General features: G+C 59.7%; 49 protein-coding genes and 1 pseudogene (1 of these 50 only partly in view). 33 read left to right on the top strand and 17 right to left on the bottom strand.

The window, feature by feature from the left end:
- Position 1: 1 nt before the first annotated feature.
- On the bottom strand, positions 2 to 259 hold the full coding sequence (locus HPDFL43_RS13755) for a hypothetical protein (RefSeq protein ID WP_040449239.1): 258 nt from the start codon (positions 257 to 259) through the stop codon (positions 2 to 4).
- 588 nt (positions 260 to 847) lie between these two features.
- On the opposite strand from HPDFL43_RS13755, the gene HPDFL43_RS13745 reads away from it, so the two are divergent.
- The 6 genes from HPDFL43_RS13745 to HPDFL43_RS13720 all read left to right on the top strand — a co-directional run bounded on the left by HPDFL43_RS13745 (position 848) and on the right by HPDFL43_RS13720 (position 7,576).
- A complete protein-coding gene (locus HPDFL43_RS13745) occupies positions 848 to 2,557 on the top strand; it encodes a methyl-accepting chemotaxis protein (RefSeq protein ID WP_052093201.1) in 1,710 nt (569 codons plus the stop codon).
- A gap of 144 nt (positions 2,558 to 2,701) precedes the next feature.
- A complete protein-coding gene (locus HPDFL43_RS13740; protein WP_007197965.1) occupies positions 2,702 to 3,289 on the top strand; it encodes a hypothetical protein in 588 nt (195 codons plus the stop codon).
- A 284-nt stretch (positions 3,290 to 3,573) separates the two neighbouring features.
- A complete protein-coding gene (locus HPDFL43_RS13735) occupies positions 3,574 to 4,410 on the top strand; it encodes a metallophosphoesterase (protein ID WP_007197964.1) in 837 nt (278 codons plus the stop codon).
- A gap of 94 nt (positions 4,411 to 4,504) precedes the next feature.
- Positions 4,505 to 5,434, top strand: coding sequence for a transketolase (locus HPDFL43_RS13730; protein ID WP_007197963.1), 930 nt, complete (start codon positions 4,505 to 4,507; stop codon positions 5,432 to 5,434).
- Position 5,435: 1 nt separating this feature from the next.
- Entirely contained in the window at positions 5,436 to 6,440 is a 1,005-nt protein-coding gene (locus tag HPDFL43_RS13725; protein ID WP_007197962.1) for a transketolase family protein, read from the top strand.
- 2 nt (positions 6,441 to 6,442) lie between these two features.
- Positions 6,443 to 7,576 carry a RuBisCO large subunit C-terminal-like domain-containing protein gene (locus HPDFL43_RS13720; protein WP_007197961.1) on the top strand — a complete coding sequence of 378 codons (1,134 nt, stop codon included), beginning with the start codon at positions 6,443 to 6,445 and terminating at the stop codon, positions 7,574 to 7,576.
- A 165-nt stretch (positions 7,577 to 7,741) separates the two neighbouring features.
- Here the strand turns inward: HPDFL43_RS13720 and HPDFL43_RS13715 are convergent, their stop codons facing one another.
- Genes HPDFL43_RS13715 through HPDFL43_RS13705 form a run of 3 tightly spaced genes read right to left on the bottom strand, consistent with a single transcriptional unit; the run spans position 7,742 to position 11,433 of the window.
- The gene (locus HPDFL43_RS13715; protein ID WP_007197960.1) at positions 7,742 to 8,797 is read right to left on the bottom strand and encodes a substrate-binding domain-containing protein; all 1,056 of its coding nucleotides are present in this window, start codon (positions 8,795 to 8,797) and stop codon (positions 7,742 to 7,744) included.
- 30 nt (positions 8,798 to 8,827) lie between these two features.
- The gene (locus HPDFL43_RS13710) at positions 8,828 to 9,904 is read right to left on the bottom strand and encodes an ABC transporter permease (RefSeq protein WP_007197959.1); all 1,077 of its coding nucleotides are present in this window, start codon (positions 9,902 to 9,904) and stop codon (positions 8,828 to 8,830) included.
- Entirely contained in the window at positions 9,901 to 11,433 is a 1,533-nt protein-coding gene (locus tag HPDFL43_RS13705) for a sugar ABC transporter ATP-binding protein (RefSeq protein WP_007197958.1), read from the bottom strand. Before HPDFL43_RS13705 ends, HPDFL43_RS13710 begins: the two co-directional genes overlap by 4 nt.
- A gap of 123 nt (positions 11,434 to 11,556) precedes the next feature.
- On the opposite strand from HPDFL43_RS13705, the gene mtnK reads away from it, so the two are divergent.
- A complete protein-coding gene (gene mtnK / locus HPDFL43_RS13700; protein ID WP_007197957.1) occupies positions 11,557 to 12,825 on the top strand; it encodes an S-methyl-5-thioribose kinase in 1,269 nt (422 codons plus the stop codon).
- A complete protein-coding gene (gene mtnA / locus HPDFL43_RS13695) occupies positions 12,822 to 13,925 on the top strand; it encodes an S-methyl-5-thioribose-1-phosphate isomerase (protein ID WP_007197956.1) in 1,104 nt (367 codons plus the stop codon). Before mtnK ends, mtnA begins: the two co-directional genes overlap by 4 nt.
- 12 nt (positions 13,926 to 13,937) lie before the next feature.
- Here mtnA and HPDFL43_RS13690 read toward each other — a convergent pair whose 3' ends face one another.
- On the bottom strand, positions 13,938 to 14,909 hold the full coding sequence (locus HPDFL43_RS13690; RefSeq protein ID WP_007197955.1) for a sugar-binding transcriptional regulator: 972 nt from the start codon (positions 14,907 to 14,909) through the stop codon (positions 13,938 to 13,940).
- An 86-nt stretch (positions 14,910 to 14,995) separates the two neighbouring features.
- On the opposite strand from HPDFL43_RS13690, the gene HPDFL43_RS13685 reads away from it, so the two are divergent.
- Positions 14,996 to 17,068: a bifunctional aldolase/short-chain dehydrogenase gene (locus HPDFL43_RS13685; protein ID WP_007197954.1), complete on the top strand. Its 2,073-nt coding sequence runs from the start codon at positions 14,996 to 14,998 to the stop codon at positions 17,066 to 17,068.
- A 24-nt stretch (positions 17,069 to 17,092) separates the two neighbouring features.
- Here the strand turns inward: HPDFL43_RS13685 and HPDFL43_RS13680 are convergent, their stop codons facing one another.
- Positions 17,093 to 17,497 carry a rhodanese-like domain-containing protein gene (locus tag HPDFL43_RS13680; protein WP_007197953.1) on the bottom strand — a complete coding sequence of 135 codons (405 nt, stop codon included), beginning with the start codon at positions 17,495 to 17,497 and terminating at the stop codon, positions 17,093 to 17,095.
- A gap of 135 nt (positions 17,498 to 17,632) precedes the next feature.
- Between HPDFL43_RS13680 and HPDFL43_RS13675 the strand changes: the two genes are divergently transcribed.
- The 5 genes from HPDFL43_RS13675 (at position 17,633) to HPDFL43_RS13655 (ending at position 24,719) form a co-directional block, all read left to right on the top strand.
- A complete protein-coding gene (locus HPDFL43_RS13675) occupies positions 17,633 to 18,904 on the top strand; it encodes an NAD(P)/FAD-dependent oxidoreductase (protein ID WP_007197952.1) in 1,272 nt (423 codons plus the stop codon).
- Positions 18,905 to 19,271: 367 nt separating this feature from the next.
- Positions 19,272 to 20,924 (top strand): FAD-binding dehydrogenase, encoded by a 1,653-nt coding sequence (locus HPDFL43_RS13670; protein ID WP_040450205.1) that lies wholly within the window; start codon positions 19,272 to 19,274, stop codon positions 20,922 to 20,924.
- Between the two features lie 74 nt (positions 20,925 to 20,998).
- Positions 20,999 to 21,715, top strand: coding sequence for a phosphoglycolate phosphatase (gph, locus tag HPDFL43_RS13665; protein ID WP_245271050.1), 717 nt, complete (start codon positions 20,999 to 21,001; stop codon positions 21,713 to 21,715).
- A gap of 148 nt (positions 21,716 to 21,863) precedes the next feature.
- Complete coding sequence (locus tag HPDFL43_RS13660; RefSeq protein WP_007197949.1) at positions 21,864 to 22,625, top strand: Crp/Fnr family transcriptional regulator; 762 nt, start codon at positions 21,864 to 21,866, stop codon at positions 22,623 to 22,625.
- Between the two features lie 75 nt (positions 22,626 to 22,700).
- Positions 22,701 to 24,719, top strand: a complete 2,019-nt coding sequence (locus HPDFL43_RS13655) for a CocE/NonD family hydrolase (RefSeq protein ID WP_007197948.1) — start codon at positions 22,701 to 22,703, stop codon at positions 24,717 to 24,719.
- Between the two features lie 25 nt (positions 24,720 to 24,744).
- Here HPDFL43_RS13655 and HPDFL43_RS13650 read toward each other — a convergent pair whose 3' ends face one another.
- Positions 24,745 to 25,698: an alpha/beta hydrolase gene (locus HPDFL43_RS13650; RefSeq protein WP_007197947.1), complete on the bottom strand. Its 954-nt coding sequence runs from the start codon at positions 25,696 to 25,698 to the stop codon at positions 24,745 to 24,747.
- A 78-nt stretch (positions 25,699 to 25,776) separates the two neighbouring features.
- Between HPDFL43_RS13650 and HPDFL43_RS13645 the strand changes: the two genes are divergently transcribed.
- A complete protein-coding gene (locus HPDFL43_RS13645) occupies positions 25,777 to 26,493 on the top strand; it encodes an HAD family hydrolase (protein ID WP_040450201.1) in 717 nt (238 codons plus the stop codon).
- A gap of 48 nt (positions 26,494 to 26,541) precedes the next feature.
- Here HPDFL43_RS13645 and HPDFL43_RS13640 read toward each other — a convergent pair whose 3' ends face one another.
- From HPDFL43_RS13640 to HPDFL43_RS13630, 3 genes are read right to left on the bottom strand one after another with little or no spacing between them, the layout of a single operon-like run.
- On the bottom strand, positions 26,542 to 28,167 hold the full coding sequence (locus tag HPDFL43_RS13640) for an ABC transporter ATP-binding protein (RefSeq protein ID WP_007197945.1): 1,626 nt from the start codon (positions 28,165 to 28,167) through the stop codon (positions 26,542 to 26,544).
- Positions 28,157 to 29,077, bottom strand: a complete 921-nt coding sequence (locus HPDFL43_RS13635; protein WP_007197944.1) for an ABC transporter permease — start codon at positions 29,075 to 29,077, stop codon at positions 28,157 to 28,159. Before HPDFL43_RS13635 ends, HPDFL43_RS13640 begins: the two co-directional genes overlap by 11 nt.
- Entirely contained in the window at positions 29,074 to 30,054 is a 981-nt protein-coding gene (locus HPDFL43_RS13630) for an ABC transporter permease (RefSeq protein WP_040449237.1), read from the bottom strand. The genes HPDFL43_RS13635 and HPDFL43_RS13630 overlap by 4 nt, the downstream gene beginning before the upstream one ends.
- Positions 30,055 to 30,465: 411 nt before the next feature.
- Between HPDFL43_RS13630 and HPDFL43_RS13625 the strand changes: the two genes are divergently transcribed.
- Positions 30,466 to 32,073, top strand: coding sequence for an ABC transporter substrate-binding protein (locus tag HPDFL43_RS13625; RefSeq protein WP_007197942.1), 1,608 nt, complete (start codon positions 30,466 to 30,468; stop codon positions 32,071 to 32,073).
- Between the two features lie 195 nt (positions 32,074 to 32,268).
- On the opposite strand, the gene HPDFL43_RS13620 is transcribed toward HPDFL43_RS13625, so the two are convergent.
- The 5 genes from HPDFL43_RS13620 to HPDFL43_RS13600 are packed head-to-tail and all read right to left on the bottom strand — an operon-like array spanning position 32,269 to position 38,908.
- Entirely contained in the window at positions 32,269 to 33,846 is a 1,578-nt protein-coding gene (locus HPDFL43_RS13620) for an indolepyruvate oxidoreductase subunit beta family protein (protein WP_084594659.1), read from the bottom strand.
- A gap of 4 nt (positions 33,847 to 33,850) precedes the next feature.
- Complete coding sequence (locus HPDFL43_RS13615) at positions 33,851 to 35,998, bottom strand: thiamine pyrophosphate-dependent enzyme (protein ID WP_007197940.1); 2,148 nt, start codon at positions 35,996 to 35,998, stop codon at positions 33,851 to 33,853.
- A gap of 18 nt (positions 35,999 to 36,016) precedes the next feature.
- Positions 36,017 to 36,508: a MarR family winged helix-turn-helix transcriptional regulator gene (locus tag HPDFL43_RS13610; protein ID WP_007197939.1), complete on the bottom strand. Its 492-nt coding sequence runs from the start codon at positions 36,506 to 36,508 to the stop codon at positions 36,017 to 36,019.
- On the bottom strand, positions 36,505 to 38,082 hold the full coding sequence (locus tag HPDFL43_RS13605) for a phytoene desaturase family protein (protein ID WP_040449236.1): 1,578 nt from the start codon (positions 38,080 to 38,082) through the stop codon (positions 36,505 to 36,507). Before HPDFL43_RS13605 ends, HPDFL43_RS13610 begins: the two co-directional genes overlap by 4 nt.
- A gap of 34 nt (positions 38,083 to 38,116) precedes the next feature.
- Positions 38,117 to 38,908 carry a cyclase family protein gene (locus HPDFL43_RS13600; protein ID WP_007197937.1) on the bottom strand — a complete coding sequence of 264 codons (792 nt, stop codon included), beginning with the start codon at positions 38,906 to 38,908 and terminating at the stop codon, positions 38,117 to 38,119.
- A gap of 138 nt (positions 38,909 to 39,046) precedes the next feature.
- Between HPDFL43_RS13600 and HPDFL43_RS13595 the strand changes: the two genes are divergently transcribed.
- The 17 genes and pseudogenes from HPDFL43_RS13595 to HPDFL43_RS21710 all read left to right on the top strand — a co-directional run.
- A complete protein-coding gene (locus HPDFL43_RS13595) occupies positions 39,047 to 40,621 on the top strand; it encodes a phytoene desaturase family protein (protein WP_040449235.1) in 1,575 nt (524 codons plus the stop codon).
- Between the two features lie 22 nt (positions 40,622 to 40,643).
- A complete protein-coding gene (locus HPDFL43_RS13590; RefSeq protein ID WP_007197935.1) occupies positions 40,644 to 42,173 on the top strand; it encodes an ABC transporter substrate-binding protein in 1,530 nt (509 codons plus the stop codon).
- A gap of 33 nt (positions 42,174 to 42,206) precedes the next feature.
- A complete protein-coding gene (locus HPDFL43_RS13585; RefSeq protein ID WP_007197934.1) occupies positions 42,207 to 43,247 on the top strand; it encodes an ABC transporter permease in 1,041 nt (346 codons plus the stop codon).
- Positions 43,240 to 44,091, top strand: coding sequence for an ABC transporter permease (locus tag HPDFL43_RS13580; protein WP_007197933.1), 852 nt, complete (start codon positions 43,240 to 43,242; stop codon positions 44,089 to 44,091). The genes HPDFL43_RS13585 and HPDFL43_RS13580 overlap by 8 nt, the downstream gene beginning before the upstream one ends.
- Complete coding sequence (locus HPDFL43_RS13575; RefSeq protein WP_007197932.1) at positions 44,088 to 44,966, top strand: ABC transporter ATP-binding protein; 879 nt, start codon at positions 44,088 to 44,090, stop codon at positions 44,964 to 44,966. The genes HPDFL43_RS13580 and HPDFL43_RS13575 overlap by 4 nt, the downstream gene beginning before the upstream one ends.
- On the top strand, positions 44,956 to 45,765 hold the full coding sequence (locus HPDFL43_RS13570; RefSeq protein ID WP_007197931.1) for an ATP-binding cassette domain-containing protein: 810 nt from the start codon (positions 44,956 to 44,958) through the stop codon (positions 45,763 to 45,765). The genes HPDFL43_RS13575 and HPDFL43_RS13570 overlap by 11 nt, the downstream gene beginning before the upstream one ends.
- A 78-nt stretch (positions 45,766 to 45,843) precedes the next feature.
- On the top strand, positions 45,844 to 46,086 hold the full coding sequence (locus tag HPDFL43_RS13565; RefSeq protein ID WP_007197930.1) for a hypothetical protein: 243 nt from the start codon (positions 45,844 to 45,846) through the stop codon (positions 46,084 to 46,086).
- 150 nt (positions 46,087 to 46,236) lie between these two features.
- On the top strand, positions 46,237 to 48,531 hold the full coding sequence (locus tag HPDFL43_RS13560; RefSeq protein WP_040449234.1) for a bifunctional salicylyl-CoA 5-hydroxylase/oxidoreductase: 2,295 nt from the start codon (positions 46,237 to 46,239) through the stop codon (positions 48,529 to 48,531).
- Between the two features lie 2 nt (positions 48,532 to 48,533).
- Complete coding sequence (locus tag HPDFL43_RS13555) at positions 48,534 to 49,298, top strand: SDR family NAD(P)-dependent oxidoreductase (protein WP_007197928.1); 765 nt, start codon at positions 48,534 to 48,536, stop codon at positions 49,296 to 49,298.
- On the top strand, positions 49,295 to 49,786 hold the full coding sequence (locus tag HPDFL43_RS13550) for a MarR family winged helix-turn-helix transcriptional regulator (RefSeq protein ID WP_007197927.1): 492 nt from the start codon (positions 49,295 to 49,297) through the stop codon (positions 49,784 to 49,786). Before HPDFL43_RS13555 ends, HPDFL43_RS13550 begins: the two co-directional genes overlap by 4 nt.
- Before the next feature lie 4 nt (positions 49,787 to 49,790).
- On the top strand, positions 49,791 to 50,594 hold the full coding sequence (locus HPDFL43_RS13545; protein ID WP_007197926.1) for an enoyl-CoA hydratase family protein: 804 nt from the start codon (positions 49,791 to 49,793) through the stop codon (positions 50,592 to 50,594).
- Positions 50,594 to 51,760 carry an acyl-CoA dehydrogenase family protein gene (locus tag HPDFL43_RS13540; RefSeq protein ID WP_007197925.1) on the top strand — a complete coding sequence of 389 codons (1,167 nt, stop codon included), beginning with the start codon at positions 50,594 to 50,596 and terminating at the stop codon, positions 51,758 to 51,760. Before HPDFL43_RS13545 ends, HPDFL43_RS13540 begins: the two co-directional genes overlap by 1 nt.
- 1 nt (position 51,761) lies before the next feature.
- A complete protein-coding gene (locus HPDFL43_RS13535; protein WP_040450197.1) occupies positions 51,762 to 53,390 on the top strand; it encodes an AMP-binding protein in 1,629 nt (542 codons plus the stop codon).
- A 45-nt stretch (positions 53,391 to 53,435) separates the two neighbouring features.
- Positions 53,436 to 53,846 (top strand): RidA family protein, encoded by a 411-nt coding sequence (locus HPDFL43_RS13530; RefSeq protein WP_007197923.1) that lies wholly within the window; start codon positions 53,436 to 53,438, stop codon positions 53,844 to 53,846.
- Between the two features lie 4 nt (positions 53,847 to 53,850).
- Entirely contained in the window at positions 53,851 to 55,044 is a 1,194-nt protein-coding gene (gene kynU / locus HPDFL43_RS13525; protein WP_007197922.1) for a kynureninase, read from the top strand.
- Entirely contained in the window at positions 55,041 to 55,883 is an 843-nt protein-coding gene (gene kynA, locus HPDFL43_RS13520) for a tryptophan 2,3-dioxygenase (protein ID WP_007197921.1), read from the top strand. The genes kynU and kynA overlap by 4 nt, the downstream gene beginning before the upstream one ends.
- A gap of 16 nt (positions 55,884 to 55,899) precedes the next feature.
- A pseudogene (locus HPDFL43_RS21710) lies at positions 55,900 to 56,194 on the top strand (IS481 family transposase); the annotation flags it as partial.
- Positions 56,195 to 56,199: 5 nt separating this feature from the next.
- Here the strand turns inward: HPDFL43_RS21710 and HPDFL43_RS13515 are convergent.
- Entirely contained in the window at positions 56,200 to 56,625 is a 426-nt protein-coding gene (locus HPDFL43_RS13515; RefSeq protein ID WP_007197920.1) for an acyl-CoA thioesterase, read from the bottom strand.
- Positions 56,626 to 56,741: 116 nt separating this feature from the next.
- Positions 56,742 to 56,937, bottom strand: the final stretch of a protein-coding gene (pcaG, locus tag HPDFL43_RS13510) for a protocatechuate 3,4-dioxygenase subunit alpha (RefSeq protein WP_007197919.1). It continues 422 nt past the right edge of the window; only the last 196 of its 618 coding nucleotides appear in the window; the start codon falls outside the window, past its right edge — the gene reads right to left on this strand; its stop codon occupies positions 56,742 to 56,744.

Genomic DNA, 56,937 nt, shown 5'->3' with positions numbered 1-56,937 from the left:
CCTATTCTTCATCCTCGTCGGAATCCGGGCCACCGTCGAGCCTGTGCTTGATGGCCAGCGCATAGATGACGTTCAGAACATTCCTGTCCTGGACCTCAGGATCGCTCAGCGCGAGCAAGGAGGCGCGCACGATCTTTTTGCTGGAGGCCTTGGGGCACTGCTCGAAGACATAGTCATGAAGTTTTTTATCAGAGAGGCCAAGATAGGCGCCTTCAATCAGCGCATCATAGACCTTGCGGACTTTCTTCTTTTTGGGCATTTGCGCCTCCTGTTTGCCGCACCAGCACGTTTGAATGCCTGCTTCAGGCGCGATCACTCTGGTTGCCGGCGTGATGATCCTGGATCCAGCCGCCGCTGTTTCTGCAAAGGTTGGTCCGTTTTGTCCGGCTTTGCGGTTGACCCCAGATTCAATAGGGGGCGCCATTGTCATAAACAACTGCTCAGAGGCATTTGAGATATTGAATTTCAAGCTGAAGATCTGGTGAAACTGCCGGCGTAATTTACTGTCTATTGCCGCCGGTTTTATTTTAAGCTCCAAATAAAGAACCAACAAACACCATTTATTTTCTGCTTTCCTAATTTAAGGTATCATAAACCCTGGTCTGTGATTCCTTTAAGCCGGATTAACAGCCTTGCGCCTGGAATGATCTCAGGCGGCCTCGCAATGAATGCGGTTTGACCGGCAGCGGCTTTCGCAACGTGTGGGGGAAATATGGGATCGTTTTCGATCAAGAGACGGTTTGGAAGTCTCGGCGCCGGTAGCCGTAGCATTACCCAGAAAATTGCTGTTACTGTCATCCTTGTTAATGTTTTGGGATTGGCTGTTACCAGTTTTGCAATCTCGCAAATGTCTGATGCAAGCCAAATGGAAACCGCCAAGCGGAATTGGCTCAAGGACACGGCCCAGATCGGGGATCAGGCTGCTGGCGGTGTCAAATGGGGTAAGACCGATGTTGTGCGGTCTTCCTATCAGGTGTTCCAGGACGATCCAAAACTCGCACTGACAGGATTTGCTGCCTTCAATCAGGCTGGCGAGCAGGTCGATTTGTGGACCAGGTCGGAAACTCCGGCTCCAGAGCTTGCTGAGTTGCTGAAATCCGATCCAGGCCAACTGACCGATCCGGTTCTGGCGGCAAGCGACAACACTGTCATCATTTCGTCACCGCTGCCTGCGGGAAAAGACGGAGTGTCCCTTGGACAGATCCGGACAGTCTGGAGCACGGAAGATATTGCCGCGTCTTCCCGCGAGTTTGCGCTCAAGTCCGTGGCGCTTCAGGTGGTGATATTGATTGCTGCTGTCGCCATGCTGCTGTTCGCCATGCGCCGTTTTGTCGGGCAACCTTTGGCCCAAGTCAACCAGCGAATTGGGGCATTGCAGGAAGGCGACATCGACAGCGACATTCCTTATGCCGAGAAGAGTGACGAGATCGGTGTCGTGGCTCGAGCATTGTCGCATTTCTGCGAGGCCTCACGTGCCAAACTGGAATCGGAAGCCGACATGGCCCGGCAACGCGATGCCCTGGATGCCGAACGGCAGGCAAACATGACCCAGACCGAGGCATCGGCAGAGGTTCAGCGTCATGTTGTCCAGGAGCTTGGCAAAGCACTCGAGTTGTTGGCCGCCGGGGATCTCACCGCACGTGTTCCTGATCTCGGCGGAGAATTCGCGCAGCTTCAGGACAATTTCAATCGTGCTCTGAAGGCACTTGAGAAAACGGTTGGGACCATTGATAGCGCTCAACAATCGGTTCTCGAGGCTTCAGACAGTCTCGGGGGCTCCACCGACGAATTGGCCCGGCGTACCGAACAGCAGGCCGCAGCACTGGAGCAGACAGCCGCTTCGCTGGCCGAAATTACTGATACCGTAAAGGAATCATCGGTGCAGGCGACGGAAGCCGGAAATCTGGTGGATTCCACCCGTGCAACCGCGACAAGTTCTGCCGAAGTCGTTCAATCTGCCATTACGGCGATGGGTCAAATCGAAGAGTCGTCTGCCCGTATTGCGCAGATTCTGAAAGTCATTGATGACATCGCCTTCCAGACCAATCTTCTGGCGCTGAACGCCGGAGTTGAAGCCGCCCGGGCCGGCGAAGCCGGTAAGGGCTTTGCGGTGGTTGCCCAGGAAGTCCGAGAGTTGGCTGGCAGGTCAGCTGGCGCTGCCAAGGAAATCAAGGAACTGATCGAACAAAGTGGAGCGCAAGTCAGCTCGGGAGTGGAGCTCGTCAACAAGAGTGGCGAATCCATGGGGCAGATCGAGCAACAGATCACGCAGGTGGCTGAGAAAATTGGCGCCATCTCCAAGGCCGCCCGCGAACAGGCCAGCAGTCTCTCGCAGATCAACACGGCTATCAACGAAATGGACACGATGACGCAAAAGAATGCGGCCATGGTCCAGGATAGCAGCTCTGCGTCTCAGAAACTGGCTGGAGAGTGTGAGCGTCTCGCCGATGTTGTCCGGTCATTCAATCTCACCGGTGCCGAATCGCGCAAGCGCGTTGCAAGGCCGGAAGCGTCCAACCCTGTCAAACAAGCGCCGGGCGGATGCTTCTGCCCATAGGCCAGCCCCTGTTACGGCACGCAGGGCAATGCGGCGCTGGCTGAGAGTACGGAGACCTGGGAAGAGTTTTGAACCCAGACTTCGAAGTAAACGAGTTTTTTCAATGGCTTTACGCCACGCAACTTAAACCGAGGAGAAGTAGAAATGAAATCCAACCAAATCCTGACTGCAATGCTCGTTGCCACGACTGCTGCTTTTGCACCGATTGCCGCGACGGCTGAAGAAGCCCATGTGGCGCCCGTCAAGGAGTTCATCAGTGCAAATGTCGAAGCATGGCTGACCGATCCTGTTGTTGTCGGCGCCATCAAGGAACAGAATGCCAAGACCAGCGGTCTGTCACAGGCTGACGTTGACAAGCTCGATCAGGACTGGCGCGCCCAGGCCACCGCTGCCGACAAGCCATTCGTCAATGAAGTGCTTGCACGTGAACTGTCGAAATTCCTGATGGAGAAGAAAGAGGGTTCCGAAGGCATGATCACCGAGATGTTCGTCATGGATGCTAAGGGCCTCAATGTTGGCCAGAGCGATGTGACCTCGGACTATTGGCAGGGTGATGAAGCCAAGTGGCAGAATACATACGGCGCCGGCCCGGGTGTGGTGTTTGTGGATGGGGTTGAAGAAGACGAATCCACTCAAGCACTGCAATCGCAGGCAAGTGTGACAATCTCTGATCCGGAGAGCGGTGAGCCAATCGGCGCCATCACTGTCGGCATCAATCTCGACATGCTCTGAGATCTGTGACCCGGGCGCTGCCAAATCGTCTTGAATTCTGAGGTCAAGGCAGCGCCTACCACACAACCGGCAGCTTCTGCGCCGCGCGTTGGGTTTTCGCACATTGCGAGGACCGGACGCGCGGCGTTTTCTATTTCAGCAACACGCGCGAACCCTCATCACAAGACCGTCTGCATGTGAAGGGCAAAAACCTGGTGACAATGGCGAATTGACCTCCCGCCTGTTTTGCAGTTGTCACGAGCTGTTGCCATCATGGCCGCATTGCTGATTGAAGGGCTTTCAAGATGAAACTGGTACATATCTCCGACATTCACCTCAACGAAGCACCCATTCTCGGTCTTGATCCCGTCGCCAATTTCAAGAGATGCCTGGCTTATGTCGAGGCGCATGATGCGGATGCCGAGAGGATCGTGATCACCGGAGATCTGACGCATCACGGAGGAGAGGAGAGCTACCGGTTGCTTGTTGATATCCTTGCGGCAAGCCCACTCCAGGACAAGCTCGCGCCCCGGCTGCTGATCGGCAATCATGATCACCGTGAGACCTTTGCGTCGGTGTTTTCTTCAACCCATCGCGATCCGAACGGGTTTGTGCAGTGGACGGAGGAAACGCCAGCCGGTGTTTTCGTCTATATGGACACGGTTGATCAGGGGCGGCATGGCGGGCGCTATTGCGAGGCACGGATGGCCTGGCTCGCCGGCGTTCTTGACGATGCACGTTCAAGCGGCGCCCGGGCCTTTCTTTTCATGCACCACAATCCGGTGCGAGTGAATGTGGCCAATGCCGATATCATCGGCATCATCAACGAGCGCGAGCTTCAGGCATTGCTCAAACGCTACAATGATGTGATCGCACACATGTTCTTCGGCCATTGCCACTATTCGCTCAGCGGTTCGGTTGCGGGTATTTCCTATTCCGCGCCGCGCTCGACCAACCATCCTTGTTGGCCGGATTTCTCAGGGATGGCCAACCGGATGGGTTTTGGCGAACTCGCACCCAACTACAATGTCTGTTTTCTGCGCGATGACAGCATCGTGGTTCATACGATTGATTTTCTCGATGCCGAGAAGGTTCAATGGGCGATCGAGACCGATGACGCCGTGGCAGAGATCAAGGTCTAGGCAAAGACGGCGCAAGCGAAATTTATACAAAAGACAAAGTCATTGACAATTGTATATCCACGGGTGATTGTCTCTCCGGAAAAGGGAGACTGCCGTGCGCAACAAACGTTCGACCGAAGAGGTTGCCTTGGGGATTCGCAGACGGGTGTTCGAGCACTCGATGCGCAACAATGGCGGCTATCTGAGCCAGGCCTGCTCCGCCGCGGAGCAGCTCGCCTTTCTCTACAATGAGGCCCTCAATCTGGGGGAGCCGGTGCTGCCGGCGGTGCCCAAGCCTTTTGCCGGTGTGCCTTCGGCCGACAATCCCGACTATGTGACTGGTGCTGGCTACAATGGTCCGTTTGAGCCGCAGTATGACCGCTTGTTCATTGCACCTGCGCATTATGCGCTTGTGGCCTATGCAACGCTGATCGAGACCGGCCGTATGGATGCCGAAGGGCTTGAAATGTTCAACAAGGATGGCTCGTCGGTCGAGATGATCGGTGCCGAGCATTCGCCCGGCATGGAAGTCCACAATGGCACGCTCGGGATCGGGCTTTCCACCGGTGCGGGCCTTGCTTTCGGGCGCAAGCGGCGTGGCGACACCGGCGAAGTCTGCGTGTTCATGTCCGATGGTGAAGTGCAGGAAGGCCAGACCTGGGAAGCGGTCCAGGCCGCCGCTCACCATGGCATCGACAATCTCTGGGCGCTGATGGACGTTAATGACCAGCAATGTGACGGGGCGATGGACTCGGTCATGGAGGTGCGGGATATCAAGGCCAAATTCAGTGCATTCGGCGCGGTTTGCGTGGAAATCGATGCCCATGATCTCGGCGCCATGCGCCAAGCCAAAGACGAACCGCATAAAGGTCAGCCGCTGATCATCCTGGCACGATCCTCCCCCACCAAAGGCATGAGTTTTCTGCAGAAGCGGTTCCCGCGGCTGCACTACGTCCGGTTCAAATCCGAGGAAGAACGGGCCGATATGAACAAATCCATAGCCGCAGAGCTTGGCATCGAACCGGTCGAACTGGAGGCGCACTGATATGGTTGAAATGGTCAATCGTCCCTATGCCTCTGCCTTTGAGGCCTTTGCGGTCAAGAACCCCGATGTGCTTTGCCTTTCCGCTGACTTGACCTCGTCCTGCGAGATCGACGGCTTCCGCGACCGCCATCCGGATCAGTTCCTGTCGCTCGGCATGGCCGAGCAGAACATGATGAGCTTCGCCGGGGGTCTCGGCCTTGCCGGCTACCGGCCGTTCCTGCATTCCTTCGGCGTCTTCCTGTATCGCCGTCCCTATGATCAGCTGATGGCCTCGGTCGCCTATCCGCGGCGCAAGGTGCGGCTGATGGGCTTCCTGCCTGGCATCACCACGCCCGGCGGCATGACCCACCAGGCGATCGAGGATGTCGCTGTGATGCGGTCGATCCCCAACATGTCGATCCTCGAAACCGGCGACGCCACCGAGGTCGAAAGTATCTGCGAAGCGGCGGATTCGATTGATGGCCCGGTCTATTGCCGGGTGCTGCGCGGTTCCATTCCACGGCTCTTCGATACACCGATCAGGGTTGGCGAAATGCGGGAACTGGCCTTGGGCGCCGATGTTCTTGTGGTCACTTCCGGCATTGCCACGGAAGAGGCGCTCCGCGCCCGCGACGCACTGTCCAATGCCGGTGTTTCGATCCGGCATCTGCACATCCACACCATCAAACCGTTCAACGAGCAGGCCCTGCTCGATCATATCGGTTCGGTTTCCAAGGGTGTTGTGGTGCTCGAGAACCATGTGATCACCGGCGGCGTCGGTTCACTTGTTGCCGAGATCATGGCCGACAACGGCGTCGGCAAGCCGCTGGTGCGATTGGGTCTCAACGACACCTATGCCCATGGCGGCTCGCGCGGCTACCTGATGAAGCATTACGGGCTCGATGCCGGGGCCCTGGTGCGCGGCATCGAGCGCATCATAGGCGCCTCGACCGGCATCGATGAGGAAGCGCTTGCGAGCGCGCGTGTCGATGCGGTGCATTCCGCCGTCAAGGCCGAGGCATTGTAGGGATGGTGCAGGACAATCGATTTCGGGTCCGTTACCGGCTCAAGGCTGACAGTGCTGCTGAGGCTGAAAAACGCGCCACCGGTATTGCGCTGGAACAGACGGTTGAAATTCCCGGCGACATCGTGCCTGAGGGGTACATCAGCAATGAGATCGTCGGTCAGGTGGAGGATGTGGCTGCTGCAGGTCCGGATACTTATAAAGCCACGATTTCCTACAGTCCGGACAGTGCGGGTGAGGAGGTTGTCCAGCTGATCAATGTGATTTTTGGCAATTCTTCGATCCAGCAGAATATCCGCGTCATAGATTTTGAGCCGGGACCGGAGATCCGCAAGCGGTTTTCAGGCCCCCGCTTCGGCATAGACGGCGTGCGTGCGCGCACCGGCCGGGTGAGAGGCGGGCTGATTTCGCCGGTGATCAAGCCGCAGGGCTCAAACGTTTCCCAACTTGCCGACATCGCCCGGCGTTGCGTGCTCGGCGGCGCTGATATCATCAAGGATGATCACGGACTGGCCAATCAGCGCATGGCGCCGTTTCGCGAGCGTGTTACTGCTGTCAGCGAGGCCGTGGGTGAAGCAAATGCCAAATGCGGTGGCTCGGCGTGTTACTTCGTCAATGTCACCGGACACAGCGGCTATCCGATTGACGAGGCGTTCCAGGCCAAGGAGGCCGGTGCCGGCGGGGTCTTGCTGATGCCGGGGCTGGTAGGCTTTGGCGTGGTTTATGCTCTGTCGCGGGACAAGTCCTTCGATCTGCCGATCATGACCCATCCGAGCTTTACCGGTCCGTTTGTGCTGACACCCGAGACCGGTGTTGATCACGGGCTCATGTATGGCGTGCTGCAGCGGCTCGCAGGTTCAGATATTTCGGTGTTTCCAAATGTCGGCGGACGTTTCGGCTTCAGTGTCGAGGAGTGCCAGTCGATCGCAAAAGCCTGCCGTGATCCCGAAGGCGTCGGCAAAGCAATGATGCCGAGCCCGGGCGGCGGCATGAGCGTTGAGCGCGCCGGCGACATGGTGTCGATGTATGGCGAGGATGTCGTCTATCTGCTTGGCGGCAGCTTGCTGCGTGCCGGCGACAAGATTGGTGAGGCAGTAAGCGCCATGCGTGACGCAGTCGATCAATTGTCCGCCACTTAAACAGTTCTACCTTGTCCCTGTAGACTATGGGGTTTGGTCGAAAGACCGGCCCCACTTTTTTATGCTGTTGCGACACCCGATAAGTGAGCGCTTTTGGCTGCCAGCTCCAAAAAAGAAAGACCGCATCCGGGGACGCGGCCTTTCCCATCCTGGGGGGATGTTGGGTTAGCGCGGTGGCAGTTTCATCCAATCGGCCATGGCGACATCGGCATGGGCAAACTGCGGCATCTTTGCCGACAGATCTTCCATGTTCTTGATGTCGTTTTCGTTGAGGAAGTCCTGGGTTATCAGAGTTGGCGGCACCACGACCTGCGCACCGGGATTGCCGCCTGTGAGCATGATCGCAAGCGCGCGCACCGAGACTTCACCGACAACTGCCGGGTTGGTGGCAACGGTTGCAACCCATGCGCTGCCGGGTTCGCGCATGGCCGAGATGTCCGCGGTCGAGACGTCGGCCGAGTAGATCTTGACGTCCTGCGAGAGGCCGGCTTCGTCAACGGCGATCTTCACGCCTTTTGCGAACTCGTCATAAGGCGCGAAAAAGACGGAGATGTCCTGGTTGGCCTGAAGCACGGAACGGGCCTGGTTGGCGTTCGAGTTGGCGATCGGGTTGTCGAGCGTGCCCATCTGGGCAGCTTCGACGATGCCCGGATTGGCGGCCTTGACCTCTTCCCAGGCCACATGGCGGCGGTCGAGCGGAGCAATGCCCGGCACATAGACATAGCCGGCCTTCCAGTCTGTGCCGTTGTCCTTGATCGCCTGCTCAAGCGCGAGCTTGCCAAGCAGGTAGTCCGACTGTTCGATCTGCGGGATGGCTTCGTTTTCGACATTGACGTCAAAAGCCACGACCTTGATTCCGGCATCCACGGCGCGCTGTGCCGCTTCCTTCATGGATTCCGTCAGGCCATGCTGAATGATGATGCCGTTGACGCCGAGCGCAATTGCCTGATCGACCATATCGGCCTGAAGCGCTGCATCCTGGCGGCTGTCGAACACCCGAAGGTCGACGCCAAGTGCTGCGGCCTGGGATTCCACGCCTGATAGATAGGCCTGGAAGAAGTCCCCGGTTGAGAGATAGCGCACCAGCGCGATCTTGACGTCACCGGCATTGTCGAGCGGCGCCGGCATGTCCTGTGCCTGGGCGAAGCCACCGAGGGGCAGTGTGGCGGCGGCGGCGAGGCCGCCAAAAAGGGCCAATGCTTTTCTGCGTATCAGTTTCATTTCGTTTCCTCCGTTGCGTTTTGTATCTTGTTAGTGGCCGCCGGCTTTGCGCGCCGACAGCGAGAAGGTGAAGACAAGGGCAATGACAAGCACCAGGCCCTTGATGAAATCCTGAGTGTAGTAGGGCGCGTTCATCATTGTGAGGCCCTGCAGCAGGATGCCCACGAACAGTGCGCCCATGGCTGTGCCGAAGGCGTTGGGCTTGGCGGCACCAAGCACCGCAAAGCCGATCAGCGCCGCAGCCACCGCATCCAGCAGCAGATTGGTGCCTGAAGCGATGTCACCGCGGCCGAGACGTGCGGCCAGCAGCATGCCGCCGACAGAGGCGAGAACGCCCGAGATCATGTAGGCCAGGATCTTGTAATTGTTGACATTTGTTCCGGTCAGGCTGGCTGCGCGCTCGTTCGAGCCAATGGCGTACATCAGCCGCCCATGGCGTGTGAGCTCCAGGAAACCCCAGACCAGGATGCCGATGATGATCAGAAAGATCACCGGTGCGGGGAGGAGGTTTTCGAGCATGAAATCGAACCGGTGCCGGCCCAATGAGAGAAACAGCGGTGAAAACACGCCTTCAGCGGTGGAGCCGTCGGGCAGCGTCATCCCCATTGCGATCGACCGGCCTTCAGTCGGGATGCGTTGCAAGCCGACGAGCAGAAACATCATGCCCAGTGTCGCCAGCAGATCTGGGATCTTGGTCTTGACGATCAAGAGTCCGTTGACCAGTCCGATGAAAGCGCCCATGGCGAGGCAGGCGAGAATGGCCACGAAGGCGGATTGCTCCAGCACCACCATCATGTAGGCCGACAACATCATTGATGAGGTAGCGACCGAGCCGATTGACAGGTCAAAACCGCCGACCACCAGCGTGCAGGTGACGCCAAGGGCGAGAATGCCGGTGATCGCCACCGACTGGAAAATGAACACGGCGCTGCGTGGCCCGGCAAAACCATTGGCGAAGACCGAGAAGAAAATCACCAAGCCAAGCAGCAACGCGAGAAATCCGTAGCGGATTGCCAGATCGATGGCGCTTGAAGGACGGGTGCCGGTTTTGTCAGCCAGGGGATTGGTCGCCGGTGTCTTGCCCGGCTGGTCCAGGTCTATGCTCATACGTATGCTGCCTCTGAGGGTTGGCCGTCTTGTTCCGGCGCGGACCCGGTTACTGCTGTGAGGATCTCGTTGAGATCGACATTTGTGTTTTCAAATTCGGCGGAGATCGAATGTTCGGTCATGACCACGATCCGGTCTGCCACCTCGAGCGCCTCGTCGAGTTCGGAGACGAAGACAAGTGTCGCGCGGTTGGTCGATGTTTCGCGGATCTTGTGGCCAATGTCGCGGCGGGCGCGAATGTCGACGCCCTGAAACGGCTCATCGAGCAACAAGAGGCGGCATTCCTCGGCCAGCCATCTGGCCAGCATCACCTTCTGCTGGTTGCCGCCTGAGAGCGTGTTGATCCCGTCGGCTTCGCTCTGGCAGACCACCGAGAGGGATTTGATCATCCGCTTCGCCGTGTCCCGTTCCTTGCCCCGGTTGACGAAGGAGAAACGCGAATAACGTGACATGAACGGCAGGGTGATGTTGCGGGTCAGGTTGAAATCGGTGATCACGGCGTTGTTGGCGCGGTCCTTGGGCGACATGAAGATGCCGCTGGCGATGGCGGCCTGCGGGCTGGCTGGAGCATAGTTCCGGCCATCGATCCGAATGCTGCCGCCGGCGGGCTTGTCGAGGCCGAACAGGCATCGGGCGAGGGCGGTCTTGCCACTGCCGAGAAGGCCGGTGACAGCGACAACTTCATTCTCCGACAGGTCAAAATCGAACGGACGGCTGCCGGGCAGCAATTGCATTTTGCTGATCTGCAGCACCTTCCTGCCGCGCGTGCCGATGTTGATGTCGACATCGGTCATGCGGTGGCCGAGCATGGCATTGACGGCGCCTTCATAGTCGAGCTGATCGCCCTCAAACACACCGGAAATCTCGCCGTCGCGCATGGAGACGATGCGGTCCGCGATGCGGCGGATATCGGACATGCGGTGGGAGATGTAGAGCACGGCGACGCCACGCTCTGAAAGCCGCTCTATCAGGGCAAACAGGCGTTCGGCCTCCGAGGCGGAGAGCGAGGAGGTCGGTTCATCAAGAATGAGCAGTTGCGGATCGTGCGCCATGGCGCGGGCAATGGCGATCAATTGCCGGTCGGCAATTCCCAGTTCGGAGACCGGCTGGCGCACATTGAGATGGAGGCCCATCTGGCTGGCAATCCGTTCGGCGTCGGCATAGTTCTGACGGCGCCTGAGCAGAAATCCGTAGCCAGGCTCAGCCATGCGGTCAATGAGCAGGTTCGAGGCGACGTCGAGATCGGGTATCACGCCATCATTGATGTTCTGGTGGACCGTGACAACACCGGCGCGGATGGCTTCGGCGGGGCTTGAAGGCTGAAACGGCTTGCCGAGCAGGCTTACCGATCCTGCATCGAGAGCGTGGACGCCACTGAGGATCTTGACCAGAGTGGATTTGCCTGCGCCATTTGCCCCCATGAGCACGGTAACGGCTCCTGCGGGCAGGGACAGGTTGAGACCCTTGAGGACGCGATTGTCGCCAAAGGATTTTTCCACACCCAGCAGATCGCAAAGAGTTTCGGCCATTCAGTCCTCCCATGAGGATGAAAACAGCAGTAGTGACAAAAGTCAACACATATTGACAAATGAGTGAAATGGGCTTTAGGCTGGTCTTCAATAGGGTCGTGAATGCCCGTCGGGAGGTCTCAATTGAATAGCGAATACAAAGCCTTGTCGCCGGAAACCCTTGGCGTTCGCCTGGGGGCTCTCGATGTCATGAAGCAAGCGGTCGGCGCTAGCCCGGAGAGCTGGTCGGTGCGCGAGGTTGGTGACGGCAATCTCAATCTGGTCTTCATTGTCGAGGGTGAAGCGGGCAGTGTGATCGTCAAGCAGGCGCTGCCTTATGTGCGCCTTGTGGGTGACAGCTGGCCGCTGCCGCTCAAGCGCGCCTTCTTTGAATATCACGCCTTGACCCGGCAGGAAGCCCGTGATCCGGGCAGCGTTCCGGAGGTTCTCTATTTCAATGAAGACCAGGCGCTGATCATCATGGAGCGCCTGCAGCCGCACATCATTCTGCGGCAACAGACCATGCAGGGTCTCAAGGTTGAGGGCCTGGCACAGCGGCTTGGCTTGTTTGCCGCGCGCACCGCGTTCCGTGGTTCGGATCTGTCGATGGCGGCCCCGGACAAGAAGGCCGATACCGCGCTGTTCGCAGGCAATGTCGAGCTGTGCGACATTACTGAAGCGCTGGTTTTCACCGATCCCTATTTTGACGCGGAGATGAACCGCCACACCACCCCGCAGCTGGACGCTGTTGTGGCGCAGTTGCGGGCCGACCAGGCGCTGAAGGTGGAAGTCCAGCATATGAAGCGGGCGTTCACATCGCGCGGGGAGACCATGTGTCATGGCGATCTGCATGCCGGGTCGATCATGGTGACGGGCAATGAAGCGCGGGTGATTGATCCCGAATTCGCGTTCTACGGCCCCTTCGGCTTTGATATCGGCATGCTGATCGGCAACTATCTGATGGCCTATCACGCAATGCCTGCTCACATCGCCGACGAGGCGGCCTGCAAGGACTACCAGAACTGGCTCCTGTCGGTGATCGAGGAGACATGGTCGGTCTATTGCGCGGAGTTCCTGCGGCTGTGGCGAACCGAGCGGACCGGCATTCTCTACCCGAAATCGCTCTACGAGGACCAGGGGCATGAGTTTGCCTCTGAGGCGGCGGCGCAGCAGCTTTTGGGGGAGATCTTCCGGGATCTCGTCGGCTTTGCCGGGATCGAGATGCACAGGCGGATCCTGGGGCTCGCACACGTTGCCGAGCTTGATACGATCGAGGATGAGGACCTGCGGGCCAAATGCGAGGCCAAATGCCTCGAGCTCGGACAATTGCTGGTGATGAACAGGAACCGGTTGACTGGAATGGATGCGGTGATCGCAACGGCGCGGCAGACGGAATGCGGAGGCAAGACATGAAGGTTGGTGACACACATTACCGGTCGATCTGGTTTGATGGCGAGGCCGGACGGGTCAGGATCATCGACCAGCGCTGGTTGCCGCACGAGTTCCGGGTGGTCGAGATCGAGAGCCTCGATGAATTCGCCACCGCCATTCGCGACATGTGGGTGCGTGGCGCGCCATTGATCGGTGCGACTGCGGCCTATGGCATTGCAATGGAAATGCATCGCAATGCATCTGACGCTGCTCTCGACGCCGCCTGGGAGCTTTTGCATGAGACCCGGCCGACTGCGATCAACCTGCGCTGGGCGCTTGAAGAAATGCGTCAGGTGCTGGCGCCGCTGTCCGAGGGTGAACGCGCCGCTGTGGCTTTTCGCAAGGCAGCCGAGATCTGCGACGCTGACGTCGAGACCAACCGCATGATCGGTGTTCACGGGCTGGATCTGGTCAAACAGATTGCAGCGACCAAGAAGCCGGGCGAGCCGGTCAATATTCTCACCCATTGCAATGCCGGCTGGCTTGCCACGGTGGATTGGGGGACCGCGACTTCGCCGATGTATCATGCGGTTCAAGCCGGCATTCCGATCCATGTCTGGGTCGATGAAACCCGCCCGCGCAATCAGGGTGCGCAACTGACGGCCTGGGAAATGAACAGCCATGGCATTCCGCATCACTTGCTGACCGATAATGCCGGCGGGCATCTGATGCAGCATGGTCAGGTCGACATGGTGATCGTGGGCACCGACCGCACCACGGCACTGGGCGATGTTTGCAACAAGATCGGCACCTATCTGAAGGCGCTCGCCGCGCAGGACAATGATGTGCCGTTCTATGTGGCGCTGCCATCCTCAACCATTGACTGGACCGTGGAGGACGGTGTTCGCGAGATTCCGATCGAGGAACGTGACGACCGCGAGGTGACGCATGTTTTCGGGCGGCTTGACAACGGTAGCGTCACTTCGGTGCAGATTTCCCCTGACGGGACACCGGGTGGCAATCCGGCTTTTGATGTGACGCCGGCAAGGCTGGTCACCGGTCTGATCACCGAGCGGGGTGTCGCCGAGGCGAGCCGTGAGGGTCTTCTGGGGCTGTTTCCCGAGCGCCGCAGCGCTGCGTGAGGTTTGCCGGGTTCAGCCAAGTTCCATCATCGCCGCGGCGCAGCTTTGATTGGTGACCACATGGGTGGCGTAGCCGCCCTTGAGTGCTGCGACGGCCGCCGGCACCCGGTCCGCTCCGATCGAAACGAGAATGCCCATGTCGCGGTGACGCAGCATGTCGAGTTCAATGCCCATCATGCGGTCGTCGAGTGGCCCGCTCACCGGATCGCCGTTGGCATCGATGAAGCGCCCGCACAACACGCCTACGGCACCTTTGGCAATGTAGTCCTGGAGTTCCTTCTGGGTTGCCACACCGCTGGACGCGACATGGCTGTCGGGCAGGCAGGATCCCACGGCGAACAGTGTCTTGTTGCAATGGCTGATGGCGTCGAGCTGATTTGCGATCAGGGTTTCGGCCCGCAGTGTGGCGGCAATCTGAGCCGAGCTTAGGATCGCGGGCACGTGCAGGTTGATGCATTTGGCGGAAAATTTCCGCGCCACGTTGGAGGAGCAGACATCGGCCGAAAAGCCATAGGGCGTGGCCATCGAGCCAACCAGCTGCATCACGGTAAGATCGGCAATGACCGTCTGCTCAAGCTGTTCGGCGACATCATAGATCGTCTTGCCCCAGGCCACGCCCAACCGGTCGCCGGGTTCAAGCAGGCTCGGCAGCCAGTCAGCCGCGCCGCGGATGATGCGGCTTGCCTGGCCATCCATGCCGCCTGTGCCGTCTGGCATGATATAGGCTGCCTTGAGGCCGTAGCGCTCACACAGCGCCACCGCGGCACGGTGGGTGTTGAAGGCTTCAGGTGACAGTTTGGTGTGAATGTAACCGCGCTCGCGGGCTTCCTGAAGGTAGTTGACCACGGTGGCCCGGGAGACCTGCAGGCGGCTGGCAATATCGCTCTGGTTCAGTCCGTCCTGGTAGTAAAGCCACGCGGTTTCGACGACGATGTCCTCGCCGCTGATCTGTTTGGTGGAGCGCCTGGTCGAGTTTTGCGGCATTGCATCCCATCATTGCTAAATATACATTTGACAATAACATATGACTTTTGTCAAATGAGCCCCATTCACAGAGGCAGGAGTCGGTAATGCGTCAAAACAGATGGAATGACAAGGAAGCGGATGCACGGGTGCGTGCGGCGGGCAATCACCCGGCGGATCAGACGCTCGCGCTTCGGGTCTATTCCTCGCGTTTGATCGGCGCGGATCCGGATCTCGTCATGCATGGTGGCGGCAATACGTCGGTGAAGACCGAGCGCGAGGACCTGTTCGGTGTCAAGCAGCGTGTGCTGCATGTCAAAGGCAGCGGATGGGATCTCGATACGCTGGAAGCACCCGGGCTTCCGGGTGTCCGGCTGGACCCGCTCTTGGAAATGCGCAGCCTCGGGTCACTGAGCGATGAGGACATGGTCAATCTGCAGCGCTCGAACCTGCTGGATTCCGGCGCGCCCAATCCGTCTGTGGAAACCCTGCTGCACGCCTTTCTGCCGCACATTTTCGTCGACCATACCCATGCCACGGCGTTCCTGGCGCTGGCCAATCTGCCAAACGCCGAGGCGGTGATCGCCGAGATCTTCGGCAACCGGCTTGCGGTGGTGCCTTACATCATGCCGGGCTTCGCGCTGGCCAAGAAGGCGGCCGAGGTGTTTGACGCCAATCCCGATGTGGAAGGGATGATCCTGCTCAAGCACGGCCATTTCACCTTTGGTGATACCGCGCGCCATAGCTATGAGCGGGTGATCGAGCACACCAATATCGTCGAGGACTGGCTGGCCGCGCAGAGCAATGGCCGCCGCTTCCAGACCACGGTCAATCGCAACCGGGTGGCCAGTGATGTCGCCAATGCCGCCCATGTGTTGCCGATGCTGCGCGGGGCCATCGACCGGGTGCGCGGCGATCACCATGCCGGGCCAGCCCGGCCGGTGGTGATGGATCTGCGCAGCAGTCCCGATATCGACGCGTTTCTCGGACGTGATGATCTCAGCGTTCTGGCCACACGCGGGGTTGCGTCACCTGATCACGTCATCCGCACCAAGGGGCGCATGCTGGTGCTGGCAAAGGATGACCTTGCAAGGGGCGGGCCGGCAATCTCAGAGAAAGTCGCGGCCTATGCCGACACGTACCGCGCGATGTTCGAAAGACAGAACGCGCGGGTTGGTGGCATCAAGATCATGCTCGAGCCGCATCCTTGCGTGGCCTGGATCGAAGGCCTTGGCATCGTGGGGATCGGCAAGGATGCGGGAGCGGCCGCTGCTGCCGCTGATATCGCCGAACAGACAGTTGAAGTCATGTGCCAGGGCGAGGCGGCAGGCGGTTTCTTCCCGATCGGTGAGGATGATCTGTTCGATATGGAATACTGGTCGCTCGAACAGGCCAAGCTAGCCAAGGCGGCGGCAAAGCCCTTTGCCGGGCAGATCGTTGCGGTGACCGGCGGTGCCGGTGCCATCGGGCTTGCGACCGCGAAAGCCTTTGCGCGCGAGGGTGCTGCAATTGCCCTGATCGATTTCAACCGCAAGAACTGCGAAGCGGCTGCGGCTGGGATCGGAAGCAACTGCCTGGCCGTGGTTGCGGATCTGACCAAGCTAGATTCGGCCGACAGGGCGATCGAGCAGATCGCGGCGCGCTTTGGCGGGCTTGATGTTCTGGTTTCCAATGCGGGAGCGGCGGTGCAGGGCAATCTGCTTGAGCTTGATGAGGCCGTGCTCAGATCAAGTTTCGAGCTGAACTTCTTTTCGCATCTGGCCATGGCGCGTGCAGCATCGCGGGTGTTTTCAGCCCAGGGACACGGTGGGCAGATGCTGTTCAATGTCTCCAAGCAGGCAGTCAATCCAGGCAAGGGCTTTGGCGCCTACGGCTTGCCCAAGGCAACGACCTTCTTTCTGGTGCGGCAACTGGCGCTGGAACTGGGCGGCGAGGGTATCCGGGTCAATGGCGTCAATGCGGACCGCATCCGCTCCGGCTTGCTCACCGACGATTTCATTGCGTCGCGGGCCGAGGCCCGCGGGGTGTCGGCGGGCGACTATATGGCCGGCAATCTGCTCAAGGCCGAGGTCGAAGCCCATCATGTGGCGGATGCCTTCGTGGCGCTTGCCAGGTCCGAGCGCACAACCGCGCATGTGATCACCGTGGACGGCGGAAACATCGAGGCGGCGCTGCGCTAGGAGGGCTTGGGCTCAACCGGCCGGTCAGTGGTCCGCTTCGGGCGAGAACTCGACCGGGCCGCCCTGATCCTTCCAGGCTGTGAAGCCCTCGCGGATGTGTGCTGATTGAAAGCCCATGTCATTGAGCGTTGCCGTGGTCAGTGCCGAGCGCCAGCCCGAGGCGCAATGGAAGACGAACTTCTTGTCCTGTCCGAAGACCTCCTTGAAATAGGGGCTCTGCGGATCAACCCAGAATTCGGCCATGCCGCGGGGACAGTGAAAGCTGCCGGGGATGAAGCCCGAGCGCTGGCGTTCGCGCACGTCGCGTAGGTCGACGATCACCACATTGGGGTCATCGACCATGGCAATGGCATCGGCGATCTCGATTTCCTCGATCCGGGCGCGCGCCGCGGCCACGAGGTCTGCGGCAGGGGTGATGGTTCGGGCCATGTTGTTCCTGTGCATTCTTGAGTGAGCGGGTTTCGCATGATTGACGCAAGCAGGCGCTTGGTTCAACAGTTGATTGACGCATACAGCAGGCTGCGAACCGGCTGAAGGCAATCGGCAACATCCTGGAACAGGCAAATGGCAGGTGCTTCAATCCTATCGCTGTGGGATCAGACTGCGGAGGAAGCCGATCTTGGCGTTCCGATGAGTGGTGACCTGACAGTCGATGTGGCCATTGTCGGAGGTGGCTATACGGGGCTGTCGACCGCGTTGCATGCCGCCGAAAAGGGCTTGTCGGCTTGTGTGCTGGAAGCCCGGCAAATCGGCTTTGGCGGTTCAGGCCGCAATGTCGGTCTGCTCAATGCCGGATTGTGGCTTCCGCCACAGGATGTGCGTGCCCGTTTGGGTGAGGCGCGTGGCGCGCAGCTGGTGGAGCTTCTGGGCGATGCGCCTTCCTATGTGATGTCATTGATCGAGCGACATCAGATTCGATGCGAGTTGACCCGCAGCGGCACCATTCACGCCGCCCATTCGCCTGCGGGGATCAAGGATTTGGCGCGCCGCGCCGAGGAATGGCAGCGGCTCGGGGCGCCGGTGCGGCTGCTGTCTCAACAGGAGGCCAGCGCCAAAATCGGCTCGGAGGCGTTTTTCGGTGGTCTGCTCGACGCCCGTGCCGGGACGCTCAATCCGATGGGCTATGTGCGGGGGCTTGCCAGGGCAGCTGCGGCGGCCGGTGCGCGCATCCACACCGATGCGGCGGTGACAAAACTCGTCCGTCATGGGGAGAGCTGGCAGGTCGAGACGGGGGCAGGGACGGTGACCGCGAAGTCGGTGGTCCTTGCCACCAATGCCTATTCCGATGATCTCTGGCCGGGGCTCACATCAAGCTTTGTCCCGATCGACTATTTCCAGGTCGCCACCCGGCCGCTTGGCGATCGGGTGGCGCACATCCTTGCCGAACGTCAGGGGATCTGGGACACCGGAAAGATCATGTTCTCGCTGAGGCGTGATGCGGCCGACCGTTTGATCATCGGATCCATGGGGGCCGCGATCGGTGGTGAAGGCGGGCTTTCTGAGCGCTGGGCCAGACGTCAATTGGCGCGGCTATTTCCTTCGCTAGGCACCGTTGAATTTGAAACCGCCTGGCATGGGCAGATCGCCATGAACAGCGAGCACATGCCGCGCATTCACCGCTTGGCCGACGGGCTCTACACGCCGATCGGTTACAATGGGCGCGGCATTGCGCCGGGCACTGTCTTCGGCAAGGCGATGGCGGATTTGCTCTCCGGTGGCGATGAGGCTGATCTGCCGATGCCCGTCACCGACGCCGAGCCGGCGTGGGCCGGCCGGCTTCAAGCAGGCTTCTACAAGGCGGTGTTTGCCGCAAATCAGTTGTTCAAAAGCATATGAAGTGTTTCGCAATCTGATTCACTGTGTGACTCCATCTCGTTGTTTTCTTGAGGAAATCACAAAGTGCTCCGGTTGGTCTCCATCTGTTGCAGGAGCGCTTCGGATCGTGGAGGACCGGATCTTCAATTGACTTGAGTGGTGGACGGGTTGCCGGAAGAAAGGTCTGAAAGCGATATCGGGACTATCCTTGGCGTCAGCAATTTGTGTTGACGTGAGGCTGCTTCAGGTAAGATAAATCCCGTGCCTGGTTTTGGCATGATCAGGGTGTTGAGTGGAACGTGACTGGTTGCGCTCCGCTATGCTGTTGTTTCGTGATGCTTGCGGAATTGAGGCCAGGGCCAACAACTGGCCGGGAGGACATGACTGGATGGATCAATGTGATGTGATCGTGGTGGGCGGTGGGCTTGCCGGTTTGGTCGCTGCGTCTGAGCTGGCCGACCGCGGCAAGAGCGTTGTCATTATCGATCAGGAGCCGGAGCAATTTCTCGGCGGACAGGCATTCTGGTCGCTGGGAGGATTGTTCCTTGTTGACACGCCCGAGCAGCGACGCATGGGAATCCGCGACAGCCGTGAGCTGGCGCTCAACGACTGGATGGGATCGGCGCAGTTCGACCGAACCGAAGACTACTGGCCGCGCAAATGGGCCGAGGCCTATGTGGATTTTGCCGCTGGAGAAATGCGGCCATGGCTGCATGCGATGGGCATGCGCTGGTTCCCCATCGTGGGCTGGGCTGAACGGGGCGGATCCTTCGCCAATGGTCACGGCAATTCGGTGCCGCGGTTTCATCTGACCTGGGGCGTTGGGCCGGGCACTGTCGAGCCATTTGAAAGGCGGGTTCGCGCCCATGCCGCTGCCGGCCGGATCGCGCTCAAGTTCCGCCACAGGTGTTCCGCACTGCTGAGCGAGAATAGTGCCGTCACGGGTGTCTCAGGCGAGGTCCTGGCTGCTGACGCCAGCGAGCGGGGCCGGTCTACCAGCCGCGATGTGATTGGCGACTTCGAACTGCGTGCACCGAGCGTGCTTGTCACCTCCGGCGGGATTGGCGGCAATCTCGATCTGGTGCGCAAGGCCTGGCCGCGCAAGCGTTTGGGCGAGCCGCCGGAAAACATGATTTCCGGCGTGCCGGCGCATGTCGATGGCCGGATGATTGCGATCGCGGAAGCGGCCGGTGGCCGGAGCATCAACACCGACCGGATGTGGCATTACACGGAAGGTGTGAAGAACTGGGATCCGATCTGGCCCAACCATGGCATCCGGATCCTGCCGGGCCCCTCGGCCATGTGGTTCGATGCAACTGGCAACCGCCTCAAACCGCCTTGCATGCCCGGCTTTGATACGCTTTCGACCCTGCGGGAAATCCTGGCCACGGGCCATGATTATTCCTGGTTCATCATGACCCAGAAGATCCTCAAGAAGGAGGTGGCGCTGTCCGGGTCTGAACAGAATCCGGATTTTGCGGCCAAGAGCTGGCTCAAGGTTGTTCAGCAACGGTTGCTCAACAAGAAGGCCACGCCTGCGGTAGAGGCTTTCAAAAGCCATGGCGAAGACTTTATTGTTGCCAATGGCTTGGAAGAGCTGGTCGAGAAAATGAATAAGAAGGGTGACAATCTGATTCAACTCGAGAAGCTGCGGGACCAGATTGTTGCGCGTGACAGCCAGGTTGACAACCCGTTCACCAAGGACGCGCAATTGATGGCCGTCCATGCTGCGCGCAACTACCGCGGCGACAGGCTGATGCGCACTGCCAAGCCGCACCGTATTCTCGATCCGGAGAATGGCCCGCTGATTGCCATCAAGCTCAACATCATAACCCGCAAGACGCTGGGTGGCTTCGAGACCGACATGAACGGTCAGGTGTTCAATTGCTCGGGTGAACTGATCCCCGGCCTGTTCGCGGCCGGAGAGGTGAGTGGTTTCGGCGGCGGCGGCTACCATGGCTACAACGCGCTTGAGGGCAGTTTTCTTGGCGGCTGCATCTTTTCCGGACGCCAGGCGGGACGCGCCGATACGATTGCCTGACAGTCGTGAATGATTAGGGCCACGGGGATCTGGCAGTCGCTGCCGGTTGCTTGGTCAGAATGGAAGGATATGTTGTGAACGATACCACTGTCGCCGCGAACGCGCAGCCTGGTCAGAAGACCTGGCCCGAGGCCTTGCTGTTTGATTTGGACGGGACGTTGATTGACTCCGTGCCTGATCTGGCCGCTGCAACCAATGAATTGCTCGCGCAGGACAATCTGCCACCGCTGTCGGTCGATGCCGTGCGGGGAATGATCGGCAATGGTGTTAAGAAACTCGTCGAACGCGCCTATGCGGCCGTGCAACGTCCTGTCGAGGGCGAAGCGCTTGCTGGTGCCACGGACAGAATGATGGCGATCTACGGGCGTCACCTGACAGGGCAGACTGCGCTTATGCCGGGAGCCATGGAGATGGTTGCTGCTTATCATATAGCCGGTGTCCGCATTGCTGTGGTCACCAACAAACCCGAGGAGTTTACCCGTGAGCTGATCAAGCATTTCGGGTTTGATGCAATCGTCGATGTGGTGGTGGGCGGCGATACGGGGCCTCAACGAAAGCCGGCGCCCGATATGCTTGAGCATGCTCTGGCAGCGATGGGTGTGGCCGCAGGCAAGGCGATCATGGTGGGTGACAGCCCGGCGGACATTGATTCCGCCAAAGCGGCCGGAGTGTTGAGCGTCGCGGTTCGCGGCGGCTATACCAATGTTCCGGTCGAGGAGCTGGGCGCGGACATATTGATCGACAGTCTGAAAGATCTGCCTCAAGCGATTGCAGCGCTGAAGCCGAATTAATCGCTGCGCTTAGCCTGCCTTCGATACACTCTTGACGTGTGTCCGCCTGTCGGATTGAGTGGCGGCGCTGGTAAATGGGTGTGATAAACGGTAAAGATTACCCCATTCCGCAGATGATCATCGGAGCTGAACCGCCAAGGGGCCTGAAATGAACAAAGCGGTTGATGTCTCGTGCATGTGCGGCAAATGCGGCGATTGCCCCATTTACAACCGAACCGTCTGCAGGGCTGGAACGACCGATGCGATGGCGCAGCTCAACCGTATCGCACACCAGCGGACTTATCCGCGGGGCAGTGTAATCCAGGCGCAAGGCGAGACCTGTGACATTGTCGGAAATATTTTCGACGGGGTGATCAAGCTTTCCAGCTCCTCGGTCAATGGCGATGACCACATTGTCGGACTGTTGTTCCCATCGGATTTTTTCGGACGGTTGTTTGCCGAAGAGTCCCGGTTCTCCTATGAGGCAGCGACGGATGTCAGTCTGTGCGCCATCAGCCGGCCGGCGTTTGAGCGGTTTCTTGCGGACCACCCCGAGGTGGAGCACGAAATGCACAAGGCCAAGCTTGACGAGCTGGACGCCGCGCGCGAGTGGGCGGCCATCACCAATGGCCATACCACAATGCAGCGGGTCGCCACATTGATCTATGTGTTTTCCCGCCGGTCCGAAAACCAGCATTTGCGTGGCGATGCGGCGCGGCATCCGATCGTCCATGTGCCGCTCAGCCGCCGGGACATTGCCGACTACCTTGGCACAACACCCGAGACGCTGAGCCGCAATATTCAGATGCTTTCTCGCAATGATGTTATTCGCATTGTGGATTCGAAGCATTTCGAACTGCTCGATAGCGCTGAACTGATCCGCTATTCGGGGGAATCCAGAGAAGATCTCAACCGCATCGCCGCTCACTGATTGCTGGCTCACGGGTTGCCGAATTGGTACCGGCATGACACTGATTGCCTGAGTGATTTCAGGGAGTAAGGCTAAATGGCATCGTTCATGCCGGAGGTGGAAACCGGGTTCGACCGCGAAGTTGTGGTCATCGAGGACCAATCCATCATCATGCCCGATGGCTGCCGGCTGTCGGCACGGATCTGGATGCCAAAGGATGCCGAACAGGCTCCTGTGCCGGTGATCCTCGAGCATCTGCCCTACCGCAAACGCGACGGTACCATTGTGCGTGACAGCCTGACCCATCCCTGGATGGCGGGGCAGGGTTATGCCTGCGTCCGCGTCGACATGCGCGGAAACGGAGATTCCGAAGGACTGATGGTGGATGAATACACCCCGCAGGAATTGCAGGATGCCTGCGACGTGATTGCCTGGGCAACGGCGCAGCCCTGGTGTTCTGGCACGGCTGGCATGATGGGGATTTCCTGGGGTGGGTTCAACGGCCTGCAGGTCGCAGCCCTCCGGCCGCCGGCGCTGAAGGCGATCATCACGATCTGCTCGACCGTTGACCGGTTTGCCGATGACATTCATTTCAAGGGCGGCTGCCTGCTCGGCGAGAATTTTGGCTGGGCAGCGAACATGCTGTCCTATTCCTCGCGGCCACCGGATCCGATGCTGGTCGGCGAGCGATGGCGCGAGATCTGGCTTGAGCGGTTGGAGAACATGCCGTTTCTCGCGCAGGAATGGATATCGCGGCAGACGCGCGATGCTTATTGGAAGCATGGCTCGGTGTGCGAGGATTACAGCGCGATCGAAGCCGCGGTGCTGTCCATCGGCGGCTGGCATGATGGCTATCGCAACACGATTTCGCATCTGGTCGAAAACATCGAGGCACCTGTGAAAGGCATCGTCGGGCCGTGGATTCACAAGTACCCGCATTATGCCGGACCGGAACCGCGGATCGGTTTCTTGCAGGAGGCCAAACGCTGGTGGGGCCGCTGGCTCAAGGGTGTGGACAACGGCGCTGGTGAGCTGCCGGCCTACCGCACCTGGCTGATGGATTCGATTGCGCCCGAGCGCTGGTTCGACGCACGGCCCGGCCGTTGGATCGCCGAGACCGAGTGGCCATCGCCTGCTGTCAAAACGACGCATCTGACATTGGGCGATGGCAGCCTTGGCGAGGCGTCGATGAGCGAGCCGGAGGTGGTTTCATCGCCTGTTGACTGCGGTGCGGAGGCGGGCGAGTTTTTCCCCTTCGCCTATGGGCCCGAGTTCCCCGGCGAGCAGACGCCGGATGACCTCAAATCGGCATGTTTTGATGGCTTTGCGCTTGAAGCGCCGCTGGATATTGTCGGAGCGCCAAAACTGAGACTGCGGCTGAGCGCCGACAAGCCGATGGCGCAGCTGGCTGTTCGGCTCTGCGATCTGCGTCCCGACGGCACGTCCGCGATGATCACCATGGGCGTGCTCAATCTCACACATCGCAATTCGAGTGAAACGCCGGAGTTGCTCACACCCGGTGAGACGTTCGAGACAATCGTCACACTGGATCAGATCGCCTACCGTATTCCCGCCGGGCACCGTCTGCGGATTGCGGTATCAACCAGCTACTGGCCCTTCATCTGGCCGTCGCCTGAACGCGCAACGGTCCTCCTAGAGGCTGGGAGGCTGGAGCTGCCGGTTCGCACCAGACTTGCCGACGAAGACGAATGCAGCTTTGAAAAGCCGGTTGGAGCCGAACCCTGGCAGCACGAGAACCTCAGGCCATCCCAATCGGTGCGGAGCAGTGAGACCGATCCGGAGACCGGCGTGGTGAAAACCGTGATCTTCAATGATGCCGGCGAAAACCGCGACCTCGCGCATGGGCTGATCTCTGGCAGCACCACGCACGAAACATGGTCGATCCATCCCGATGATCCGCAATCGGCAACGGCGCATATTCGCTGGGAGCAAACAGGCGGTCGCGATGACTGGCGCACCCACACGGTGGCGGAGATGGAAATGCGATGCGACCGCAACTGGTTTTATCTCATCGGAACCCTGTCAGCGACGGAGAACGACGCGCAAGTGTTTGAGCGCAAATGGAGCGAGCGGATCGCACGTCGGTTCATCTGAGGGCACCGACGCTCCGGTGCTTGGTTCAATAGCGCCAATCATCGCTGCCCAGTGCCGAGATCGCTTTGACCATGGCGGAGAAACTCTCCCGTGCCTTTGCGGACGAATGGCGGGCGCGCAGATAGCCGTGCACCAGCCCGTGGCCCTCGATGCAGATGGCTTTGCCGCCAGCGTCGCGGATCCGTTCGCAATAGGGTTCTCCATCGCCGGCCAGTGGGTCGCATTCCGCTGTGAACACCACGGTCGGTGGCATGTCGCGGAAGTCTTTGGCTGCCAGGGGTGTAAAGGCGGGATCGTTGGTTGGCGGCGCGCCAGATGCGCGGATTTCATCATAGTAGACCATGTCAGCGGTCGAGAGCATCGGGGCGTCGGCGTGGGTCACGAAGGTTCCGGTGGACACATCGTTGCCGAGCGCCGGATAGATCAGAACCTGGCCTTTTGCCCGATGCGCTGCGTTTCGTGTTGCCCAGGCGACGGTGGCGGCCAGATTGCCACCGGCACTGTCGCCGCACAGGATCACGGGTATTGCGTCGTTTCCCGCAACATGCAGGAAGGCTGCAAGCGCATCCTCGAACTGTGCCGGATGTACATGTTCCGGTGCCAGCCTGTAGTCTACCGCGGTCACTGCGAAGCCGGTGCGCTGACAGAGTTCGGCGCAGATGCTGTCATGGCTGTCGAGGCCCCCGACAACAAAGCCACCGCCATGCAGGTAGAGCACCATGGCATGCGGGGTTCCCGCCTCTGGCATGTAGTGACGAAGCGGTATGCATCCGGATGGGCCCTGGATTTTGCTGTCCGCAACCGCGACTCCCTCCGGTCGCCCCGCATCGAAGGCCTGGCATAAATCATCATAGATGCGGCGCTGGCCGGCGGGGTCGAAACCGGTTGCTTCATCGGGGTAGAGCGCGCGTGACCGGTCCACAAAAGCCCAGATCTCGGCGTCCAGCAGTCTGTCATAGGGGGAGGGGCGTTGGGTCAATGGTCAGGACCTTTCCGATCGGCGGTTGACGCTCATGCAATCGCCATGCACAGCATCTGTCAAACGGGAAAACAGAATATGACATGGCAGCCTTCCGCCTCCCTGAAAGCGATCCTTTTCGACAAGGATGGAACACTTGTCGATTTCGACCGGACATGGGCCGAAACCAACCGCAAGTCAGCGCAGCTTGCTGCGGACGGCGATACCGAACTCGCAGACCGGCTGTTGCGTGCTTGCGGCATGGATCCCGAAACTGGGGCGACAGCGGGCGACAGCATGTTTGCCGCCGCCAATGCTGCCGAGATCGCGGCCCACATGGTTGCCCATGGCAGTCCTTACGATGCAGCCGATCTGGGGCCGTTGCTGGATGTGGTCTTTGTGGAGGGGGCAGAAAAGCCCTGGCCGATCTGCGATCTCGATCAGCTTTTGGGTGAGTTACAAGCCTCCGGCTTCAAGCTCGGAATTGCGTCCAGTGATGGCGAAAACGGCATCCGGCGCACGGTCGAGGTGCTAGGGCTTGAACACCATATTGATTTCATCGCCGGCTACGACAGCGGCCATGGCCCAAAGCCGGAACCGGGTATGCTTCTGGGCTTTGCGCGGCATCTGGGCGTTGCGCCAGCCGAGATCATGATGGTGGGTGACAACCGTCATGACATGGAGATGGCCCGAGCAGCCGGTGCGGGGGCTGCGGTTGGTGTGTTGTCAGGCACCGGGACGCGTGAGGCTCTGTCACAACTTGCCGATATCTGTATCGGGTCCGTGTCCGATCTGCCGCCGCTGCTCGCGCGCTGACGCAGGTGCTCTCAAGGCTGTCTTGCCTTGGTACTGCCTGATCCGGGTTCAGCTTTCTCGTGCACCGAGCAGGTTGGTCAGCCAGTCCGGGTCCATCTCCGGGACCGATGACAGGAGTAGTTTGGTGTAGTCGGGGAAGGGGGGCGAGAGGATTTCGCTCTTCAGTCCCTGTTCAACAACCTCTCCCTGGAACATCACGACGATCTCATCCGAAATTGCCTTCACCGTGGCGATGTCATGGGTGATGAAGAGGTAGGTGATGCCGAATTCCCGCTGCAGCCGGAGCAGCAACTGCAAGATGCCTTCCTGGACGATCTGGTCGAGCGCCGAGGTGACTTCATCGCAGATGATAATGTCTGGTTTTGCCGCCAGCGCGCGGGCGATGCAGATACGCTGCTTCTGGCCGCCGGACAGTTCGGACGGCAGCCGATCCATGAAGCTCTCGTCCAGCTCTATCATCTCGAGCAGCTCGATGATCCGCTTTTCGCGCTCTTTACCCCTGAGGCCCAGGTAGAATTCCAGCGGCCTGCCGATGATGTCTTCAACGGTCTGACGCGGATTCATTGCAGTGTCGGCCATCTGGTAGATCATCTGGATGCGCTGCAATTGATCTTTGCTGCGGTCCTTCAAGGCGGCTGGCAGGGGCTCGCCGTTAAACGTCACGCTGCCGGCGAGTGGTGGCAAAAGTCCGGTGATGACGCGTGCCGTGGTGGATTTTCCAGAACCGGATTCTCCGACGACGGCCACGGTTCGCCCGCGTGGCAGTGATATCGAGACGTCATGCAGCACTTTCAGATCACCGTAGGCGGCATCCACGTTGTTGACGGACAGGATGATGTCCTCGCCTTTGACTTCCGGTTTCTCAAGGGCGCGGACTGACCAGAGCGACTTGGTATAGGGCATCGAAGGCGTTTCAAGCATCTGCCGGGTGGGGGCCTGCTCGACCTCCTCACCGTAGCGCAGCACCTTGATGAAATCTGCCATCTGCGCCACCACCGCCAGATCGTGGGTGATGTAGATGGCCGCAGTATCAAACTGCTCGACAATGGTGCGCATGGCGGAAAGCACTTCGACCTGGGTTGTGACATCAAGCGCGGTCGTTGGCTCATCGAAGATGATCAGGTCGGGGCGCGGCGACATCGCCATGGCAGTCATGACCCGCTGCAACTGACCGCCTGATACCTGGTGCGGGTATCGGCTGCCGATGGTCTGCGGATTGGGGAGTTGAAGCGCCTTGAACAGTTCCACGGCGTCAGCGCGGGACTCTGCGTCAGAGCGGACACTGCGGCGGTTGGCTGCTTCGACAGTCTGATCGATCAGCCGATGGGCGGGATTGAACGATGCTGCAGCCGATTGCGCGACATAGGCTATGCGTGTGCCCCAGAGGGCACGCTTTTCCTTGTCACTTGCTTTCACCAGATCGATGCCGTCAAACAGGATCGAGCCGCCGGTGAGCCGGCAACCGGGCTGGGTGTAACCCATGGCAGCCTTGCCCAGCGTTGATTTGCCGGCACCTGATTCTCCGATGAGCCCCATGATTTCGCCACGTCGGAGCGTCAGGTCGACGCCCTTGATGATGTCGTGCCAGCTTTCATCGGAATAGCCGTCGATGCGGATGTCACGCATCTCAAGCAAGATCTCGCCTCGACCGGCGTGGTTGGGATCATTGGTCATCGCGAAGTCCGCTTGTCTTGTGCAGGAACCAGTCGACGATGAAGTTCACCGCCACCGTGAGAAGCGCGATCGCCGCCGCCGGCAGCAGCGGCGTGATTGCTGCAGTGATGTCGTACTTGGCAAACTGGATCAGGGACGCATTTTCACGCACCATCGAGCCCCAGTCCGCAGTCGGCGGCTGAATGCCGACACCCAGGAAGGAGAGGGCGGCGATGGTCAGGAACACGAAACAGAACCGAAGCCCGAACTCGGCGATCAGCGGCGGCAGGATGTTTGGCAGGATTTCCCGGCGCATCACCCAGCTCAGCCCTTCTCCGCGCAGCCGGGCGGCTTCGACATAATCCATCACCGCGACATTGACGGCGACGGATCGGGTTAGCCGGAAAACGCGGGTCGAATCGAGCACTGCGATGATCAGGATCAGGCTGGAAACGGTGGAGCCAAAGATCGACAGCAGCATTAGCGCAAAGATCAGGCTCGGGATCGCCATCAACACATCGACCGACCGGCTGAGGGCCTGGTCCAGCCAGCTGCGGTTGATGGCGGCAACGAGTCCAAGACCGCCGCCAATTAGAAAAGACAGAAACGTTGTGGCCAGCGCAATGCCCATTGTGTTGCGGGCCCCGTAGATAAGCCGGGTCAACACGTCGCGACCGATCTGATCCGTTCCGAAAAAGAACTCTCCGCCCCAGGGGGCGAAAGGCACCGGGTGGATTTCCGCTTCCCCGTAAGGGGCAATCACGTCCGCGAACACGGCAACAAGAATATACAGGCTGATAACAATCATGCCGAACCAGGCGCTTGGTGGCGCGGACTTGAGCAGCAGCCCGATACGCTCCATGCGGGTTCTGCGTTTGCGGACTGCGCCGACTTCCGCGGCGGCGGCGTAGGTTTGTGTCGGTTCACTCATCTGGGATGCAACAATCGCGGGTTGGTGATGATGCCGATCACGTCGGCGGTCAGGTTGAGGATGATGTAGGTTGCCGCGAAAATCAGGGCGCAGGCCTGTACAACAGGTATGTCGCGGCTGGTTACGGCGTCGACCATCAATTGCCCGATGCCGGGATAGACGAACACCACTTCAACGACGACGACGCCGACAACCAGATAGGCAAGGTTGAAGGCGATGACGGTGGCGATCGGCGCCCAGGCATTTGGAAGCGCGTGCTTGAGGATGATTTCTGACTGCGAAGCGCCCTTGAGCCGTGCCATCTCGATATAGGGACTGGCCAGCAGATTGATGATCGCAGCGCGGGTCATGCGCATCATGTGGGCAACGATTACCAGAGTGAGGGTAAGTGCAGGCAGTGCTATCCGGTAAAGCCGCTCGCCAAGTTCGGTTGAGGCATCGACATTGGCCAGAGATGGAAACACCGGCCAGAGAGAGGCGAAGAAAAGGATCAGGATATAGGCGACAAAGAATTCCGGCGTGGAAATTGTCGTCAGCGTGGCTGCATTGACTGTGCGGTCATAGACTGAATTCCGGTAAAGCGCTGCTGTCAGACCCAGAAACAGCGCCAGCGGCACGGCAATCAAAGCCGTGACGCCGGCGAGGAAAAGTGTGTTCCAGAGGCGCGGCGCCACAAGGTCGATCACCGCACGGGAGCGGTCCTGGCCGGATGCATTGCGTCCTGAAAAGGATGTCCCCAGATCACCGGTGAGGACTGAGCCGACCCATTCGAAATATCGGACCGGGGCAGGCTTGTCCAAACCCAGCTCCTTGCGGAATGCGGCAACGGTTTCCTCTGTAGCCGATTGCCCAAGAACAGCTTCACCAAAGTCGCCAGGCAACATGGAAATGGAGCTGAAGATGATGGCGGATACGACGAACAAGGTCGCGATACCCAATCCCAGACGCTTGAGGATCGTAGCCAAAACAGCGTTCAATTGCGGTGCCCCTCGATCTTTATATATCTGCTTTGGTGGACTTGCCGCCACCTGACATTGTTAGCCAGGCTCGAAGTGTTCTGTCCACTCCGTCTCGGCGTCACATTGTTGTCTTGCGAGATGCGATTTGTAAACCGGTTGATTGCGCCGTTTGGCGAGGAGTGTATCCTGACGAGGTATTGCAGGCGGCTGGGCTCTTCAAATTCGGACCGGAAATTGCCTTAACCGCAATTGATGTCTTGTTTGCACTACGGGCTGTCGCTGCTGACACGGCAAATGTCTGGCACCGTTCGGTTATCTCGGGTTGTTGACAAATCCCTCCATCCGGAGAGGATAGGCGAAATTGCAATCACGTCGCACGCAGTGTGACCATGATAAAGAAGACAAACGGGAACGAAACGGAGTGCAACAATGAAAGACGAATATCTTAAGAAGCAGGCCCGCTGGCTTAGCGAAGGCCAGATCGACCGCCGGCAGTTTATCCGGGCTGCAATCGCTGCCGGTCTGGCGGTTCCTTCGGCTCTGACGCTGGCTACAAATGTGCTCGCGGCAACCCCGAAACAGGGCGGCAAGCTGCGCTATGGAACCTCCTATGGTTCGACCACAGATACGCTTGATGCCGGTACCTCCGAGCACGGTATGACTCAGGCGCTGAACTATGCGCGCGGTAACCAGCTGACCGAAATCGACAATGACGGAACACTCGTTCCTGAGCTTTCCGAGAGTTTTGAAGCATCAAACGGTGCAAAGACCTGGGTTTTCAACCTTCGCCAGGGCGTGGAATTCCACAATGGCAAGACTCTGACTGCTGATGATGTGATCGCCACCTTCAACTATCATCGTGGTGAAGATTCCAAGTCCGCGGCTAAGGGATTGCTGACCGGTATCACCGAAATCAAGAAAGACGGGGACAACCGTGTCATCTTTGAACTGAGCGGCGGAAATGCCGACTTCCCGTTCATCGTTTCCGACTACCACATCATGATCATGCCGACGGTCAACGGCGAGATCGAAGATCCGAACAGCCCGGTCGGCACCGGCGGCTACATCATCGAAAAGTTCGAGCCCGGCGTCCGGACGACGCTCAAGCGCAATCCGAACTTCTTCAAGCAAGGCCGTGCGCATTTTGATGAAGTCGAGTTCATCACGCTCGCCGACACCACCGCGCGTCAGAACGCTGTCATGAACGGCGATGTCGATTTCATCGACAATGTCGATGCCAAGACCGTCGCGCTGCTGGGTCGGGTTCCGACACTCAACATTCTCAAGACCACAGGAACGCAGCACTTCACCTTCCCGATGCGGGTCGATTCCGCACCATTCGACAACTACGATCTTCGTATGGCGCTCAAATATGCGATCAAGCGTCAGGAGCTGGTGGACAAGATTTTGCTGGGGAACGGCGAAGCTGGTAATGATGTTCCGGTCAATGCGTCGATGCCCTATTTCAACACCGAACTGCCGGTGCATGAATTCGACGCCGATAAGGCCGCGTTCCACTACAAGAAATCCGGCCATTCGGGCACTATCCAGCTTTCGGCTTCAGATTCTGCCTTTACCGGTGCAATTGATGCCGCTCAGCTGATTGCCGCATCCGCCAAGGAAGTCGGAATCGACATCGAGATCGTTCGCGAGCCGAGCGACGGTTACTGGTCCAATGTGTGGAACAAGAAACCCTGGTGCGCCTGCTACTGGGGTGGCCGTCCGACCCAGGACTGGATGTATTCGGCAGCTTATACCGCCGATACGGAGTGGAATGACACTGCGTGGAAGACCGGTGAGTCTGCCGAGAAGTTCAATGAACTGGTGGTCATGGCCCGTTCCGAAACGGACGAGGTCAAGCGCAAGGACCAGTACTGGGAAGCTCAGAAGCTTCTGCAGGATGATGGCGGTGCCATTGTCGGCATGTGGGCGAGCTTCATTCATGCGCATTCCAAGGCCCTGGCGCATGACGAAAAGATTGCTGCAAACTGGACCAGCGATGGCAGCAAGCTTGCCGAACGTTGGTGGTTTGCCTGATCTCAGGCATAGCCTGATAGAGATCGGCCGCGGAGAGATCCGCGGCCGTTTTTGTTGGCAGGGGACTGGCTTGAATGGCTGATCTGAACTTGGCAAATTGCGCGGAACTTGAGCCAGCACAGAAAGGTTTCTGGTTGAATATAGACCAGGAAATCAGAGGTTTAAGGCGAGCTTTGGGCAGTTCGATTCAATTGCTTACAGCGGTTTCACCCTGTCCGGCGATGGACCTGACTGTCTTGAGAGCGCCTTCAGCTGTTCGCCCTTTTCGTCGGTGAGAGCCGCTTCGCGCAGGAGGTTGCACCAATGTGCGGCATCGTTGCGGCCGGCCAGCAACGCCACACCGTCCATCACGCGATCGAACTTCGAAAGCCCGCGCGTGTGGGTGTCGGAGTAGCCCTTGACCAGGCGCCGATTGCGCAGGGTCTCGACGCCCAGTGCATAGTCGACCCGGCGGTAATTCATCGCCAGTTCGAGCCAGTTTTCCATATGTTCTTTCTCGATCGCATGACGCAGCGTGCCGCGGCGATACTTGCGAAGCCCGCCAAGGATGTAGAGCTGGGCGAAAGGCAGCAGCCGGTCTGTCCGGAGCCTGCGTCCCTTGTTGAAGATGCGGTCGATCAGGTTCATGGCGCGCTCGCTTCGCGAGAGCTTCCGGCCCAAACGTGCGGGCATCATCCCGACAATTTCCTCGGCGCGGGGATGCATGAATTCAGTCAGCTTCATGCGCGCGCCTTCGGCCGGTGTGATCTCACCTCGGACACGGGCGAAGCGGCTGCCTCGGGTCTTCAGATCTGCGACCCGGAAGACGTCATCATAGGCCATTGCCTTGGCAATATATTTCGCCGCTTCGCGGGTGAACTCATGGTCCTTGTGCGGATCGTCGTCGCTTGCGATGCGCTCCAACCGGTCAAGATAGTCCGCGCCATAGTCGATATCCTGGAAATCGACCACGGCACGCAGCCCGGTTAGTGCCATGTCGCGCGCGCCGTCGGGCAGTGCCATGGCTCGGGTTTCAAGCGCTTGCCACTGCGCGAGCAGTTTCTCAGGCCCCGAGGGTGTGTTGGCTTTGGCCTTTGGCGTGCTGCCTTTGGACGAAGAGGCTTCAACCACCCCGTTGCTGGCTGCCTCGAAGCCGGCGGCAAAGGCCTTCAGGCTGGCCTTCACTCCACGGCCGGATGCCGTGATCGCCTCCTCAAACGTCTCTCGCGGGAACGGCAGAGTGCCAGATCCGGCGAGCGCACCGAACAGACTCGAAGATATCACCGACCCCGCATCGAGAGCCATCTTGTCCATATCGAACAGGATGAAGCGTTGTGCGGCGATCTCCGCTGCGGCAATCACCTCATCTGAATCAGCGATGCCATCACCGGGTATCATTTTTTCAGACACGGCAAGAGCGCGGTGCGACGAAGCGATCAGCGTGGTGCGGTCGGGGGTCACGAAACCGCGCATGATGGCGCGGCCGGCCTCCATCATTTCCGCGGCGATAAGAATATCGACATCGCCGGCGGCGGGCATCAGCGAAAACACCGGAGCGCGGTCTCCCGCCGGCGCCATCTCGATATAATAAATGGTGGCACCGGTGCGCTGGGCCACGCCAGCTACAGACGTGGCCTGGACCGCATAGCCATTGCGGTGAGCCGTGTCCTCGATCCAGTTGGTGAGCACGCCGCCGCCCTGACCACCGACAGCCATCACGGCCAGTTTTATGATCTGGTCGAGCGCGGGATCGAGCGGTTTGGCTGGAAGCGCGGATTTGGATTTCTTTGCCATGCGATCAACCCTGAACAAATTCGATGCGGCGGCGGGTGCGGCGGCTTTGCAGCCATGAGATCACGCTTGCTGTGAAGCCACTCAGAGCGCGTTCGAGCGGGGCGGGATTGTGCACCACATCGGCGCGGTAGAAGGATGGGCAGAGCACAGCAGCATCGGCCACCTCGCCGCAATTGCCGCAGCCCACACAGCTCTGGTCAATGCTGGCGACGGGATCATCGCGTAGCGGGTCGTCGAGTTTCTTGAGCGACAGTGAGGGGCAGCCCGACAGTCTGATGCAGGCGTGGTCTCCGGTGCAAATGTCCTCGTCGACGCCGAAGCGCGGTTTTTCAACCCGCCGTCCTTCGTTGATCGCCTTGTTCATCAACGGCTTTTCGCGACGCTGCTTGTTGAGCATGCATTCCGATGACGCAACGATGACCTTGGGCCCGACATGGTCCGTGGTCAGGGCTTCGTTGAGGATCTCCCGCATCTTGGGCACATCATAGGTGCGGTCGATCTGGCGGACCCATTTGACGCCCACGCCCTTGACCGCGTCGGTGATCGGGTGACCCGTGGCCTTGGAAGCATTGTCCGCACGCGAAGACAGGATGTCCTGTCCGCCTGTGGCCGCCGAATAGAAGTTGTCGACGATGACAATGACGCCGTCTGACTTGTTGTAGACCGCATTGCCGATCGAGGAGGACAGGCCGTTGTGCCAGAAGCCACCATCGCCCAGGATCGAGATCGAGCGCTTCTCGCCGCCTCCGTCAAAGGCGGCGTTGGAGGCGGGGCCGAGGCCATAGCCCATGGTCGAGCCACCGATTTCGAAAGGGGGAAGGGTGGCAAACAGATGGCAGCCGATGTCACCGGCGATCTGGTGCTTGCCGCGCTCCATTTCGGTCAGTTTGATGGCGGCGAAGATGGGCCGCTCCGGGCAGCCGGTGCAGAAGCCCGGCGGGCGGATCGGAACCGTTTTGGAGAGATCCGGCAGTGCCGGTTTGTGTTCGCTGTTGGGCGCACGCAGGCGTGCCGGCAACAACTCGGGCGCTGCTTTCTTCAAAAACGCTTCCAGCCCGTCGAGCATCACCTGGCCGGTGTATTCGCCGGCCATCGGAAGCATGTCCTTGCCGTGCAGTGCAAGGCTGCTGCCTGCCTTGTAGAGCATTGAGCCAAGCGCCTGTTCGATAAATTCAGGCTGGCCTTCCTCCACCACCAGGACCGAGGACTTGCCCTCACAGAACTCCAGGAACTCGTCATTGACCAGCGGGTAAGTGACATTGAGCACATAGAGCGGGATTTCCGTCTCACCATGGATGTCGGCAAGGCCGAGGCGCTGCAGCGCGCGGATGGCGCCATTGTACATGCCGCCCTGGACCACAATCCCGACAGGAGCCTCGCGCGGACCGAACATCTCGTTGAGGCCGTGCTCGCGGATATAGGCCTGGGCTGCGGGCCAGCGATTGTTGATCTTGTCATGCTCCTGCATGTAGGACATCGGCGGCAGCACGACGCGGGCGTAATCGCTGCGGGGATTGGCGAGCGCATCCTTGACACTGAAGGGCGGACGTTTGTTGTCCTTGGCCGTAAAGCTGCCGGTGACATGGCAGGAGCGGATCCGCACCATCAGCATCACCGGCGTGTTGGTGGCTTCCGAGAGTTCAAAACCCTGATGCACAGACTGCACGATTGATGGCAGGTTGGGACGCGGATCGAGCAACCACATCTGCGATTTCATCGCAAATGCATGGCTTCGCTCCTGCATGATCGAAGAGCCTTCGCCATAGTCCTCGCCGATGATCACAAGCGCGCCTCCGGTGACGCCCGAAGATGACAGGTTTGCGAGCGCATCGGAGGCGACATTGACGCCGACCGCGCCCTTGAAGGTGACCGCGCCGCGGATCGGGTAGTGCACCGAGGCAGCAAGCATTGCTGCTGCTGCGGCTTCCGATGCATTGGCTTCGTAGCGTACGCCAAGCTCGCTGAGGATTTCCTCGGCATCCGCCAGCACATCCATCAGATGGCTGATCGGCGCGCCCTGATAGCCGCCGACATAGCCGACGCCGGCTTCCAGAAGCGCCTTGGTCAACGCCAGAATACCTTCGCCGGAGAAGGTCTCACCATCTCCGATCTTGAGCTTCTGGACTTCCTTGGCGAATGAGCGTTCAGCCATGGCTTCGGGTTCCCGTGATCAAAAATCGTGCTTGCGTATGTTGCCGAGTATCTTCTGCAGCGTTGCCACGAAGAGCTGCCGTTCATCAGGCGAGATGCCGTGAAACATCTGCGAATAGATCCGGGACATGGTTGGCCACAGCTGCTCATAGGCGGCCCGGCCAGTGTCGGTGATTGCAATCCGGGTCACCCGGCTGTCTTTGGGATCGGGATCGCGTCTGACCAGACCATCGGCCGTCAGCTGATCAAGCGCGCGGCTGAGCGTCGACTGTTCGACAACGGCGTAGACGGCCAGTTCGGTTATCGGCAGTGCGTCGATCACTGAGAGCACGGCAAGCGCACGCATTTTCGGCGTGGTCAGGCCTAGGCCGTTCATTTCCTGCCGGAGGTCGGCATTGTAGCGGCCCATGATGCGGTTCATCAGATAGGGCGCGAAGTTTGACAGGCCGATCTCGCCAAGCCTTGGCAGCGGTTCGGATTTCACATTGGCGTCTGGTTTGATCTCGTTCATGCGCCCAACCTCTTGGCAAGCAGGAACCCGGAGCCGCCTCCAAGCCCAGGCCCGGGGTGGGTCGAGGCGCCGATGTGGTGCAGATCCGTGATCGCGGTCGAATTGTTGACGCTGCCGGCGAAGGGGCGCCAGATGAAGAACTGGTCCAGCGCACAAGCGCCGCCATAGGGATCGCCGCCGACCAGATTGATGTTCATGCTTTCAAGATCTGTTGGTGAGTAGGCCTTGCGTGCCAGAACGCTCTTCTTGAAGCCGGTGATGTGCTTTGCCAGGATCGCTTCGATCCGGTCTGCAAAGGCCTCGCGGGTGGCCTCGTCCCAGGCGCCGCTGGTGGCGACCTTGCCGGCTGCATCGCCCTTGATCATTCGCGGTGCGTCTGGAATTTGCAGCCACAGGATCGACTTGCCTTCCGGACAACGGGATGGGTCCAGCCGGTGTGGCTGTCCCACGCAGATAGTGGGCGTTTCGGGAAGCATCCCGCGCTCGGCCTCGTTGGAGGATTTGGAAACGGAATCGATGCTCTCGGCCAGATGAATCAGGGCCACTTCCTCAAGGCCCTTGGACTTCCAGCGGATCGGGCCATCGATGGCGTAATGCAGCTGGAAATTGCCACGGCCATGGCGGAATGCGCTCAGGTTCTGGCCGGTCGCGTCCGGAAGCTGTTTTGTCTGATCTCGCAGCAGGCGGCCATAGAGCTGGCCGGGTGCGACGGAGCAGATAACGTTTCCAGCTTGGATTGTGGTTCCGTCCGCCAGCCGAACACCGGTGGCGCGCCCGTTTTCGACGACAATCTGATCGACATCGCAGTTGGCGCGCAACTCTCCGCCATTTGCTTCGATCAGCGATTTGAAGGCCGCGACCGCCTGGCCCGCACCGCCCTTGACCACTGGTGCGCCAGCGGCTTCCAGGGCAAAGGCAATCACCTTGCCCATCTGGCCGCCATAAGCGGATTCGGTGGTCAGTCCGGTGTGCAGCACCCAAGGGGCATAGAGCGCCTGGGTGAGCTCTGAGCTGTAACCCGTTTCCAGCCAGGCCCGCATTGGGCGCAAAGCCTCTCCAATCCAGGCAGCAAGACCGCGAATGCCACGTTTCCAGGCCTGGGCCGCAAGCAGCTTTGCGGTCGGCCAGCTCCAAAGCTCGCCGCCAAGAAGTGCAAACAGGAACGGAGCGTCAGCCTCGATCGCGCCGACATCGGCAGCATGGCGGTCGCCATCGCCACTTGAAACGGCATTGAAGGCTTTGATGTTCGCGGCTCGGTCTGTGGTCAGGACCAGAGACGAGCCGTCCGGTCTGAGCACCGCGGTGGGATGCGGCGTGTGACAGAATTCGAGACCATGCCGCGCCAGATCAGCTCCGAGCGCGGCATGGGCAGGAGACGTAAGGAAGAGAACAAAGGTTGCAGCCATCACATCATGATGAAAACCGGGCAGGGTTATCTCCTCGGTGCGCATGCAGCCGCCGAAGCGGTCGCCGCGTTCGAGCACCAGAACCCGTTTTCCCTTGGCTGACAGCATTGCGGCCGCGACAAGTGCGTTGATGCCGCTGCCGACAATGATGTGATCATGGTCTGCCATGTACTCCATTCCTCCGGACCGGGTCCGCGCCGCCTTATGAGCGGGGGACCAGAGCCATGGCCCGGATCGGACTTCCGGTGCCCTTGACGATCTTGAGCGGGGCCGCAATCAGAATTGCGCCCTTTGGCGGCAGCTTGCTTAGATTGGCGAGCGAGGCGAGGCCATATTTGTTGGCTGCATGCAGCAGATTATGAGCCGGGTAGGGTGGCTCCATGCCGCCGGCCTGGCCTGCGTCGGTGCCGATGCACTGGGTGCCCCAGCCGATCGCACCTTTGGACAGGATGTACTGAATGCAATCAACGCTCGGTCCAGGCGAATGCGGACCGGTTTCATCGGCGTTGAGGTAGGCGTCTTGATCGCCAACACGGGAATCCCAATCGGTGCGCATCACCACCCATTCGCCGGGCTTGATGTCGCCGTGCTTTGCTTCCCATGCCTTGACACCTGCGGCATCGAGCAGAAAGTCGGGGTTTGCTGCGACTTCGGCGGAGCAGTCGATCACATTGACCGGTGCCACATAATTCTGTGGCGGGATCGAATCCGTGTAGCCGTCAACATAGTCCTTGCCGGTGATCCAGTGATGCGGGGCGTCGAAATGGGTGCCGGAGTGTTCGCCGAGCTTAAGCCAGTTCCAGGCAAAGAACGGACCATCACTGTCATATTCGGAGATCTTGTGGATCTCGATCTTTGGTGTGTTCTTTGCAAAATCCTCGGGCAGCTGGAGCAGCGGGGTGTCTGGACCCAGCGGGCTTGAAAGATCAACAACTTCGACCTTTCCTTCGAGCAGCATAGTGGCGAGATTTCCAAGTGCATCGGTTGCGTTCATTACTTTCACTCCCCTGACGTGGCCTAGGCAACAGCAATCGCGAGAGGGCGTTGCGCCCGTCGCATGATCCAATAAATAATAAGCTAGACAGAATAATATGCATTTGCAATTATAAATCTTGAACAGAGGGTTTTCGCTGTGCGATCGGACTACGACGCAATCATTGTCGGGACAGGCATCAACAGTCTGGCGTGTGCCGTACACCTTGGTGCTAAGGGATGGCGTGTGGGTGTTTTTGAGCAGGCGGACATTCCGGGCGGGGCCGTCAAGACACTCGAACTGACCGAGCCTGGCTTCCTTCACGACTGGGCCGCGATGAATCTCAGTCTCCTTGCAGGATCTGCGTTTTTTAAGGCGTATGGTGAAGATCTGACAGCGCGCGGGCTTGAGTTCGCACCTGTCTCACATTGCTTTGCCAGCGTCTTTGATGATGGGAAATGGTTTGGGGTGAGCACCGGCCCGGGCGAGACCCGTGCGCGGATTGCAGCGTTTTCCGAAGCCGATGCGAAGGCTTGGGACCGGCTGTGCGAGGAGTTCCCCGGAACCGCGGAGTATGTCTTCGCGCTTCTCGGAAGTCCCATGCAAATGCATATACAAGGGCGGCTGCTCGCCAAGGCGCTTTACCGTAAGGGGTTTGCCTGGACAGTGGAGCTGATGCGCATGCTGATCTCCTCGCCACGTACTTTCCTGACCCAAACCTTTGAATCCGATCATGTTCGCGCCACGCTGGCTGCCTGGGGCATGCATCTTGATTTTGCGCCTGACATGGCAGGTGGCGCGGTGTTCCCGTATCTTGAATCGATGGCCAACCAGCAATTCGGCATGGTGATCGGCAAGGGTGGTGCGGGCACGGTTACACGCGCCCTGATCTCCAGGATCGAAGCTTCCGGCGGCGAAATCCATTGCGGTCAGCGTGTTGCCAAGGTGCTGCGCAAGGACGGCAAGGCGAGCGGAATTGCCTTGCAGGACGGCTCCGAGATCAAGGCGAGCCGCGCGGTGATCGCCAATGTCGCGCCCAGTGGTTTGATGGATCTGCTTGAAGGCGCATCTGGTGACGGTGATTTTGACGGCAAGATGCGCAAGTTCTCGCATGCGCCGGGTACCATGATGATCCATCTGGCGCTTGATGGTCTGCCCGACTGGACGGCCGGTGAGGAGCTCAAGCAATTCGCCTACGTCCATATCGCGCCATCCCTTGATCAGATGGCGCGGACCTATCAGCAGGCCAAGGCAGGGCTTCTGCCGGATGAGCCGGTGCTTGTGGTGGGGCAGCCCACTGTCATTGATCCGAGCCGGGCCCCCGAGGGCAAGCATGTGCTGTGGGTGCAGGTGCGCATGGTTCCTGGCGAGATTACCGGTGATGCCGCGGGCGAAATCGCAGAAACCGACTGGGCTGTCGTCAAGGACCTTTATGCCGAGCGGGCGCTTGGCATCATCGAACGGCATGCTCCCGGTTTCAAATCCAAGATCCGCTCACGCGCGATTGTCTCGCCGCTCGATTTGCAGGCGGACAATCCCAATCTCGTGGGCGGCGATCAGATCGCAGGCAGCCATCATCTGTCACAGAATTTCCTGTTCCGTCCGGCCTTGGGCCACGCCACGGGAAAAACCCCCGTCGACCGACTGCATCTCACCGGAGCCAGTGTCTGGCCCGGCGCGGGCACCGGCGCGGGCTCCGGATATATGCTCGCTCAAAAATTGGGCGGGAAGTGAAGATAAAAACAGGGAGAACAGCATGAAACAGGTTTCTCGTCGCACGGTCCTCAAGGGCTCGGCAGCGGCTCTGGCGCTCACTGCCTTTGCCGGTCCGTCGCTCGCGCAGGGGATTGAAGAACTCGTCATCGCCTACAACGTGAATTTGCCGTCCTGGGACCCAACCGTTGGACCGTCCGCCGTCAATCCGACGATCCAGGGTATCTATCAGTCGGTTTTCGACCAGTTCATCCTGCAGCAACCGGATCTTTCCCCGGCGCCGGGCCTGCTGACGGAATGGGGCTGGAATGATGACAAGACCAAGATCATGATGACGGTACGCGAAGGCGTGACCTGGCATGACGGGTCGCCATTTACAGCTGAAGATGTCGCCTGGTCGCTGACCCGCGCGGCGGATGAGGCGACCGGCAACCCGATCCAGTTCGTCTGGTCGACGCTTGCCAACATCAAGGCGGAAGGCAACACCGTGACTGCAGATGTCGCTCGCTTCGAGCCGACCATCTTCAAATGGATGTACTTCCTGACAGGTTACGTGCTGCCCAAGGCCTATTACGAAAAGGTCGGAGCGGACGGATTTGAGGCGGCGCCGATCGGCACCGGCCCTTACATGGTCGACAAGTTCGAGCGCAATGCGTTCGTGCGTCTGAAGGCCAACCCGAACTACTGGGGCGGTAAACCTGATTTTGAGACGGTGACCATCAAGTTCGTCACCGATGCTGCCTCGCGGGTGGCCGAGGTTGAATCTGGCAACTCGCACGTCACCCTGGAAATGCCCTATGAAGAGTATGACCGGCTCAAGGGTGGTGGCAATGTCGCTGGAACAGCAGCGCCGATCTCCGATATCGGCATGATCTTCCTCAACGACATTGACGCCATGCTCGATCCGAATGTGCGTATGGCGGCAGCGATGTCGATCGACAAGCAGCTCATCATCGACCGGTTGCTGTCGGGCTACGGTGTGGCCATCGATACGCTTCAGACGCCCGAATACGAGTCCTATGACGTTTCGATCAAGGTTCCTTATGACCCTGACAAGGCTATGGAGCTGCTGGCTGCCTCAGGCTACTCGCCGGACAATCCTGTGAAGTTCAAGATCCAGACAACGCGCGGCTTCAAGCCGAAGGATTACGAGATGATCCAGGCGATCGTTGGCCTGTGGCGCAAGGTTGGCATCGAAGCGGAAATCGAAGTCTACGAAATTGCCAAGCATTTCGAACTGCGCGCCGCGGACCAGCTTGCGCCGGCCGCCTTTTACAACTGGGGCAACTCGGTGGGCGATCCGACCACATCGACCGGCTTTGCCATGTTCGGCCCGTCGCCGCACTCGGTGTGGGACGGTGAGGACCTGATTGGCATGATCGGCCCGCTCTGGGGCGAAGCCGATGAGGCCAAGCGGATCGAGGGCTGGAAGGGCGTGGACAAGTACATCGCAGAAAATGCGCTGGTGATTCCGCTTCTGCAGTATGTTCAGCCGATCCTGCATGCGCCGGGCGTCTCGGTGACGCCGCATGCTTCCGGCGCGCTGCTGCCGCATCTGATGAAGCGGGCTTAAGCCTCGCAAAGCATTGGCCGCCGTCCGTAAAGGATGGCGGCCGCATTTCAGGAAGCATTTGTTTTGAAATTGTTGCGTGCAATCCTGCTGCGCTTGGCGACCATGTCCGTGACCCTGATCGGGGCTGCGATCGTGGTGTTTTTCGTCATTCGCGTGGTGCCGGGCAATCCGATTGCGATGATGTTGCCGCCCGGTGCCACGGACGATGACATCGCCAGGCTTACGGCGCTTTATGGTCTGGACAAATCGATCTTCGAGCAATTCGTGATCTGGCTGAGTGGCGTTTTCCAGGGTGACTTCGGCACGTCTATCTCGCTGCGCCAGCCGGTGATGCCGCTGGTGCTGGGGCGGCTGCCGGCGACGCTGGAACTGGCCATTTTCGCGCTTGTGATTGCAGTGGTGATCGGCGGTACGATGGCGCTGGCTGGCGTTCGCTACCGGGCGACGCGGACCGAAACGGCGATCGATGTGGCCAATGGTGTGGGGCTTTCGATTCCGGATTTCCTCTGGGCGCTGATCCTGATCGTTCTGTTTGGCGTGCTGATGCCAGTTTTTCATATCTCGGGCCGGATCTCGCCGTCGCTGGACCTGCCCTTCGTCACCCAATTCTATGTGTTTGAAAGCCTGTTCCGGCTGCGCTTCGATCTCTGGTGGGATTTGCTCAAGCATATGTTCATGCCGGCCTTGGCGCTGGCGATTCCGCTGGCCGCCATCATCAGCCAGTTGCTCAAGCAATCGCTCAAGGAAACCATGCATCTCGATTATGTCACGCTGTCGCGGACAAAGGGCTACGGTGAAAATCATGTCATCGTCTCGGAAGCGCTGCCCAATGCGGTATTGCCAACGCTGACGCTGATCGGGGTGCAGTTCACCTTCCTGATCGGGGGCACGGTGATCATCGAGCGGCTGTTTTCTTACGAGGGGCTCGGCAACATGGCGATTGACGCCGTGATCAACCGGGATCTGCCCCTGATTCAGGGTATCGTCATCATGTTTGCGCTGCTGTTCACGGTGATCAATCTGATCGTCGACATGACCTATGCGCTGCTCAATCCGAGGCTGCGCCATGCTTGATGGCCGCGGAGCAGTCAAACGGCGCGCAGGCGCGCGTTTGTGGATGTCAGGCCTTTGGCTTGGCCTGATGGCACTGCTGGCGCTGTTTGCGCCTTTGATCAGCCCGCATGATCCGCTGGCGCAGGATCTTTTTGCCGGGCGGCTGCCGCCTTTCTGGGTCGATGGGGCCGATCCGGCCTACCTGCTCGGCACCGACAGCCTGGGGCGCGATGTGCTCTCGCGCATCATGCATGGCGCGCGTATCGCGTTTTCGGTGGCGCTGGTGGCAGGTCTTGCGACGGCGCTTGTCGGCTCCCTGCTTGGGCTGCTCGCCGGCTATATGCGCGGCTGGGTCGATGTCGTGATCTCGCGGCTGGTCGAGATCTGGATGGCGTTTCCGCCGGTGCTGTTCGCCATTTTGCTGATTGCGGTTCTGGGCACCGGGTTGACCTCGATCATCATCGCGATCGTGGTGATTGACTGGACCCGGTTCTGCCGGGTGGTGCGCGCCGAGGCAATGAACCAGTCGGCGATGGATTATGTGTCAAGCGCGGTGGTGGCCGGGCGGCCGCGGATGGATATCCTGTGGCGCGAGATCCTGCCCAATGTCCTGCCGACCATCGTGGCGTTGCTGACGCTGGAGATGGGCATCGCGGTGATCGTCGAGGCGATCCTGTCCTTCGTGAACCTGTCGATTTCAACCGACGCGCCGACCTGGGGCGGAATGATCGCCGAGGGGCGGACCTCGATCTACCAGGCCTGGTGGGTGCTCGCCTTTCCGCTGGGTGTCCTGTTTCTCACTGTTCTGTCCTTCAGCCAGTTTGGCGAGGGTCTCAAGGACCGTTACGATCCGGTGCTGCGATGAGTGGGTTTCTGACAGTCGATAATCTGTCGTGCATGTTGGCGGGCTTTGAGCAGCGAGTGCTGCGCTCGGTCTCGCTGTCCATCGATACCGGTGAAGTGCTTGGGCTCGTGGGCGAGAGCGGGGCCGGCAAAAGCATGATCGGCAAGGCAATCCTTGGCATTCTTCCGATGGCAATCGAGATTGTCGAGGGAAGCATCGTGCTTGACGGCCAGAATCTCGAGAAGATGCGGCCTGCCGACCGGCGGCGGTTTATCGGCGCCACGGCGGCGCTGATTCCGCAGGATCCGTTGACGGCTCTCAACCCCTCACGGCGGATCGAGCCGCAGGTCACCAACCGGCTTGTCGATATTCTGGGCTGGACCAGGTCCGATGCGCGGGTGCGGGCGCTGGAACTGCTCGACGAGGTGCATATCGACAATCCAGAGCGGGTGATGCGCAGCTATCCGCACGAGCTTTCGGGCGGCATGCGCCAGCGGGTTCTGATCGCCTCGGCCTTTGCAGCCAATCCGAAGCTGGTGATAGCGGACGAGCCGACCACGGCGCTGGATGTCACGGTTCAGAAGCAGATCCTGCGCCTGATCCGCGAGCTGCAGCAACGTCATTCCACCGCAATGGTGTTCGTCACCCACGATCTTGGTGTTGTGTCCAAGGTTTGCCAGCGGATGTCGGTGCTGTATGGTGGCATGATCGTCGAGAGTTCGACCGTTCCGGATTTTTTCAAGGAGCCGAAGCACGCCTATTCGCGGGCTTTGCTGGCCGCGACGCCGAAATACACCGATCCGGATGCGTCGCTGGTTCCGGTGGACGAGGCGGTGATTGAGCAGGTGAGTGCGGAAGTTCTGGCTGCTGACCGGGAGTGGCGTCATGGCGCTTGACGACAGTATTTTTTCGATCGCGTCACTGGAAGTGGCGCTGCCCGACATGGCGGCGAAACCGGTTTTCGGACGCGCCCCGTTGATCTCTATTCTGAAGGGGATCAATCTGGAAATCACCCGGGGTACTGTGCTTGGGATCGTCGGCGGTTCGGGGTCTGGCAAATCGACGCTTGGCCGGGCGCTCTTGCGGCTGATCGAACCGACAAACGGAACAATCCGGTTTGACGGCCGGGACATCACCCATCTTGGCGAGGACGAGCTCAGGCCGATCCGGCGGCAGATGCAGATGATCTTTCAGGACCCGATGTCATCGCTCAATCCCCGCCGCCGGGTGGGGGCGATCATCGCCGATCCGCTCGCCCTGCATGGCTTCGACGGAATTGACGGCCGGATTGATGACGCGCTTGATCATGTCGGTCTGCCGCGCTCGTTCAAGAGCCGCTATCCGCACGAGCTGTCGGGCGGGCAGCGCCAGAGGGTCGGCATTGCGCGCGCAATTGCGCTGAAGCCGGAATTTATTCTGGCAGACGAGATCGTGTCCGGGCTGGATGTATCGTCGCAGGCGCAGGTGCTCAATGTGCTCGGATCGCTGGTCAAGGAACTGGGGCTGACGCTTGCGTTCATCAGCCACGATCTGTCGGTGATCCGGCGGCTCTGCGACCGGGTGATGGTGCTCAACCGGGGAGAGATCGCAGAATTTGCAAATACGGACGAACTTTTTGCGTCACCGAAATCGGACTATACCCGTGAACTGATGGACGCCATTCCGCTGCCGGACCCGGACCAGGCAAACTGGTAGGCGGCGCGACTTCCTTCGCCGCTTTCTCATGATATGGCGGCAATAAAAACAGGACCTCACCTGTCTGAGCAGGCCATAATGTCAGCAACAGGCAGTCCGACCGGCGAAGATGGATCGGGCTATCTGCTCTATCACTCGACCGGTCAGTATCCCGGAAAGGCGAAGGCCTTCAATGCGGTGTTTGGGGAATTTGCGCGGTGCTGGGGATCAACGAATGATGCGTGCGGGGCGATCCTGCGCTGCTCGCCCGGCTTCATGACCACACAAGATGGTATCTTGCGCCCCACCAAGGTTCTTGGCGCGTCGTCGAAGTTCGTCTGATGGCACGGGCCGGCAGCCGGTGATGAGAACCGGAAAGACTGCCGCAGTGTGAGCCTGTGGGTTTCTTGTGACGTAAACATTTTATGCTTGAAATAATATCCATCGAGCGTAAGGTTAGGTTATACGGAAATCACTCAGGAGGCGCGGAAGATGAAAATCGTTTGTTTGGGTGGTGGCCCAGCCGGTCTCTATTTTGCGATCTCGATGAAGCTTCGCGACCCCTCGCATGAGGTGGTGGTTATCGAACGCAATCGTGCCGACGACACCTTCGGCTGGGGTGTAGTGCTCTCAGACGAAACGCTCGACAATCTCGCCGAGAACGATGTGGAGAGCGCTGCTGCTATCCGTGGGCATTTTGCCTATTGGGACGACATTGCCGTTCTTTTCAAAGGGTCCAAAACCGTGTCGACCGGTCACGGATTTTGCGGCATTGGCCGGAAAAAGCTACTCCTGCTGCTGCAGGAACGTGCCCGAGAACTCGGAGTCGAACTGCGCTTTGAAACCCAGTTCGGCAAAGCCAGTGACTATGCCAAGGACTATGATCTGGTTGTCGCCTCGGACGGCTTGAACTCACTCACCCGAACCGAAATGGCCGACAAGTTCAAGCCGGAAGTCGATGTTCGCAAATGCGAATTCGTCTGGCTGGGCACGCATCAGAAGTTCGACGATGCCTTCACCTTCATCTTTGAGGAAACGGACAAGGGTTGGCTCTGGGCTCACGCCTATCAATTTGACGATGAGACCGCGACCTTCATCGTGGAATGCACCCCGGAGACTTTTGACAATTTCGGTTTTGGCGAGATGAGCCAGCAGGAGACCATCGCCGTGTGCGAGAAGGTTTTTGCCGAGCATCTGGGCGGTCACAGCCTGATGACAAATGCCAACCACATCCGGGGTTCGGCCTGGATCAAGTTCCCGCGGGTGCTGTGCGAGCGCTGGAGCTATGACAACATCGTGCTCATGGGTGATGCCGCAGCGACTGCGCATTTTTCGATTGGTTCAGGCACCAAGCTGGCGCTCGAAAGTGCGATCGCGCTGGCGAACTATCTCCATTCCGAACCGACGCTCGAATCCGCCTTTGCGAAATATGAGGACGAACGCCGTCTCGAGGTTCTCCGGCTGCAGTCGGCGGCACGCAACAGCCTCGAATGGTTCGAAGAGGTGGAGCGCTATCTCGATCTCGATCCGGTGCAGTTCAATTACTCGCTTCTCACCCGATCGCAGCGCATAAGCCATGAAAACCTGCGCCTGCGCGATCCTGAATGGCTGGAAGGTGCCGAGCGCTGGTTCCAGATGCAGGCAGGCGTGCCCGGCAATGCGCCGGTCAGGCGGCCGATGTTCGCGCCATACAAATTGCGTGAGATGGAGCTCAAGAACCGCATCGTGGTGTCGCCCATGGCGCAGTACAAGGCTGTGGACGGCTGTCCGACCGATTGGCATCTGGTGCATTACGGCGAGCGCGCAAAGGGTGGTGCCGGCCTTGTCTACACCGAGATGACCTGCGTTTCGGCGGAAGGCCGGATCACGCCCGGATGTCCGGGCCTCTATGCTCCCGAGCACGAGGTTGCCTGGAAGCGGATGGTTGATTTCATTCACAGCGAGAGTGAGGCCAAGGTCTGTATGCAGATCGGCCATGCGGGCGCCAAGGGATCGACACAGCTTGGCTGGGAAATCATGGATGCGCCGCTCAAATCTGGCAATTGGCCTCTGCTGGCTGCGTCTGATGTGGCCTGGTCAAAGGACAATCAGGTGCCCAAGGCGATGACGCTTGAGGACATGGATCTGGTGCGGGCGCAATTTGTCGCTGCAGCCGAGATGGCCGACCGGGCCGGGTTTGACATGATCGAAGTTCACATGGCGCACGGCTATCTGTTGTCGTCTTTCATTACGCCGCTGACCAACCACCGCACGGATGAGTATGGCGGCAGCCTTGAAAACCGGATGCGCTATCCGCTGGAGGTCTACAAGGCGATGCGTGAAGTCTGGCCGCAGCACAAGCCGATCGCGGTGCGCATTTCGGCCAATGACTGGGTCGGTGACGATGGTGTCACCCCGCAGGAGGCTGTCGAGATCGCGCTTATGCTCAAGCATGCGGGGGTCGATATTTGCGACGTGTCTGCAGGTCAGACCTCAAAGCAGGCGAAGCCGGTTTACGGGCGTATGTTCCAGACCCCGTTTGCCGACCGGATCCGCAACGAGGCGGAAATGGCAACCATGGCTGTGGGCAATATCTATGAGCCGGATCACGTCAATTCGATCCTGATGGCGGGCCGGGCCGACCTGGTTTGCCTTGCTAGGCCGCATCTCGCCAACCCCTACTGGACGTTGCATGCGGCGAGCACGCTGGGTGATCGCGACGAGGCGTGGCCTGCTCCCTATCATCCTGGCCGGGACCAGATGTGGCGGCTGGCTGAACGTGCCGATGCCACATTGGAAAAGGTGTAATCATGGCGGACATGATCGGGCAGCACGTGGTTGTGACGGGCGCCGGATCTGGTGCCGGCGAAGCCATTGCCCTGGCCTTTGCGCTGAAGGGCGCGCGGGTCACGGCGCTGGGGCGGCGGCTTGCACCGCTTGAAGCGGTGGCAGTGCAGTCTGACAGGATATTCGCTGTCTGCGGCGACGTCACAGACCATGCCGGCCTCGAGGTTGCAATCGCCCAGGCCGTGGAGAAAAACGGGGCACCGACCATTGTGATCGCCAATGCCGGATCGGCAGAGAGCGCGCCTTTCCTGCGCACAAGCGCCGACCAGTTTCAGGCTATGGTTGATGTCAATTTGACAGGTGTTTTCAATACTTTTCAGGTCTGTCTTGCCAAAATGAATCCAAAAACTCCAGGCAGGCTGATCGCCGTTGCCTCGACCGCAGGTCTGAAGGGCTACAGCTATGTCAGCGGCTATTGCGCAGCCAAGCATGGAGTGGTCGGTCTGGTGCGCAGTCTCGGCCAAGAGCTCGCCCGCACCGGGGTGACAGTGAACGCCATTTGTCCCGGATTCACCGAGACACCGATGCTTGCAAAATCCATTGACAACATCGTTGAGAAAACCGGACGCAGCCGGGAGGAGGCCGAAGCCTCGTTGCGCAGCGTCAATCCGCAAGACCGCTTCATTCAGCCGGAGGAGATCGCCGAAACCGCGATCTGGCTATCCAGTGATGCGGCAGCTTCGATGACCGGGCAGGCGATCTCGCTATCAGGAGGGGAAACACAATGAACAACCAGGCCGTGCAAACCAGCAAAAACAGCTCAGCTGATCCGGCAGCGTCCAAGGCGCGGCTGCGGCTTTGGCTCAAGCTGCTGAAGGCGACGAAGCATGTGGAAGGGGAACTGCGTGAATCCCTGCGCACCGAGTTCGACACCACACTGCCACGCTTCGATGTAATGGCGGCACTCTATCGCGCCGAGGCCGGGCTCAAGATGAGCGAATTGTCGAGTGTGCTGAGGGTTTCAAATGGCAACGTCACCGGCATCGTCGACCGCCTGGTCGAGGATGGGATAATCATCCGCGTGCCCGTCGACAACGACCGCCGCGCCACCACGGTACGGCTGACCCAGGCAGGGCGTGAACAATTTGCCACAATGGCCGCGAAGCATGAGGAATGGGTCGATGCCATGCTCGGGGACGTTGACGTTGGAGACATCCAGGGGATGTCCGACCAGCTAGAGCGAATTGCCAGCAAGAGCGGTCGGAAAGGGGGCTGATCGGATGACGTCTGAAACACCCCAGCACTTCCGCCTCAACCTGGCCGACGGTATCGCCGAGGTTTCGCTCGACCGGCCCGAACGCAAGAACCCTTTGACCTTTGAAAGCTATGCCGAGTTGCGCGACTGGTTTCGTGCCCTCGTCTATCGCGACGATGTGAAGGTTGTGATCTTCGGATCCAATGGCGGTAATTTTTGCTCGGGTGGGGATGTGTTCGAGATTATCGGGCCGCTTCTCGACAAGGACATGAAGGGGCTTTTGGAATTCACCCGCATGACCGGCGATCTGATCAAGGCCATCATCGGATGCGGCAAGCCGGTCATTGCTGCAGTTGATGGAATCTGCGTTGGTGCAGGCGCCATCATCGCCATGTCAAGCGATCTGCGCATTGCCACACCGGAAGCCAAGACCGCATTCCTGTTCAATCGCGTGGGCCTTGCGGGGTGCGACATGGGTGCTTGCGCCATCCTTCCGCGGATCATTGGCCAGGGCCGGGCGGCGGATTTGCTTTACACCGGCCGGACGATGGGTGCTGAAGAGGGCGAGCGCTGGGGGTTTTACAACAGGCTCGTTGGTGCTGATGACCTCGAGGCCGAAGCACGCAAGCTCGCCCAAAGGCTGGCCGACGGCCCGACCTTCGCCAACATGATGACCAAGACCATGCTCGCCCAGGAATGGAACATGGGGATTGAGCAGGCGATTGAAGCAGAAGCCCAGGCGCAGGCAATCTGCATGCAGACCGAGGATTTCCGCCGCGCCTATGAAGCCTTCGCGGCCAAACAGAAACCCGTGTTTGAGGGCAACTGATGGCGGATCGCAGTTTTCTTCAATGGCCATTCTTTGACGATGTTCACCGGGATATCGCTGATCGCGCCGATGATTGGGCGGCCTGTACGCTTGGCGATATTGATCACTCCAATCTCGACACCACCTGCAAGACGCTGGTTTCGGCGCTGGGTGATGCCGGCTGGCTTCGTCTGACAGCCGTCGATCCAATGGACGACACCTCGCGCATCGATGTGCGCAGTCTGTGCATTCTGCGCGAAACGCTGGCGCGGCACGACGGGCTGGCAGATTTTGCCTTTGCCATGCAGGGGCTTGGGACTGGCGCAATCTCGCTGTTCGGGACGGCAGAGCAGAAATTGGAATGGCTGTCGCAGACACGTGAAGGCAAGGCCTTGTCGGCATTTGCCTTGAGCGAGCCCGCTTCAGGGTCCGATGTCGCCAACATGGCGATGACAGCGACGCGAGATGGCGATGGCTATGTTCTCAACGGCGAGAAAACATGGATCTCCAATGGCGGTATCGCCGATGTCTACACGGTCTTTGCCCGCACAGGCGAAGCGCCGGGCGCCAAGGGACTGTCTGTGTTTATCGTTCCTGCGGATACGCCAGGGCTGGAGATTGCCGAACGGCTTGATGTGGTTGCGCCGCATCCGCTGGCGCGGCTCCGCTTCGCCGATTGCCGTATTCCAGCCTCGGCGATGATCGGCGCGCCTGGTGCCGGGTTCCGCATTGCGATGTCGGTGCTGGATGTGTTTCGCTCGACGGTAGCCGCAGCCGCGCTGGGCTTTGCCAGGCGGGCGCTGGACGAGAGCCTCGCCCGGGTGTCGGAGCGTGAATTGTTTGGCGCGCCGATGAGCGATCTGCAGATGGTGCAGGGGCATATTGCCGAAATGGCGCTGGATGTCGATGCTTCCGCGCTGTTGGTCTACCGGGCCGCCTGGCTCAAGGATCAGGGTGCGCCGCGGGTCAGCCGCGAGGCGGCGATGGCCAAGCTCTATGCCACCGACCACGCCCAGGATGTGATTGACAAGGCCGTGCAACTGCATGGCGGCGACGGCGTGCGCAAGGGTCACATCGTCGAGAGCCTGTACCGCGAGATCCGGGCGCTCCGGATCTATGAGGGCGCATCTGACGTCCAGAAAGTCGTGATTGCCAGGCAGACACTGGCCAATGCCAAAGGAGACTGACGTGCTGGGACCATCGGGCCATATCGATACATTCTCGCGCGACAGGCTGCCTCCGAGGGAGCAGTGGCCGGAGTTTTTGCTCGATGGCTTCGATTATCCCGAATGGCTCAATTGCGGTTATGAGCTGACCGATGCCATGGTTGCGAAGGGCTTTGGCGATCATACAGCGCTGATCGGCAATGGCCGGATCAGGACCTACAAGGAACTCACCGACTGGACCAACCGGATCGCCCATGTGCTGGTCGAGGACTATGGCGTCAAACCGGGCAACCGGATCCTGATCCGCTCGGCCAACAATCCGGCCATGGTGGCAGCCTGGCTGGCGGCGACCAAGGCCGGAGCCGTGGTGGTCAACACCATGCCGATGCTGCGCGCCGTGGAGCTTGGCAAGATCGTCGACAAGGCGGAGATTACGCTGGCACTGTGCGACACCAGGCTGATGGATGAAATGGTTGCCTGCGCCAAGGAAAGCAGGTTCCTCGACAAGGTGGTCGGGTTCGACGGCACAGCCAATCATGATGCCGAGCTCGACCGGTTGGCTCTGTCCAAGCCCGTTCGTTTCGAGACGGTAAAGACCGGTCGCGATGATGTCGCGCTCCTGGGGTTCACATCAGGCACCACCGGAAAACCCAAGGCGACGATGCATTTTCACCGCGACATGCTGATGATCGCTGATGGCTATGCGAAGGAAGTTCTTGGCGTGACGCCCGAGGACGTTTTCATCGGCTCGCCCCCACTGGCGTTCACCTTCGGACTTGGCGGGCTTGCGATCTTTCCCCTGCGGTTCGGTGCGGCTGCGGCCCTTCTCGAACAGGCAACTCCGGCCAATATGGTCGAGATCATCCAGAACCACAAAGCCACCGTCTGCTTTACCGCTCCAACTGCTTATCGAGCCATGCTTGCGGCGATGGAGGAGGGGGCAGACCTGTCGTCCTTGCGTGCAGCGGTGTCGGCGGGTGAAACCTTGCCGGGTCCGGTTTACGAGCAGTGGATGGCAAAGACCGGCAAGCCGATGCTTGATGGGATCGGTGCCACCGAAATGCTGCACATCTTCATCTCCAACCGGTTTGAGACCGCGCAGCCAGCCTGCACCGGCAAGCCGGTCACGGGATATGAAGCCCGCATTGTCGATGGCGAGATGAACGAGGTCGAGCGCGGTCAGGTTGGCCGTCTGGCGGTGCGCGGGCCGACCGGCTGCCGCTATCTCGACGATCCGGAGCAGCAGCAGAAATATGTCCGCGATGGCTGGAACCTCACGGGAGATTCCTTCACCCAGGACGAAGACGGATTTTTTCATTTTGCCGCGCGCAGCGACGACATGATCATTTCCGCCGGCTACAACATCGCAGGCCCCGAGGTCGAGGCGGCGCTGCTTGCCCATGATGATGTGGTCGAATGTGGCGTCATCGGTGTCCCCGATGAGGCGCGCGGGCAGATCGTGCAGGCGCATGTGGTTCTCAAAGCGGGCATTGTGCCCGACGAAGCTGCTATCAAGCGCTTGCAGGACCACGTCAAGGCAGTTATCGCGCCCTACAAATATCCCCGCTCGGTGATCTTCACCGACGCACTTCCCAAAACCCAGACTGGCAAGATCCAGCGATTTCGTTTGCGCAGCGACGACGCGGGCTGACCGCTGTTTCGTCGGCGAACCAGAGCAACACAAGGACCAATATTCATGATCGAAGCAGTCAACCCGCCGGACTGGGAAAAGCCAAAGGGCTATGCCAACGGCATGCTGGTCGACGGCGAGCGCCTCTACACGGGCGGCCAGATTGGCTGGAACAAGGATCAGGTGTTCGAGCACCATGATTTTGTCGGCCAATTGGAGCAAACGCTTGCCAACATCGCGGCAATCGTGCGCTCGGCTGGCGGTGAGGTGACCGATATCGTCCGGCTGACCTGGTTCATCACCGACAAGAAAGAATATCTGGCCCGTCAGAAAGAGGTGGGCGCTGCCTATCGCCGGGTTCTGGGGCGGCATTTCCCGTCAATGTCAGTGGTTGTCGTTGCCGGATTGATCGAAGATGCGGCGCTGGTCGAGATCGAGGCCACGGCTGAGATCGGCAAATCGGCCAAGGAGGCTTGAGGCCATGAGCGCATTCGAGACACGGCGCGACATGTTTAACCTGCCCGAGGGCATCACCTATCTGGATGGCAATTCGCTGGGGCCGTTGCCCAAACATGCGGTTGATCAGACCCGCCGGACCATGACCGACCAGTGGGGCGAGATGTTGATCATGGGGTGGAACAAGGCCGATTGGATGGCGCTGCCTGGTCGCCTTGGCGACCGTATCGGACGCCTTATCGGCGCGCCGGTGGACAGCACGGTGGTGGGGGACACGCTGTCGATCAAGGTCTACCAGGCGGTGGCTTCGGCGCTGGAACTCCGGCCTGGGCGCAAGAGAGTGCTCTCGGACAATGGCAATTTCCCGACCGATCTGTACATGGCGAAAGGACTGATTGACAGCTTGGGGCAAGGGCATGATCTCAAGGTTGTGGACCCGGAGGCTGTCGAGGATGCGATTGACGAGAGCGTTGCAGTGGTAATGCTGACCCATGTCGACTACCGCACCGGGCGGCTGCACGATATGGCGGCGATCACCCGCAAGGCACATGAGGCCGGAGCGCTGATGATCTGGGACCTGGCCCATTCCGCCGGCGCGCTGCCGGTGGATCTTGCCGCTTGCAACGCGGATTTCGCGGTTGGCTGCACCTACAAATATCTCAATGGCGGTCCCGGCGCGCCGGCCTTCATCTATGTCAGGCCCGACCTGATCGATCAGGTTCGTCCCGCATTGTCGGGCTGGCTTGGGCATGCGGCTCCCTTTGCCTTCGATCTCGATTATCGCCCCGGCGAGGGGATCAGCCGGATGCGGGTTGGAACTCCGCCGGTTCTGCAAATGGCGGTGCTCGACGCGGCGCTGGATGCTTTTGATGGCGTTGACATGGCCGATATCCGCGCCCGGTCGATTGAGCTCTCGGAGCAGTTTATTGCGGAGGTCGAGGCGAGCTGCAAGCAGGTCGAGCTTGCCAGTCCGCGCGATCCACACGCGCGAGGCAGCCAGGTGTCGTTCCGCTTCGAAGAGGGCTATGCAGCAATGCAGGCACTGATTGCCCGCGGCGTGATCGGGGATTTCCGTGCGCCTGATATCATGCGTTTTGGCTTCTGCCCTCTCTACAACACGGGCGAAGATGTAAGCCGTGCCGCTGCGGTGCTGAGCGAGATCATTGCCAGCAGGGAATGGGATCAGCCGCAGTTCAAGACGCGTAAGGCAGTCACATGAGCGAAGAACGCAATTACGATCCATCGACAGAGGGTGCTGCGATGGATTTCGATGGTCGCATGTCCTACGGCGATTACCTATGCCTTGAGGGTGTGCTGGGCGCGCAGAACCCGCGCACCGATGCGCATGATGAAATGCTTTTCATCATTCAGCACCAGACGTCTGAGTTGTGGATGAAGCTCGCGATCCATGAGATCGGTGCCGCCCGGGCTGCGATCCAGAGCGACCAGTTGCAGCCCGCCATGAAGACGCTCGCGCGGGTCTCGCGGATTTTTGAACAGCTCAATTCGGCCTGGGACGTGCTTCGCACCATGACACCTGCGGACTACACGCATTTCCGGCGGAAGCTCGGTCAGTCTTCCGGGTTCCAGTCCTGGCAGTATCGCATGATTGAGTATGCGCTGGGCAACCGCAACCACGCAATGATCCGGCCGCATGCGCATGTTCCGGGCATCCTTGCGAAACTGGAAGACGAGCTGACAAAGCCAAGCCTCTACGACGAAGCGCTGCGTCTCGCCAAACGGCGCGGCGTCGACATGCCTGAAGCGGTGCTGTCGCGCGATGTCCAGCATACGCATGAACTGAGCGAAGGCGTGATCGCCGGATGGAAGCAGGTCTATGAGGCGCCCGAAGAGCACTGGGCGCTTTACGAGGTGGCTGAGAAGCTGGTGGACCTTGAGGACTACTTCCGGCGCTGGCGCTTCAATCACGTCACCACCGTGGAGCGGGTGATCGGGCTCAAGCGCGGAACCGGCGGCACGGGCGGGACCAGCTATCTCAAGCGGATGCTCGAGGTGGAACTGTTTCCGGAACTGTGGCGGGTGCGCACCGAATTGTAAGCTTTGCGGTCGGAGTGGCCAATTTGCGAAAATCTGTCGGTGTTTTGGGATTGGCCGCGCCAGTTTCTACCGTTGGCGCAAGGCCTATTCAGAGTGCGGAGAGGCTGGCCTGACCAATGCGCCATTCTTCCCCAAACATTCCGCCAACAGCACGACGCCTGAGCGCAAATAAGATGCTGTCTCCGCGCGAGGAACTGGCGCTTTATATTCGTCGCAAATACCACGTGCGCCCAAAGTGGATCGTTTGGTACTCGGCGCGTTATCACGACGGCAGGATGTCTGATGCAACGGTTTCACAAATTCTGCGGCGGGATGTTCAAGCGCTGGGTTGTTCGGGGAGAAACGAGAGCAGCTTTGCGCGGACATCGTCGGGCCATGGCATCGAGGTGTGCTTGTCGAGCCAGCTTGCGGCCAGAACCTGCTTTCCGGACCAGCGGTGCTCGTCGCCGCAAAGCACCTTGTGTTCCACCGTCATCGAGGATTTGCCGACCTTGGTCACGGTCAGCTCGAAGGTGAGCCTGTCTCCGAAGAAGGACGGCTTGGAAAAATCGCAGGTCAGATGAACGGTGGGCGTGCCCCAGCGCTCCTTCCAGATGATTTCATGCCACGGATAGCCGATGGCCGACCAGAATTCCTCGATCACGCCATTGAGCAGATTGAGGTAGGCCGGGTAGTAGGCCGTGCCGGAGATATCGCAATCGCCAAAATGCAGCATGCGATCGGTGGTGTAGCTGACAGTCATGATCCCCCCTGACTCTGAAACGCATCGCAGGTTTCGCATGTGCTACGCGATGAGGCAACTCCTTGGGGATGTGCTTGGGCGGTCTTGAGCCTGCCCGGTTCCTGACAAACGCGGCTTCAGATGTCGAAGAACACGGTTTCGCCGTCTCCCTGAATGCGGATGTCGAAGCGGTAGACCGGCTTGCCGTCGCGCTCGGAGCGTTTGGCGATCAGCGTTGGCCGGCGGTTTTCCCATTCGATGGTGTTGAGCACCGGATCGGCGGCATTGGCCTCTGTTTCATCATCGAAATAGGCCCGGGTGTTGAGCCCGACA

This window comes from Hoeflea phototrophica DFL-43 (assembly GCF_000154705.2).
GTDB lineage: Bacteria > Pseudomonadota > Alphaproteobacteria > Rhizobiales > Rhizobiaceae > Hoeflea > Hoeflea phototrophica.
This window is presented reverse-complemented; position numbering and strand designations above follow the sequence as displayed.

What these genes read in the sequence shown, in the direction of transcription:
- HPDFL43_RS13655 (WP_007197948.1), top strand. Translation starts at nt 22,701, where the DNA reads ATGGCATCGTTCATGCCGGAGGTGGAAACCGGGTTCGACCGCGAAGTT.
- HPDFL43_RS13645 (WP_040450201.1), top strand. Translation starts at nt 25,777, where the DNA reads ATGACATGGCAGCCTTCCGCCTCCCTGAAAGCGATCCTTTTCGACAAG.
- HPDFL43_RS13740 (WP_007197965.1), top strand. Translation starts at nt 2,702, where the DNA reads ATGAAATCCAACCAAATCCTGACTGCAATGCTCGTTGCCACGACTGCT.
- kynA (WP_007197921.1), top strand. Translation starts at nt 55,041, where the DNA reads ATGAGCGAAGAACGCAATTACGATCCATCGACAGAGGGTGCTGCGATG.
- HPDFL43_RS13625 (WP_007197942.1), top strand. Translation starts at nt 30,466, where the DNA reads ATGAAAGACGAATATCTTAAGAAGCAGGCCCGCTGGCTTAGCGAAGGC.
- HPDFL43_RS13715 (WP_007197960.1), bottom strand. Translation starts at nt 8,797, where the DNA reads ATGAAACTGATACGCAGAAAAGCATTGGCCCTTTTTGGCGGCCTCGCC.
- HPDFL43_RS13515 (WP_007197920.1), bottom strand. Translation starts at nt 56,625, where the DNA reads ATGACTGTCAGCTACACCACCGATCGCATGCTGCATTTTGGCGATTGC.
- HPDFL43_RS13575 (WP_007197932.1), top strand. Translation starts at nt 44,088, where the DNA reads ATGAGTGGGTTTCTGACAGTCGATAATCTGTCGTGCATGTTGGCGGGC.
- HPDFL43_RS13640 (WP_007197945.1), bottom strand. Translation starts at nt 28,167, where the DNA reads ATGACCAATGATCCCAACCACGCCGGTCGAGGCGAGATCTTGCTTGAG.
- HPDFL43_RS13675 (WP_007197952.1), top strand. Translation starts at nt 17,633, where the DNA reads ATGGCAGGTGCTTCAATCCTATCGCTGTGGGATCAGACTGCGGAGGAA.
- mtnA (WP_007197956.1), top strand. Translation starts at nt 12,822, where the DNA reads ATGAAGGTTGGTGACACACATTACCGGTCGATCTGGTTTGATGGCGAG.
- HPDFL43_RS13530 (WP_007197923.1), top strand. Translation starts at nt 53,436, where the DNA reads ATGATCGAAGCAGTCAACCCGCCGGACTGGGAAAAGCCAAAGGGCTAT.
- HPDFL43_RS13685 (WP_007197954.1), top strand. Translation starts at nt 14,996, where the DNA reads ATGCGTCAAAACAGATGGAATGACAAGGAAGCGGATGCACGGGTGCGT.
- HPDFL43_RS13550 (WP_007197927.1), top strand. Translation starts at nt 49,295, where the DNA reads ATGAACAACCAGGCCGTGCAAACCAGCAAAAACAGCTCAGCTGATCCG.
- HPDFL43_RS13620 (WP_084594659.1), bottom strand. Translation starts at nt 33,846, where the DNA reads ATGGCAAAGAAATCCAAATCCGCGCTTCCAGCCAAACCGCTCGATCCC.
- HPDFL43_RS13540 (WP_007197925.1), top strand. Translation starts at nt 50,594, where the DNA reads ATGGCGGATCGCAGTTTTCTTCAATGGCCATTCTTTGACGATGTTCAC.
- HPDFL43_RS13735 (WP_007197964.1), top strand. Translation starts at nt 3,574, where the DNA reads ATGAAACTGGTACATATCTCCGACATTCACCTCAACGAAGCACCCATT.
- kynU (WP_007197922.1), top strand. Translation starts at nt 53,851, where the DNA reads ATGAGCGCATTCGAGACACGGCGCGACATGTTTAACCTGCCCGAGGGC.
- HPDFL43_RS13560 (WP_040449234.1), top strand. Translation starts at nt 46,237, where the DNA reads ATGAAAATCGTTTGTTTGGGTGGTGGCCCAGCCGGTCTCTATTTTGCG.
- HPDFL43_RS13600 (WP_007197937.1), bottom strand. Translation starts at nt 38,908, where the DNA reads ATGAACGCAACCGATGCACTTGGAAATCTCGCCACTATGCTGCTCGAA.
- HPDFL43_RS13585 (WP_007197934.1), top strand. Translation starts at nt 42,207, where the DNA reads ATGGCGGCCGCATTTCAGGAAGCATTTGTTTTGAAATTGTTGCGTGCA.
- HPDFL43_RS13725 (WP_007197962.1), top strand. Translation starts at nt 5,436, where the DNA reads ATGGTTGAAATGGTCAATCGTCCCTATGCCTCTGCCTTTGAGGCCTTT.
- HPDFL43_RS13565 (WP_007197930.1), top strand. Translation starts at nt 45,844, where the DNA reads ATGTCAGCAACAGGCAGTCCGACCGGCGAAGATGGATCGGGCTATCTG.
- HPDFL43_RS13615 (WP_007197940.1), bottom strand. Translation starts at nt 35,998, where the DNA reads ATGGCTGAACGCTCATTCGCCAAGGAAGTCCAGAAGCTCAAGATCGGA.
- HPDFL43_RS13635 (WP_007197944.1), bottom strand. Translation starts at nt 29,077, where the DNA reads ATGAGTGAACCGACACAAACCTACGCCGCCGCCGCGGAAGTCGGCGCA.
- HPDFL43_RS13755 (WP_040449239.1), bottom strand. Translation starts at nt 259, where the DNA reads ATGCCCAAAAAGAAGAAAGTCCGCAAGGTCTATGATGCGCTGATTGAA.
- HPDFL43_RS13710 (WP_007197959.1), bottom strand. Translation starts at nt 9,904, where the DNA reads ATGAGCATAGACCTGGACCAGCCGGGCAAGACACCGGCGACCAATCCC.
- HPDFL43_RS13610 (WP_007197939.1), bottom strand. Translation starts at nt 36,508, where the DNA reads ATGAACGAGATCAAACCAGACGCCAATGTGAAATCCGAACCGCTGCCA.
- HPDFL43_RS13690 (WP_007197955.1), bottom strand. Translation starts at nt 14,909, where the DNA reads ATGCCGCAAAACTCGACCAGGCGCTCCACCAAACAGATCAGCGGCGAG.
- HPDFL43_RS13545 (WP_007197926.1), top strand. Translation starts at nt 49,791, where the DNA reads ATGACGTCTGAAACACCCCAGCACTTCCGCCTCAACCTGGCCGACGGT.
- HPDFL43_RS13580 (WP_007197933.1), top strand. Translation starts at nt 43,240, where the DNA reads ATGCTTGATGGCCGCGGAGCAGTCAAACGGCGCGCAGGCGCGCGTTTG.
- HPDFL43_RS13720 (WP_007197961.1), top strand. Translation starts at nt 6,443, where the DNA reads ATGGTGCAGGACAATCGATTTCGGGTCCGTTACCGGCTCAAGGCTGAC.
- HPDFL43_RS13590 (WP_007197935.1), top strand. Translation starts at nt 40,644, where the DNA reads ATGAAACAGGTTTCTCGTCGCACGGTCCTCAAGGGCTCGGCAGCGGCT.
- HPDFL43_RS13680 (WP_007197953.1), bottom strand. Translation starts at nt 17,497, where the DNA reads ATGGCCCGAACCATCACCCCTGCCGCAGACCTCGTGGCCGCGGCGCGC.
- HPDFL43_RS13570 (WP_007197931.1), top strand. Translation starts at nt 44,956, where the DNA reads ATGGCGCTTGACGACAGTATTTTTTCGATCGCGTCACTGGAAGTGGCG.
- HPDFL43_RS13670 (WP_040450205.1), top strand. Translation starts at nt 19,272, where the DNA reads ATGGATCAATGTGATGTGATCGTGGTGGGCGGTGGGCTTGCCGGTTTG.
- HPDFL43_RS13745 (WP_052093201.1), top strand. Translation starts at nt 848, where the DNA reads ATGTCTGATGCAAGCCAAATGGAAACCGCCAAGCGGAATTGGCTCAAG.
- HPDFL43_RS13605 (WP_040449236.1), bottom strand. Translation starts at nt 38,082, where the DNA reads ATGGCAGACCATGATCACATCATTGTCGGCAGCGGCATCAACGCACTT.
- HPDFL43_RS13705 (WP_007197958.1), bottom strand. Translation starts at nt 11,433, where the DNA reads ATGGCCGAAACTCTTTGCGATCTGCTGGGTGTGGAAAAATCCTTTGGC.
- HPDFL43_RS13555 (WP_007197928.1), top strand. Translation starts at nt 48,534, where the DNA reads ATGGCGGACATGATCGGGCAGCACGTGGTTGTGACGGGCGCCGGATCT.
- HPDFL43_RS13660 (WP_007197949.1), top strand. Translation starts at nt 21,864, where the DNA reads ATGAACAAAGCGGTTGATGTCTCGTGCATGTGCGGCAAATGCGGCGAT.